Source organism: Rhodococcus sp. 14-2470-1b (assembly GCF_002259415.1).
Taxonomy (GTDB): Bacteria; Actinomycetota; Actinomycetes; order Mycobacteriales; family Mycobacteriaceae; genus Rhodococcoides.
Genome location: NZ_NPFY01000011.1, coordinates 1 through 57,671, shown reverse-complemented (window position 1 = coordinate 57,671; position 57,671 = coordinate 1). Strand labels below are relative to the sequence as shown.

Genomic DNA, 57,671 nt, shown 5'->3' with positions numbered 1-57,671 from the left:
GCAGGTAGTCGCCGGAGAAGGCAAGTGCCAGGCCGGCTGCGCTGGTCACGCCGGCTGCCAGCATGCAGAAGCCGACCATGAACGACACGATCGGGAGTTTGTAGGCACGCTGAGCAAATACGGCGGCGCCGCCGGCGCGGGGGTACTTGGTGACCAGTTCTGCATAGGACGCGGCGGTGAGCATCGCCATCACCAGGGCGACGACGAGGGGGACCCAGACGGCGCCGCCGACTTCTCCCGCGATTTCGCCGACGAGGGCGTAGATGCCGGCTCCCAGCACATCGCCGAGGATGAAGACGAACAGCATCTTGCCGCTGATCGCGCGAGCGAGAGGTGTGGTGTCCTGCCGATCCTGCGTCGCGTCGATCGCCTCGTCGTGGGTCCGTCTCGGTCGCATGCGAACCTCCGTGATGTGGTGGGGAAACACGTGGAGGGCGACGCGGTGTCACCGCGTCGCCTCCACCTGTCTTGATTCAGTTGTGTTACTTGACCTTCGGGTCGTTCGCTGCAGCGATCTCCACCTCGGCGGTGGCCTGGATCAGCGCCAGCAGGTCCTTGTCGAGGCCCGGTGAGAACTCCTCGCGCCGCTCGGGCGAGATCTTGATGGGGACGCCTTCCGGCATGATGGCCGTGGACAATTCGGTTCCGTCGTTCGACGGTGAAGCGCCACGGTAGAGCTTGGCCGCCTGGCTCTTGTCGTCGGCGCTGAAGGTGTACTGGATGCTCTGCAAGCCCTTGTCCAGCAGTTTCTTGACCTCAGGGAACCGTTCCGCGTTGGTCTTGGGGATCGGCAGCACCGAGCCCCAGTTCACGCCCAGGCTTTCCAGTGCTTTGGCGAACGCGTTCTCGTGCGCCTGGTCGCGGACGATCAGGTAGGAGATCGTCGAGCGGGCAGTCTTGTTGTCGGTCATCTCGTAGATGCGGCACTTCTGAAGGCGGCCGGTCGATTCCAGCATCAGGTTGTACAGCAGGTCCAGCACGAGGTTGCCGCTGTTGTAGACGTAGGAGCCCGACCATGGGTTTCCTGCGGCATCGACGGGCAGGGCGCCCTGTGCGCCGACGAGGTAGTGGTGAATGTTGCTGGTGTCCAGAGCGATCTTCAGCGGGGTCGCGCCCTTGGCTCCGGGCTTGTCGACGGGGTCCGTCTTCTTGCCGTTGTATTCGGGGGATCCGTCGAGCAAACGGGAAATGGTGGTGCCGATGAGTTCGACGTGGCTGATCTCTTCCGTACCGACGCCCTGCAACAGGTCCTTGTACGGCTTCGATGCCGGATCTCCACGAAAGTTCATGGACTGGAAAAGGTATTGCATCATGGTGCGCATTTCGCCGAACTGTCCGCCCAGGCCCTCCTGAAGGGCGTTGGCAGCGGCCGGATCCGGCTCGTCGACGGCGATGTCGTTGATCAATTGTTCGGTGTGTAGATACACGATTCTCCCTAGGACAGCAGTGCATCGAGCGTGAACGATCGGGTTGTCTGCGACGCCGAGACTTGACTGTCGCTTCTCCGCCTTCGAAGGCGTGCTGGGAATGCATCAGCACTCCGGCTATACCCCTGGATGGCAGGGAGAAACATCACATCCGACCGGAGGTCCGGTTTGGTACCGCAGTCTTCGGGGCACTCCTGCACTTGCGCGACACGGCTACCGAAGACGGCGGAGGGCAAGTAAACGTATGCATGACGAGCACGACGTAGTGGTATGGAAAGAAAACGTTCAGCGGCAGGCGTGGTGGGAATCGATTCTCGGGCTGGCTCCCGAAGCTCGGTCCCTCACAGTTTTTCCGCCTCTCGACGCGGATGACGTCGCAGCTGCGTAGTTGTGACCACCTGAATCGACTTGTGTATCCCGGCCGCCGGTTTTCCGGCGGCCGTTTCTGTTGCGTCCGGCCGGTCCCGAGCTGCCCGTCTGTCGAGCGTGCGTAGGCAAAGTTCGGGGTGTGCCGGATTTGCCCAGGCTGTAATGTCCGCCTTCATGATCAGAACAGCTGTGGCGAGGGCGGTGGCGATTGTCGGCGCAGTCGTGGTGTCGGCTGTCGGTGTACCGGCCGTGGCGCACGCGCATCACCAGGAGTTCACGCCACTACCGGTGGCGTACTCGCTGGGCGAGAATTTCTCGGTCCCGTGCAGCGGGCAGCTGACCGGTTTTGTGCACACCCCGCACGACAGGCCTGGCCAAGTCACCGTAAGCGTCACGTGCTTCCGTTCTTCTCCGGTCCGTGCCACAACGCAATCTCAGTGAACTACTTGTCCGCTGCTGGTTCGGATGGTCCCGGAAGTGGAAATCCGTCGATCCTGCTTCCCTTCGATTCCCGGGCGTTCGTTCCATTGACCGGTGAAGTCACTTTTCCGATGCCATCCGGTGGAGGCTCGGTCGTCGTCACGCCCAACGCGGTGAGCACGACATACCTGAACCCCTTGGCGAATACTGTCAGATTCACGGTCGCCTGAGATCTCTGGAATGGCAGCCCGCGTACTCGCTCACCTGACCGTTTTCGTCGGCGCGTTCACGGCAGTGTGGGCGGTGGTAGTCACGCCGGCGCGTAACTTCGCGTACGTCGCGGGAGGGGACCGCCTCGACGTCTTCGTCGGAAGTGCGGCTGCGGCGGCCACAGTGGCAGCCGTCGTGGCCGTCGTGGTGGCTGTGTTCGTGACCGGCCGTCGAACTCTTTACGCGACAACGGGTATCGGCGTCGTGCTGCTCGCGGCTGTATCTTTCGGTTCGTTCGACGTGCAGATGCATCTGCGTGCGCTCGCGGGTGGGTTGATTCTCGGTGGTTGTGCGGTGCTCGCCGGTTGTGGCAATCGTCGAACCATGCAGTGCGCGTTGGTAGTCGGTGTGCTCGCCGGCATGGTGCTGGTGCCGCACATCGAATCGAGCCCGGTCCGCTATGCCGAGTACCTCTCCAACGATTCATCCGGGCACTACATTCTCGTAGCTCTTGCGGTGTTGGCTGTTCTGTTGGCTTTTTCGAATGTCGAGGGGGTTGTCGAGCGGGTGCAGCACCGCACACGAGTGTTGACCGTGGGAGTGCTCGTCCCCGTCGGCGGTCTGGTTCTGTACTGGCTGTTCGTACGCTCGGTGGACCGGCTCGGTGCGGACGGGGCGATGCAGGATCGCTGGCTTCTGGGCATCGCCGTGGTGCCGTTGCTCGTCGGCGCGGCGTTCGCTCTGCCCCGGACGACCGGCACTGTTGTACTCGCCGCATTGGCGTTTGTGGCGGCTCCGACGACGGGTTCGATGGGATTCGCTTCTGCCGTCGTGTTCGTTGCGTTGTTGGTCGTGGGCGTCGTGGTGGGGTGGCGGCGTCCGCTTCCCCTAGTGGGTTTCCTACTGATCGCGCTGGTTGCAGCGATGGGACTGTTCGCCGATTCTCAGCTGGACGCCATCGAATCGGCAGTCACCGTAGTGATCCTGCCCGTCGCCCTTGGACTCCTTTTCTCGTCACTGCTTCCGACGAGCCCGCCGGCCTCGGTGATCGCCGTGACCACCCCGATCGCAGTGACGGTCCCGATCGTCGCCGAGTTCGGGTGGACGGCCTACACGCCGCTGACACGCGTGCCGCCTGTCTTTTCTCCGAGCGGGTGGGAGTGGACGTCGACGGCAATCAGCGTCGGTTCCGTCCTGGCCGCGGCGGGGGCGTACCTGCTTCTTCAAGCGCGCCGAGGGCGGCCGAACGGCACCACTGAGGATGTAGGTGAGGTTCCCGGAGGCTCGTAACACGGATTCGGACTGGGCGATACGTGAGTATGAATACGGTGCGCGCCACGTTCGTTGCATGTGTAATCGGAGTGATCCTGGTCGTCACGTCCGGACCCGCCAATGCGAGTCCCGGCAGTCCGTCGGCTCCGCAGTACGAGTGGCTCCCCGACTTCCTCTATCCCGTGTGGTCGTGGCTGTGGTGGTTCGGATATCTCGCCGACAAGGGTGTCAACCCGTTCCCGATCATGTTCGGATCGAGCTGAAGTCGTGTCGTTCTCGTCATCGGGAGGTCGTATGAGGATCAAGGTTGTACTCGGCGCAGGTGCACTCACTGTCGGTCTGGGTGTGTTCTTTGCGCCGACGGCGTCGGCGCAGGACGCGGGTTTCAGTGACTACCCATGCAGCGACCAATTCGCGGTCCCCTGGTCGCTGGATGCGTGGACTGGAGAGCGCAGTGCGGTGATCAGTCCGTACGGAACCGCTGACATCCGCTGCTCGTCGTTCCACGGGCAGACGTCGGCGTATCAGCTGGATCCGCAGGGGCGTAAGCATCTGTTGAATCCCTTCGGCATCCTCGGACCCACGCTGTACATCTGGGACGTCAACGGTCGTTGAGCACCCGTATTCGTCCTGCCTTTCCCTTCGGTTGTGCTCCTGTAGCGCCCTCATACGACTGGCAAGACGAAAGTCTGCGACTACCCTTCGATCATGAGCAGCGTGAGGTCTCTCCTGTGCCTTGCAGCTGTTCTGGCGGTGGTGTCTTCATCGTGCTCATCTGGTCTGAATCCGTTCGTCGACAGCGTCTCGTACCGACCACCGACCGCAACGGTGGACTCGTCCCCGGACTGTCTGGCGGAGAACATCTACACAGACCTGACCGGCCTGGGACCGTGGGATCCGGCGTTGACGTCCGATGCGTCGCCTCCGGGATACCCGCCGGCTGCGTTTGTGCCTGTTGCGGTGGTTCGCTGCGAGCGTGGCACCGACGACGCTGGGTTCATGACGGTGGATTCGGTGCGGCTCGAAGGTGACATCGACGCCGTGGATGCTGCGTTCTCTGCGAAATCGGAGCGCTTTCCCGACGGCGTGATGGCGTCGTGTGCGTATGCAATGAGTCCTCCGGTTGGTCTGTGGTTCGTCGACGACGTCGGCAAGGCGTTTCGACCGGCATGGCCGGCGAGCCCGTGCGGACTTCAGAACGCACCGATCGAGGCCCTCGCCGACCTCACCGAAGTCTCTCGCGTCTCTCACCCGACCGGTTACACCGACCGATACGACACCACGTGCGCTGCCGGTGCTTATGGATGGGAATTCGAGAACACAACACCTGAGGACGTAGCTGCCGCCGAGGAACGCGAACAGTCCCCCGACAGCACTGTGGTGCCGTCCCTGGTGATGCCGATGGACGATGTGGACAAACTCCAGTTGTGCACCGTCCCCACATCGACCGAACAGCCCCTCGACCCCTCTATCTCGGTGGTCGGACAGGCGATGACGCTCAGCCGAGAGGACAGTGCGTCGACTGTGAGATCCGTGGCGAACGCGCCCTTGGCGCCGGCCTGCGACAGACGAAGTAGCCGCATTGCGTCGACCGAATTGCGCCGTCCAGACGGCTCTGGCAGCTCGTTCGTGTCGTTCGAGCTCGATGGTTGTCAACGTGCAACCGGGTTCGGGTATTACCGCGCAATCCCCGCCGATGTGTTGTCGATCCTGACGCGAACCGAATGAAGTTACTCCAAAACTGTTGATGCGCCGTCATGCCCATGGCAAGCGTCGGTCCCACCATTGCAACCCGGCAGGTGCGTCGACTTCTATCGTTGCCTCGCGGTACCTCTCGTCGAGATGAGTGACTGCTGCCCTGAGGCGGTGGGCTTTGCGGCTGTTGCCCCGCATTATCCGTTCGAGGCGGTCTCGGGTTCCGTTGCCCGTGAACGGGCTGTCACATGCGGGACAGCCGGTCGGTCCCGCGACGATGGCCGGGTAGGTATCGAAGTTCGATGTGGGACGGCACTCGAAAGCTACGCGCCGCTCGACGCGTTCCACGCGTCGGCGCCACTGCTCGAGCAGGTCGAGGGTCCCGTTGTTCGTGCGTGGTCGCCTGCTTCTGTGCTGTACGCGGGTCATAGTCGATGCGTCATGACGGAGACGCATGCCCGGTGAGTGGATCGAGTCGTACTGTGGTGTGCGCGCTACACCGTGATGCGTCGAATATGCTGAGCCAGTGTCTATTCGGGCGCTTCTCGCCACGCAAGAGGTCGGTCCGATGTCCGCCGACCGCGGAACGTGCTCGCTTCTGCGAGTTTCATGATCTACACCCCGGTTCGCTGGGACCGAAGGTGGTGAACGTGAAGGCGCTCATGCGCCTTTCGACGTGTCGAATGAAGTCATGGGAAATTGGTACCACAGATGAGGATTGTCGGTCTACCCCACGAACGGCCCGGGACTGCCGTAACAGTTGCGTACCCGTCAGGCGGGATCCCGGCTCACGCGTGCGCAACTGTTACACCAGGACCGGTGTGCGCTTATCTCCTCGCGCTCTCGACGTCGAAGTCGTCGAGATCTGCGTGTCGTGTCATGTTCCAGTAGTCGACGATGCGCCAGGGGAGTGTGGAGACGACTCGGCCGGCGTCGTTGCGGTACCAGTTGTCCATGCCCTGGTGGGTCCAGATCATGCGGGCATGGGCGTCGTCGTGGCGTCGGACGTAGTCCTGTTCCACTTCTGGTTTGCATTCGACGGCACCGATGTTGTTGTCCGCCATGGTGCGTAGCAGGTCGACGATGTAACGCACTTGGCATTCGGCGATGGTGATGTAGCTTCCGCCGTGACCGAGCACGGTTCCCGGTCCGCAGGTGAGGAACAGGTTGGGGAAGTCGGGGACGGTGATGCCGAGGTGCGCGTGGGCGTCTTCGGGTCCCCAGAAGTCCTTGATCGATACGCCGGATCGTCCTCGAATGTCGATGGGGCTCAACAGCTTGTGAGTTTCGAATCCGGTCGCGAGGATCACGACGTCGACCTCGGCGACGTGTCCGCCCGATCCGACGACGGAGTCCGGTCCGATGGATGCGACTCCTTCGGTCACCAACGTGACGTTGTCGCGTTTGAGCGCGGCGTACCACCCGTTGTCGAGCAGCATCCTCTTGCCGAAGGGCGGGTAGTCGGGCAGAGACTTCTCGATGAGGTCCGGCCTACCGTCGAGTTCCTTCTCGACGTACCTCGTGAAGACGCGGCGGTGCGCGTCGTTGATGGCGTTGATGGAGCGGCTCGGGTTCTCCCACTCGGGATCGACCTGCAGCGACGGGTGAACGCGGTCGTTGAAGTTCCAGGCAAGCCGCACTCGGTACCACAATCGGTACAGCGGAACGGCTTCCATGAGGTAGCTGACGTCGTCGTCGATGGGTTCGAAGTAGACGTCGCTCGACGCCACCCATTGCGGTGATCGCTGGAACACCGTCGCGTGCCCCACGGTCTCGGCGATTGCGGGTAGTACCTGCATCGCACTGGCGCCGGTGCCGACGATGGCCACCCGCTCGCCTTGCAGGTCGAGGCCCTCGGGCCACTCGGCGGTGTGGAAGATGGGTCCGTCGAACGTGTCCAGTCCCGGAATGTTCGGCACCTTGGGACGATTGAGCTGGCCGGTGGCGGTGATGACGATGTCGGCCGTCAGGGTGTCGCCGTCCATCGTGGTGACGGTCCACGATTGTGTGTCCGGCTGATACACGGCGGAGTCGACCTCGGTGTCGAACCTGATCCGCTCCCGCAGATCATTTTCGGCCGCAACATCACTGAGGTACTGCCACACTTCGTCGCGCTTGCCGAAGTGTGTGGTCCAGGACCGCGGTGCGAACGAGTACGAGTAGAGGTGGCTCGGTGTGTCCACGCCCGCGCCGGGGTAGGTGTTCTCGAGCCATCCACCGCCGACGTCGGAGTTCTTCTCGAGGACGATGTGCTCGATACCGGCTTCCTGCAGCTTGATGGCGGCGAGCATGCCGGACACGCCGGCTCCGATGACGATGACCGAGAAGTCGCACTGCGTCGCAGGCGCAGAAGAATCCTGGGGCGAGGGTTCGGAGGTGAACCCCATGTCCTCGGCGACCATCTCCGCGAACTCGGGAGGGATGGATTCGCCGACGGCGGCGGAGATCATCTCGACCAACTCGTCTCCCGTCGGCGTCGGCAGTGCTGGGGGTCGTCCGTCGGTGATCGCGTCCAGTGCGGCAGCCCGGATGAGGTCGGCTACATGGGGCGCGAACCCACCGCTGTCGTTGTCGTCCATGCCGCGGCTGCGCGTCGGGCGGTACGGGTCTTCGAGCCACGTGCGGTCGCCGGTGAGTTGGTAGAGCACGGCGACGAGACTGGGCATGTTGGCCGCGTCGAGTGCTCGGACCAGCCGATCTCTTCTCAGTGCAGTCGGGGCTGTGACGGTCACCGGAACCTCCTTCGTGGCACGAGTCGCACGGGCCTCTCGCAAACTAACCACAGTTAGGCAAATTCACGCAATAGGTGAACAATGTGGGATTTTGACCCTTGACAATGTGGCTTGCGCCACACAATGCTGTCACCACTACCTAACAGTGGACAGGCGAAGGGAACTCCCCATGGAACTCACCGAGGCAATGCGCACCACCGGAACGTGTCGGCGCTACTCGACCGAGCCGGTACCCGACGAGGTGTTCAAGAGCGCGTTCGACGTCGCCCGCTTCGGTCCGCAGGGCGGCAATCGTCAGCCGGTCCGGTGGATCGTCGTCCGTGACGCTGCGCGCAAGCAAGCACTCGCGGATCTGTATCTCCCCATGTGGGACGCCTACTTCGCCGGCATCACCGGTGGCACCGTCGCGGTGGGGGCCTTGCCGAAGACTGTGCAGGATGCGGACTATTTCGCCCGTCACCTTGCGGAGGTTCCCGCGATCGTGGTTGTCTGCGCCGCGATGGACGGGCTTCATCCCACCGATCACGAGCTCGGCCGACTCTCCGTCGTCGGCGGTGCGTCGATCTACCCCACTGTGCAGAACCTGTGCCTGGCGCTTCGCGATCAAGGCGTCGCGACGGCCGTCACCACCCTGCTGTGTCACGAAGAGCCGGCTGTCCGCGCAATGCTGGAGATCCCCGACGAGTACATCACCGCCGCGCACATCACCGTCGGCTACCCGGAGAAGAACTTCCCGAAGAAGCTGACGCGCAGCCCGGTCGAGGAAATCGTTGCGCTGGAGACCTTCTCGCAGCCGATGTTCGATCTGTCCCCCGCACTGTAGAGATTCCCCGCACTTAAAGATCTCAGGAGCCCACCGTGCCCGGACCCGCCCCCCAGCACAGAGCCGCTATCGGCCGCGCGACCATCGGCGATCAACTTCGTCGCCACGCGCGAACCCAACCCGACAAGACGGCGTTCATCAGTTACGACGCAGCAGGTGCCCGTGTGGTCACCACCTACGCGGACCTCGACACACGCGCCAATCGATTCGCCAACCTGCTTCTCGATCTGGGCGTCGGGCACGGTGACCGCGTCGCGTCGATGGCGCGCAACAGCGTCGACGTCGTCGTCGCGTACTACGGCACGCTCAAGGTCGGTGCCGCGTTCACGGGCATCAACGTGCTCTACCGGGGGCCGGAGGTGAAGCACCAACTCGAGCACGCGGAGCCGACGGTGATCGTCGCCGATCCCGAGTTCCTCGACGTCATCGAGTCGGTGAAGCCGGATTCCGCGACGCTCGTCGGGTTCGGGGCCCACTACGACGAGCTCACCGCGAACACGGCCACCACGGAACCCGACGTCGACATGGACGAGAACGACGTCGCGATGGTCATCTACACCTCGGGTACCGAGGCAGCGCCCAAGGGCGTGATGATTCCGCACCGGAACTTCCTGATCTCGACGGCTCCGGCATGGAGTTGGGGACTGCGGACGGGGCCGGAGGACACGTGGCTGTTCGTCATGCCGTTCCACACCATCGCCGGCTTGGGTTCGATGACGACGTTGACGTTGATGGGGGCGACGCTGGTCCTGCCTGCGACGGCCGATCCGACGAGGTCGCTGCAGATCATCGCCGACGAGAACATCTCCGTCATCGCGCAGACTCCGACGTTCTATCTGGCGCTGGCGCGGGAGGCGAGCTTCGGGCCTGCCGCCGTCGGGCAGGTACGACGCTGTCTCACCTACGGTGGTCAGGTCTCTCCGCACACCATCACCGCGTGGGCTCAGGCTGCGCCGGAGGCGATCTGGGGAACGTATTGGGGTCAGTCGGAGCTGTCTCAGCTGGGTTCGGTCGGCTGGTTCACCACTCTCGACGACATTCCGGGCGGTGATGCTTCGTGGATCGGCAAGCCGGTCACGCACCTCGAGATCAAAGTGGTCGACGCGGAGGGCAACGAGGCGGAGATCGGTGAACTGCTGTGCCGGACACCGTCGGTGATGCTCGGGTACTTCAAGGACGAGGCCAAGACGGCTGATGTCTTCGCAGACGGCTGGGTGCACACCGGTGACATGGTGCGCATCGACGCCGACGGAAATCTGTTCTTCTACGATCGTATGAAGGACATGATCAAATCCGGAGGTATGAACGTGTCGTCCCAGGAAGTCGAGCGCGCCCTGCACGCGCACCCGGACGTGCTGCGCGCTGCCGTCGTCGGGATGCCGGATCCGTACTGGTCCGAGGCCGTCACGGCGTTCGTCATCGCGGCGGAGGGGTCGACGCCGGATCCGGTTGCGCTGATCGAGCACTGCCGGACGTCGCTGGCTTCGTACAAGGCGCCGAAGGCCGTGCACGTCATCGAGGAGCTCCCGGTGGATGCGCAGGGCAAGATCCTCAAGCGTGAACTGCGGAAGATGAGTGTCGCGACGGAGGTCGGGTGACCGCGCCCGACGAATCGGAGGTGGCGGTCCCTCGCCAGATCCGCACCAGGCGCCGCAAGGAAGACATCGCGGCGAAAGCCGCCGAGATCTTCGCGCGCGACGGGTACGCGAACGTCGGGATGCGCGATATCGCCGACGCCGTGGGCATCAAGGGCGCCAGCCTGTATCACCACTTCCCGTCCAAGGAAGACATCCTGTTCGCTGTTTGCCTGACGGTCACGCAGGTCCCGGTGGAAGAGACTCTTCCGCTGCTCGACGCGCCGGGCACACCGACCGAGCGAATGTCCTCACTGGTGCGCGCACATCTGGTGCATCTCAATTCTCGACGCGTCGAGTACATCGTCGGTTTGCACGAATTAGCGTCGTTGACAACGGAACACCGAGCCATCGTCGAGGACTATCGCCGTCAGTATCAGCGTCGCGTGCGCGACGTGGTGGCAGCGGGGATGCGCACAGGTGAGTTCACGGTGCCCGATGCGCGGCTCGCCTCGTTCGCGTTGACGGACATGCTGAACGGAATCAGCAACTGGTTCCACGACGACGGTGAACTGAGCATCGAGGACGTCGCGGACAACTACGTCGAACTCGCTGTTCGCCGCCTTCTGGGTGCCCGCGCATGACGGTTCACGGGCAGTGCCTTGCAGAGTTCAGCGGTGTGCGAGATGCTCTGGCCGCCAACATCGATTCGGGTGACGAGCTCGGTGCGTCGGTCGTCGTCGACATCGACGGCAGGCGCGTCGTCGATATCTGGGGCGGGTACCGCGACGTGGACCGAACGACGGAGTGGACCGAGGACACGATCACCAACGTCTGGTCGACGACGAAGACCGTCACCAGTCTGGCGGCGCTGATGCTGATCCATCGTGGATTGCTGGACCCGTATTCGCCTGTTGCGCAGTACTGGCCGGAGTTCGCCGCCGCGGGGAAGGACCAGATCGAGGTACGGCACCTGATGTCGCATACCTCCGGCGTCTCCGGGTGGGATAGGCCGTTCTCCACCGAGGACATGTACGACTGGGACTTGGCGACGTCGAAGCTCGCGGCTCAGGAGCCGTGGTGGGATTCCAGGACTACATCCGGCTATCACGCCGCCGATCAGGGACATCTGATCGGGGAGCTGATACGACGCGTCACCGGAAAGTCGTTGCGCTCGTTCGTCGCCGACGAGATTGCAGGGCCACTGGGCGCGGACTTCCAGATCGGGGCGGACGAGAAGGACTGGCACCGCATCGCCGACGTCGTACCGCCGCCGCCACCGGCCGCGGACACGTACTCCGATCCGCTGAGGATCAGGCGTCGAACATTCCTCGGCCCACTCGTTCAGGCTGCGTCCGCGAACACGCCCGACTGGAGACGCGCGGACATGGGTGCGGTCAACGGCCATGGCAATGCTCGATCGGTCGCCCGGATCCTGTCGGTGATCTCGCGGGGCGGTGAAGTGGACGGCGTGCGCCTGCTGGGGCCGGACGTGATCGATTTGATCTTCCAGGAGCAGAGCAACGGAATCGACCTCGCTCTCGGCGTGCCCCTGAGATTCGGTATCGGCTTCGGACTCCCGCAACTGGACACAGTGCCCTACATCCCGGACGGGCGCATCTGTTTCTGGGGAGGATGGGGCGGATCGCTCATCGTCATGCACCCGGATACCCGAATGACGTTCTCGTACATGATGAACAAAATGGGCCCGGGTATCATCGGCTCGGATCGTGCCGAGCAGTACCTCCGGGCGACGTATGCTGCAGGCGGTCGAGAGGTCATATAAAGATAGTTGGCACACTAGGGTGTGTTCGTGACGATCGGTGAACGGCCCTGGGCAGTCCCTCCAGCGTGGTGGCGTCGCGGCGAGGCCGTGCATGGCCGGACTCCGGTGGCGAGAAGCAAGGTGCGGGTGCGGGAGTCATCGGTCGTGCAGGGGCTGGTCGGAGATGCGACGCGTATCGGCGACGCCATCCGCCACCCCGATACCGACGCAGTCTCGGCTGCAGCGGGTCTGGAGTTTCTCGACGCGCATTCGCATGGCACGGCGCCAACAGCGCGCGCCATTGCTTTTGCGTTCAGGGCCACGATCGATCACACCAACTACAAGCAGAGTGTTCCTTTCGTCGACGAGGTCATCGTCACCAGGGGAGCAGCGTTCGCTGCCGAAGTGATCGTCGCCGCGGCCGGTATGCGGGTCGACATGAGGTCGGAGCGGAGTTCTCGCGGTAACGTCCTGACGATCTGGGTAACCGGACGCCGCGATATGGACATGCTGAACTTCGGCATAGGAGACACGCACTCTCGTGTGCGGACCGCGGTCGCCGCACTGCCGGACGAGGAGTACCGGCGCGTCGTCGATGTCCTGGCAACGCTGAGAGGCGCCAGCTATGCACGTGACCTGTCGATCTCGTTCCTCCTGCCGACCGAGTCCAGCTGGGTCGAGGAGGACTTGGCTGCTGCTTCGGGTCTCCCTCGGTATCACGAGCAAGACCACATGCCGCTGCTGGCGTGTGTCACTTCCGCCCGTGATGTCGAACGAATACTCGACGCGCACAGGACACGCGACGACGCGATGTGGAGTCTCGGGATGCGGATGAATCTCGTGCACGCGATCTGCGCGAACCTTGGCCCTGGCGTCGAACCACTTGTCGGAGAGCTTTTCGACGGAAACTTGTCCTCGCAGAACAAGAAGCGATGTGCTGCGATTCTCGCCGAGTTCGACACCGATGACGGGTTCCTCGAACTGGTCGAACGTCTCGGTCGCAAGTACGTCGAGCCCGCTGTCCTGGCAGCGATGGAAGCCGCGCCGTTCCGCGCTCACCGTTTGCTCGGTGCCACAGCGGGCCCGAAGGCGGCACGACTGAAATTGGATCTCGAACGGCTCCACCCCGACCTTTCCGGGGACCGCGATGAGAACGAGCCGTCGGTACCGCAGGCGGGCCCCGTGCCGACCCTGCTTACCGAACCGCCGTGGACGGGTGATCGTAGACAAGCCCGCATGCCCGTCCTCGACCTGGAGGCTCCGCGCGATGCGTTGACCGTCACGTGGCTTCAGGACGAACGAGACCACTTCGCAGAACCTGAGCCGGACTACCCGATGTATCTCGGTCGTCGTACCTGGTCGGACATTCTCCGTCCCGTCGCGGAAGGTTCCGACGCCTACCAGTTGTACGAGATCTCGCGCGGTCCAGAAGAACTACTACGACCGCTGCTTGCCGACGCCGCGATCCCGCGCTGGATCTTTCGCCCCGAGGCCGATCTCCGGCGGCTGTTGGTCCGATTCGGCGACGACGCAGTGGATTACGTCTTCCGGGTGGTGGTAACCAGGCCGACGTTCAGCGCATCGGTGCTGCTGCCGGTGACGGGGTCTTCGGTGGCTTCGACTATGGCGACCTGGCTCGGCTCGAAAGCCATGCGGCCGGTCGCCTTGCAGTGGTTCGATCGGCATATCGACAGTGCAGCGCCAGTCGTAGTCGTGGCCGCATCGGGGAGATCGAGTGATGCGAGGAAAGCTGCCCTCGCAGCACTTCGCACGCTCGCGAAGCGTGGGCACCGCGACGCACTGGTTGCGGCAGCGACCGAGTTCGGATCCTCGGCTGCCGCTGCCGTCACCGCGTTCGTGGACTCGGACCCGCTGTTCGATCTACCGACGCGAACACCTACCTTGCCCGCATGGCTGGATCCCGCTTTGCTGCCCACTGTCACTTTGGTCGACAGTAAAGAGCCGTTGCCTCCGGAGGCGGTCGGGAACATCTGCACGATGTTCGCGTTGTCGAAGTTGGACGAGGTATATGCCGGCGTTGCGGTGGTTCGCACGCTCGTCGCTCCCGGCAGTCTCGAGTCACTTGCATGGGATCTGTTCGAACGTTGGTCCAGCGCTGGATGTCCCGATGCGCAACGGTGGTGCTTGGACGCGCTCGGAATAGTCGGAGACGACGAAACTGCACGGCGTCTGGCGCCGTTCGTGCGGAAATGGCCGCTGCAGTCCGCACACCGGCGAGCAGCGGCGGGGTTGGACGTGCTCGCCGCAATCGGAACCGATGCGGCGCTCGGACACATCTGGGCGATATCGCAGGGGTTGCGGTTCCCGGCTCTACGCGCGAAAGCCGACGCTCGGATTCGGCAGATCGCAGACGAACTGGCCCTCACCCCGGCCGATCTCGCGGACCGACTCATTCCCGATCTGGGCCTCGACGCCGACGGCACAACGATGTTCGACTATGGGTCGAGGTCGTTCACGTTGTCGCTGGACCATGCGTTGAAGATCGCCATCACCGACAGCAACGGGAAAACGCGCGCTCGAATGCCGCGGCCAGGTCCCGACGATGCGGATGAAGCGGCTGAGGAGTTCAAGCGGTACACCACGTTGCGACGGGACCTCGACGCAGCGCGCGGCGAGCTGATCCAGCGCTTCGAACGCGCCATGGTCACCGGCCGCAGGTGGACATACGGGCAGGTTCGACGGCATCTCGTCGGACACCCGGTGGCATGGCAGATCGTGGGTCGGCTCGTGTGGTCCACCGACAGCGGCGACCAGTTCGCTTTCTCGGCCTCACGGAACGCAGTGCGTCGGGATGGGTCCGACCTGAGCATCGACGACGCCGACGACGTATTCGTCATCCACCCCGTCACAATGGGTGTCGAGATCGAGTTGTGGCGACTTGCCTTCGCTGATGCTCACCTGGTGCAGCCTTTCGAGCAGGTGGACAGGGACGTCTTCCGCGACGATGTGTCCTCGGGATTGGCGGTGTTGGACAACACCAAGGTTGCAACTTCTCAATTGCTCGCGTTGGAGCGGCTCGGGTGGGAACGCGAAGAACCGCAGGACAAGGGCGCGCAGATCTCTATCAGCAAGCGAGTCGACGAGGACACGGTCGCTGTCATCCTGGCTTTCCCTGGATTCAACGTGGCGAGCCCGGCTATGTGGGCCGAGCAGAAGATAGTCCAGGCATTCGTCACCAACCCGAACATCGGGATGGTCGATGCGTCCGAGTTGCTCCGCGATGTGTCGACTCTCGCGTACGAGCCGATCACCGGCGATGAACCGGACTTGCAGGGTCCGTGACGGAAACGCGTGGACACACTGTGCTGCGAAGGTCTCCGGCGCCGTGCGTCGGGGCAACGCTCGAGGCCATCGTGGGGGAGCGATGTGGTGGGACCACGCTCGGTGTCGCGGTAGCACTGGTCGGTACTGTCATACGGTGACCGACAGCGGGCTGCTCGATCGAATCAGGACCATTTCGGTGGTCGTCACCATCGTTGCGGTGGGAGTCGTGGTCGCAAGCTTCATCCCGTCGGGGGAGACCGGTCCGTCCACCACCGGGAATTTCGTCAGCGCGCCGGTCGACGTGTCCGCGGACATCCCGGGGTGCGACACCGTCGAACCTCCGGTGGAGGACGAGGGCGAGTTGTTCGCCACGTCTTCCTTCGGAGGGGACAGCACCTACGACAATCCTGATTTCCCGTGGTTCACCACTGCCAAGGCCGCGGCGATGTCCGAGGCCGTGCGGGCAGCATTGCCGGCCGACGTCGAGATCGATGTGGCTGCACCCTCCAATTCGCTGAACTTCGCTCCTGTCACCGATTTCGGCGACAGTGAGTTCGATCCGATGACCACCGCGCACGCGGAGTTGACGCGTGACGGTGTCACGGCGTTCGTGTCGGTCAACGTCGGGCCGTCGAGTGATGGTGTGCCCCCATGTGTCGCGGGCGCTCTCGAACGGCGCGATATCGACGCCGACGGAACCGTCGTCGACAGTGGTGACTCATGGTACGAAATCGACGGCGTGCGGACCTACTCACGCTCGGCCACCGCCTATCGCGAGGACGGCACGCGCGTCAGCGTGTATCAGAGTGCCGGTTCGTCGCCGGCGATGCCGCTGGAGCAACAAGAAGCTGCGGCCATTGCTTCGATACCGGAGCTGGCGATGTCGGCTCCATCTCCGGCGGAAAGCCCGGTGCTCCAGGTCGATTGCTCGGTGTATCCGCCGGGCGACGGAACGGTGAAAGATCTGAGCCGCGAGGCCGTGGATGCAGCGAACGCAGCATTCACTGCGAGTTGGGCGGCAATTCGGGACGCACCGGCGTTGGACCGCCCCATCGGATCATTGGTCCCGGACGGTTTCGGGTCGGGAATCTGCACCGACGTGGGCGTCGGGGACGGCACCATTCGATTGGCGGTGTCGGTTGCCGGCGGACAACCCCTCCCGACTGCCCCGGACCCTTACGATCCATCCTTTTACGGCCAACTACCGGTTCTCCGAACGCTGCCCGACGGATCGGTCGTCGAGTTTCTGGACACGGACATCACTCAGATGATGACGTCCGAGGACGGTACCGGGCTGTTGTCGCGATCGGTGACGGTCACTCGCCCGTCCGGTGTGCAGGTGTCGGCGCGGTCGACGGTCGAGATCGCCGCAGGGGGACGAGCGCCCCTGACGCTTCCCGAGCCTCTGTCGGCGGAAGTGCTCGACGCCGTCGCCAACACCCCGATCGGACAGTGGCCGTGAGCAGAGCACGCAAGGACACGCTGCGGACCGCAGTAGCAGTGGTGGTCGCCGTGGCTGCCGTCGCGGCAGCGGGCGTCGCCCTCACTCGGACCACCCCCGATGCGCCCACCGACGATGCGTCGGTGGGCGACTGGGCCGAGTACAGCGAAGTGGAGTCCGCGACCACCACCGAGGCCTCGCCCGGTCCCGCGCACACACCGGAATGGTCGACCGACGCGTCGGCCGCGTACGGGCGTGACTTCGCAGCCTTGCGTGCGCCTTCGGCGGGGCTGTTGTTCGATTCCAGCCTCTACGGCGTCGTCGACGGTGGCGACGTGCTGATCACCGCCGTCGGCTTGCCCAACCCACGAACGTACTCGTTCGATTCGCCGAAGTTGCTGGGAATCGACGCCGGTGACGGCACCGTGCGCTGGTCGGCGTCGCCCGGAGGTGTCGACACCTGCGCAAGTCGACTCACTCGCGGAGAACTGGTGTGCCTGGATTCGTACGCGGACGTGCCGGCCATCGTCGCCATCGATGCGCAGGATGGGGCCCTGCGCCGAGTTCCCCTGCCGCAGGGTTGGTTCACCTACGGGATCGAGTCCGACGGCGAATCGGTGTTCATCCTGGAGGGCAACCCGGAGGACGGTGAATCGGTCCTGCACGGTGGCAGCGTCGACGCGTTGGCCGGCGCCTGGTCTCTACCCGTCACCGGGTTCGCCACCTGGGACGGTATCGAGTCGACATTGATACACGTGCACGACGATCGGGGCGTCATCACTCTCGGTAGCGACGCCGAGTTCTTCGATACGGTGACGGGATCGGCCGTCGACAGCCTCGAATTACGTTCGCAAACAACAGTCTTCGACACGGACTCCGACACCGAGGTATGGAAGCTGGAGGATCCGTACGCGGTCGAGAAGACGATCGGACAGACTGTCTACTCCCAGGACGGCAGTTCGATCATCGCTGCTGACCGTGAAACCGGGGATGTGTTCTGGGCGTGGTCACTGCCAGTGGATGTCGACGGGTTCACTGCGTCGGGAACGGTTGTGGAGGCGGAATCCGGGGTGTACTTCGTGAGCTCCAGCTCGATCGTCAAGCTCGTCGAATGAGACGGTGATCGTTTTTGGACCATGCTGTCCCGGCATGCCGATCGGGAGCTTTCTACAGATCCAGTCCCGGTGACGACGCGAGAGCAACGAGCGTGTCGACATCGATTCCTTCGCCGAAGCCGAACTGCACGCGCGTGTTCGACGGCCGGAGCACGCTCACGTACTCGGACGGTCGTGCACCGGCGGCGAACTCGTCGGACCAGCGGGTGACGACACCCCCGTCGGGCAAAGTTGTTCCGTTCACCCTGGGGCTGCTCGACTCCCCAGCGTCACGCCATGCGCTACCCTCTTGGACCGAGATGTCCACGGTCAACTCGGACGGTCCCGACGGCGTCACGACAGTGACACTGGTGCAGGCACTTCCACTGCCGGATCTGCCGGGGAGGAGGTCGTTCAGCGGACGGTCTGTGCGGGCGTCGGGGAAAAATCTTGCCCATCGGTCGGCAAGGGCGCTGCCGATGCGTTCTATCTGTTCCCTCGGCAGAGGCGGAACAGGGTTCTCACGTGACGAGCCGCAGTCACGACGCGGCAGCGGAGTTCCATCGGGCACCGTCGCGCTGACACGTAATTCCGGATTCGAGACGATGTCTCGGAGCTCGCCGACCTCGAGTGGGAGCGCCGCATTCTCGCCGTCGTTCGACATCGTTGCACCGACGATGGTGTCCGCGAAATACGCAGTTGCATACCGGCGATGCGTCGGCTCGCCGTCAAGCACAGAGACTGCGTCTGACGTGTCGACGACGGTACCGCCGGGGAGTGTAGTTCGTTCGTCGAGCTGCTCCGCGACACACGCGGGTACCCCGCGGTCCCACTCCTGGACCGACACCCTCAGGCGCGCGGAGACACCGGATTTTTCGACGATGCCCGAGGCCGTGCTGTCGCCGCTGATGTCCTCGACGGTGATTCCGTCCGGTAGCGATGCGTCGGACGGATAAACATCGATCGGCTGGAACACCAACGAGGTCGACGGAGCCGCGAACTGCAGTTCGACTCCAGTGGGCAGTGATTCGATCAACGCATCCGACATCGCCGTCGCCTTGGATGCCGTCAGCCACGGATAGTCAGGATTGTCGTATTTACCGCCATACGTGCCGATGGCGAAGGAGACACCGTCTTGGGCGGGCTGGACCACATCGCAGCCAGGTATCGCCATGGCGTCGGGCTGTGGGTTGTTGGTCGCACCGGCAATCGCCGTCCCGCCGGTCACTATAGCCGCCACGACCAGGACGTCGATCCACACGCCACCGCGTCGCCGGGTATCTCGCACCAGCAAAGCTTAGCCCGTAGAACAGCGCGTATCGGTCATCGTGCGAGGGAGGGACCGTCGGGTACATCGGGAAATGGGCAGCGTCGGGGCTTCTGCTCGGCGCGCTAGGGTCACTGCATGAAACCTGCTCTCGCGGTTCTGGCGTCGGTGAGTGGTGTGTTCGTCGTCGCGCTGCGAATGACGATGGAGGGCAGTGTCGGGTCGGGTGTGGTGTGTGCGGTTGTGGCTTTCGCGGCGGCTATGGTCCTCGGTGGCAGAACTGCTTGTGCAGCTGCGGTGTTGGGTGTTCTGATTCTGGCTGTTCCGTTCTCGGAACCGGTGACGGGCGTTGCTGCGGGTTTGGTGGTCGGTGGTCTTGCCTCCGGACTTGCCGGGACCCGAGCAGCGCTGGGCGCGTTGGTGGTCGGCACCGTCGCGGGCTTCGCGTTGTCACCGATGTTCGAGTCGATCCCGCGGCGGTATGCCGATTACCTCCCGGAGCCGGTCGTACCGACGACCCACTACGTCGCGATGGGCGTTTTCGCGGTGCTGTTGCTTGCGGCGTTCTGGGCTGGCCTCTTCCAGTCGGCGGAAACAGGTGACCCGATCACGGCTGCGGATCGACGACGGTTCATCGTCGCCGGACTCGGGCTGCCGGCGTGCATTGTGGCTGCTTCGTCGTTCGATTTCTTCGAGCGGTGGCCACTTGCCCTGCTGATGATCGTCGTGTTCGTCGGTGCGGCGTTCGTGTTGCCCGGGTCGACGGGCATGGTGGTGCTCGCGGCGCTGGTGACTCTGGCGTCGGTGGTGTCTCCGGTGTACGGGTCCGAGTCCGGCGTCATCTTGCTGGCCGCTCTGCTCGCAGGTCTTGGGGTGGGGTGGAGGTGGTCGCGACCTGTGGTTGCGTTGGCGCTGTTGGCTGTCGGGGTCGTCGCCGAGGCGTTGGGCGTATTCCTCATGGGGATGGTGTTCGTGCCGTTGGCGTTGGGGATGTTGTATGCGTCGGTGCGTCCGTCGAATGCTCCGGCGACGGTAATTGCCGTCACCGCGCTCCCGCTTGCAGCGGCAGTACCGATCACCGTCCAGTACGGGTGGACCGCGTACACCCCCCTGACCAGTGCATTGACTTCCCCCTATTCATGGCTGTGGGCGACGTCGTTGGTCGCTGTCGCCGCATCGGCCGTCGGCGTGATGGTGCTGCAGCGGAGACGGAACGGCAGCGTGTAGTTCAGCTCCGTCGTTCCCGGGGAAGAACGGCGGCGAATCGGAGAAGAAAGTCACGGATGACGACGAGTGTGGTGTCGTCGTAGTCGGTGAGCGCGGTTTCGAGCTCGGTGGATGCCCGGCGTATGAACGGGTCGATTCGTTCGCGCGCGAGCGGCGTGGAGCGCAATGCCACGCTTCGCCTGTCGGTGCTTTCCCGGCTGCGGCGCACGAGCTCCTGCCTTTCGAGGCGATCGATCAGTGCGGTCGTCGCCCCGGAGGTCAACCCGATCCGGGCTGACAGCACAGCGGGAGACAGTGGTGTGCCTTCGTTTTCGGCCCAGATGATCTCGCCGAGCGCGTTGCCGTCGCTGGTCGGCAGGTTCATCCAGCGAGCCAGCTGATACGCGGACTCCTGGTAGCTCACCGCATAGTGACGAAGCGCTTCGAGCGTTTCGGTTCTCACTGTCGACATCGGTCGATCCTTTCGGCCAGGCGGTGATCAGGCGCGCAGAAGCGGATAGTCCGCAAGCGTCGGAACCTGCTTCTCGTGCGTCAGCAGGTTGGCTTGAAAGAACCGGCGTACCGGTGCCGAAGCCGCGACCTTGTATGCCGAATGCAAGGCTTTCACACCCATTTTCGACGACGGGTGGAGTAGCCGAGCGCTCCCTCGTCGCATTCCTTGCGCGCTGTCTGCGTACGCGCGCATCTGCTTCTCGTAGCGGCTGAACGCTTCTCGATGGTTGTCGGGGTTGGCTGTGAGTTCGCCGGTAAGGATATGTGCCCCGACGAGGGACAGTGTGGTGCCCATGCCGGTCGGGCCGGATCCCCATGCAGCGTCGCCGATGAGCGCGACGCGGCCCTTGCTCCACGTGGAAACGAGTACCTGTTCCATACGCTGGGTGTAAAAATCTTGCGGCCGCTCGTGAAAGCCGTCGAGGATGCGTCCGGTTTGCCAGCCCGCTCCGCGGAATCGCTCCGTCAGGATGTGCAATTGGGCATCCACCGGTAAGGATTCGAATCCGAAGGGCTCGGATTCGAAGGACAGAGTCGCTCGTATCGTGCCCTCGTTGTCGGGCCGCAGCGTCGCGACGCGACCTCCGCCGGCAGTGCACCAATCCCAGGTATCGACATCGGTGGGTAGTCGATCGATGGTGCCGTACGTGATGCTGACCCCGAAATCCCGCAGCGTGGTCTCGTCGTCGAACACGATGCGTCGGGTCCGAGAGCTACGGCCCTCGGCGACGAGTACAAGATCGAAGCGTTCGGCGCCGCCACCGTCGAAGGTGACGTCGACACCGGACGAGTCTTGCTCCACACCGACGACATAGTCGCCGAACCGCTGATCCACCTCGCGGGGAACGATGTCGACGAGAATCTGTGCGAGCCGTCCGCGGAGGATCTCGATCTCTGCGGTCGGTCCGTCCTGGCCCTCCTCGCGAGGAAACACCGCGTGGGGCGTACCGTGCCGGTCGACGAACCGCGTGCCCTGCTCGCCGGTCAAATTTTCCAGAATGGTGTTCTCGACGCCCATCCGACGTATCACCTCGCGCCCGAGTCCGCGTATGTCGATGTTCTGCCCGGTCTCGCGCGGAGCTGGAGATCGCTCGAGAAGGGTGACGTCGAATCCGGCTCTGGCCAGACCCCATGCCAAGGTGGGTCCGGCGATGCTCGCGCCGGTGACGAGGACCCGCGTGGGCCGTTGATCCGATCTCGACATGGTGTTCCTCCCGCGAACCGCCTAGGTATCGCTGTGACGAAGTTACTTCACTGTGGAGGTACTTGCCCGGTTGCAGGTCTCCGCAAACCCGCCGACGTGAACGTGCTTGAGAAGTATCGCGACGAGCTCAGTCATCGCACGCGATTACCCTCCCCGCACCGCCTCGTCGATCATTGCGCCTACGGCGGCGGCGCCGACCGAGGTCATGATCGTTCCGGCGTGATCGAGTCCGGCCAACGGGCGGACGGAGGTCATGTCGACGGCCTCGATGTTCTGCGGTGAGTACATCGGCGGAGAATCGGCTCCGACGCTCCACTGCGCGTGCAGGAATCGAATGGGCACCGTCAGTTCCTCGAACCTCGAGTGGCCGAAGAACACGTCCGTGGCGTCTGCGACGACTGCATCCGCCGACAGCCGGACGGCGCCGTCGACCAGGTCGTGTTCGGCGTACCGACGTAACAGCGGGTCGGCTGGGTCGAGTAGGGGCAACGACGTCGAGACCAAGAATTGGATGTAGTCGTCGACGCTGTTCCACTGCTGCTGTGTTCGAGCGATCCTGTCCCCGAACACTGCTGCAACGTTCTCTCGTGTCAGACCCTCGGGCGGTCCTACCGGCACGCCGCCGTCGACGAGGACGAGGCTCTTCACTCTGGACGGGTAGCGGGCTGCGAACTCGACCGCCACGAACGCACCCATCGACATTCCGCACACGTGCACGGCATCCTGGCCCAGTGCATCGACAACCGCGTCCAGGTCTTCGGCGTGCTGAGCCAGTGATGACGGGCCTGTGACGTCCGCACTGTCACCCCTCCCGCGCAGATCCGGTGCGACGAGTGTCAGGTGCGGAGCCTCCGCGTGCAGCCAACCCCACAGTGTGCGCTGGCTGGAGACCCCGTGCACCACGAGAATGGGTTCGGTGGTGCCGGAGAGAGTCTCGACGGCGATGTTCCCGCCCGCTACAGGTACCTGATCGATGGACATGTCCGACACGTTATCGGCTGGAAACGAAGGAGAGCGGTGAACCGGTCAGCTAGGCGGTGGGGGCTGAGCGCCCAGTGAGCGGCACGTTCTCGGCGAGGAAGGCGAGCTGGTCGCGAATCACTGCCGAAAAGAGTAAATCGACATAGGGATCGAAGTGACCGCCGGTATAGGTGCGGACCGTGGCTGTGCGGATCTTCTGCGCAGCACGGAGGGCGACCGAGGCGGGAGTCACCGTGTCCTCGGACATGATCTGCACCAACGTGGGGCAGCCGATCGCCGACGCCGTTCGGCCGGGCGAGTACAAACCGATTTTCAGCAGAATCCGAGCTGCCACGGTCTGGGGATAGTCACCGTGGGTGAGGCCGGATTCCTGCATCATCCGATCGCGCCCGGCGTTCGCATCCGGCGAGACCATCACAGCGCGCGTTCCAGGCAGGCCGACACTGTCGATGTAATGCGGTGACTTCTTGCGAAGTGCTCGAACGACGTCCTTGACGGCCGAGGGCAGGACACGCAGCGTGTGCCGGAATCCGACTGCACGGACGGCGGCGATCCCGTCGATGTGGGGTACCTGCGCGATGACAGCGGCAAATTCGACGCCGGTGCCCGCGAGGGTGAGTACGTGGCCTCCGGCGAAGGACGTTCCCCATCCGACGATCCTGCTCGAATCGACTCCGTCGAGCGTCCGCGTGAAGGCGACGGCTGCACGCCAGTCGTCGAGTTGTTTCGGTACATCGAGCAGTTGTCGTGGTTCGCCGTCGCTGTCACCGAAGTGCCGGTAGTCGAATACACACACGACGTAGCCTGCGGCGACGAAACGTTCCGCGTACGCGTAGAGGCGCATTGCCCGGGGTGTGCCGAATCCGTGTGCCATGACGATCGCCGGAAGCGGTGTTGCGCTCGCTTCCTGGGGGCGAAATACGGTAGCTGCGCAGCGAATACCGGCGGAGGTGAACGAAGCTTCGGTGCGGGTGAATTTGGAACGTTCGTGGGTGGTCATCGAGTATCTCCTTGCGATTCGCGATGAGCGATTCAGTGTTTGAACGGGTTCAAGGTCTTGCCCAGGAAGTACCCGAGCCGGGTGGGAATCGGCTTCGCGGCGGCTGCGGTCACCTTGTTCACGACGCCCGGTATGCACACCGGTTTGCCCGCCTCGACTGCCCGCCAGCCTTCCCGCACAACGGCTTCGGGGTCTTGCCACAGAATCGACGGTAGTTTCGAGGTGGCTGCATCGCGTGTCCCCATGACATCGTGGAACTCGCTGTGGGTGAAGCCCGGGCAGAGAGCGGTGACGTGGACGCCGTACGGACGAAGCTCCATGTCGAGAGCTTGCGAGACATCGAGGACGTAGGACTTGATGCCGGTGTAGAGCAGGCTGGCTGCCGGCGGCATGAAGGCAGCCAACGACGACAGATTCACGATCCGTCCGTATCCGCGTTCCTTCATGCCGGGGACGGTCAGGTGTGCGAGTTCGGTGACAGCGGTGATCATCACCTGGATCTCGGCGGCGAGCGCGTCGAACGGGGCGTCCGCGAACGACGAGTTGCCCGACATGCCTGCGTTGTTGATCAAGATGTCGACGTCGATGCCGAGGGAGTTCGTGCGTTCGATGATCGTGCGCGGGGCGCTGCTGTCGGTCAGGTCGGCGACGACGACGTCGCAGCGTACGTCGTGCCGCTTCGCCAGTTCGTCCGCAAGTGCGACGAGCCGTTCCTCGCGACGTGCAACGAGAACGAGGTTGTGTCCTTCCGCGGCCAAGTGGCGCGCGAATTGCGCGCCGATGCCAGCCGATGCTCCTGTGATCAGCGCTGTTCGTCCGGTCGTGCTCATTGCAGGCCCCCGTCTCTTGAATGGTCTTCAAGAACGGTAGCAGTGTCTTGATGGGCGTTCAAGATAGAATGTCGGGCATGCCCAAGAACCGCGGACTGCACGACAGGGAGGCGAAGCGGGCCGAGATCATCGGCGTCGCTCGCGAGCTGTTCGTGACCGACGGTTTCGAGCGCACATCCGTCAGTCGATTGGCCAAAGCCGTCGGCATCACGCCTAACACCTTGTATTGGTATTTCGAGGACAAGGACGACATCCTGGTCGCCGTTCTGACGGCGATCGTGGCCGAGGATGCAGCGGACTACGCCGACATCGCCGATCGCCCTCTCGCCGAACGTCTCGAATGGCTTGTCGAGCGATTACAACGGGTGGGTCCGTTGGTGTCCACCGTGCACGAACGCGCGACCAAGTCCGATGTCATCAACATATGGCACAACGGCTTTCACGCGTATGCCGAATCGATCTTCGCTGTCGACGTAGCCGCCTCGGGCTTCGCCGGGCGGGAGGCAGATGCAATGATCCGCATCGGGACATTTGTCGTCGAAGGTCTTCTGACGCACGCGCCGTCGCCCGCCGCGACGCGGGCTGTGATCGACCAGCTCGTCACTGCGATGTCTCATGGCCGTGTTCCAGGCGGCTGACCGCGGGTCGACTCGATTACCGACGGAGTTCGGGTGGGGAACCAGCGTGTGTGGACCGACGCGAGTCCATCGTGCAGACAGCGGGGTCGGTGTTCGCATGAGTACACGCACAGCAATTCTCGCGACGGTCGTTGCCGTGGTGACATTCTCGGCAGCGGCATACACGGTGGTCACAACCGGGCCCGACGACGATTTCGGATACGAAGGAGCCACGCTCGGTATTGCGTATTTCGGCGGAGGAGGGGACTTCGAGGGTGACGCCGGCGTGACTGCGCTGCTCGTCTAGACCTGGATGAGGGCGACTGCTGGGGTGAGGATGCCGAAGTATTCGGGCGCCAAGGGGATCAATCCGGACCATCCTGGTATGCGGCCGTAGACCATGACGACGACCGGGCCGCTGCCGGTTGGCAATACGGCGGTCCTGTCGATGGTCGGGTAGAGGCCGTCGATCGTTCCTGGTGCGGTGCCGAGGAATTCGGTGATTCCCGACTGGCCGGTCCTGAGGTTGACCCATCCTGCGTGGAGTTCCGACGGCTCGTACTCCAGCCAGCGCTGCACGACGGTGATGGAGCGGGCCGAGTGATCGATGACGGCGTCGACCCGCGATCCGGGAAATCCGCCCGTCGGGTGGGCGAGGTTGACGGTGTCGACGGTGCCTGCGACAGGTGTGGGCGCGGTGGCCAGCGCAGCGATCTCGGCCGGTACGCCGGCCGAGCGCAGGGCCGAAACCGGATCGACGGCCGGGTTTGCGTGCGCAACGGCGCCGGCGCCGAACCCGACGAAGATGGCCATGACTGCGGCCGCGACCATTGCCGCGACCTTGCCGAGTCGAATCATCAGTCTCCGATCCTCGCTGCACTCGCACCCGAACCCGAACCCGGGTGAGCACTTCTCAGTGTGACGTGTGGGCTCGGCCTGGTGGTTCATTGTGACGGGATCGTTGTGCAGAATCGGCCCAACTCAGGGAGCGACCAGACATATGGGACCCACCGGAACTGCAGGGTTGACGTCGATGGTCGCGATCGGTCCGCCCGCCGAGGTCTGGTAGGCCATCAGTGAGTGTTCACCGGGTGCGGTGGGTGTCACCAGAGTGAACTTGTGCCCGAGAATCGTTGGTGAGTACCAGTATCCGTCGAACTGCCACATGAATTCCTCGATGGGCATCACCATGCTGTAATCCATCGGCCCGATGTCCGTTCGAGGCTCCGAGAAGCTCTCGGTTCGAGCGACCGCGACATAGGTGCATCCGACGCCGTACTGGGTTGTCGGTCCGAAGCTCAGCCCGGGGAGGATGTCGAGTGAGACGACCTCTGCGGACGCGTTCGGGGCAGCGAACACCGCCGCGCCTGCGCAGGCAGCGAGGACGGTGGCATAGCGGGCAAGCCGGATCATTTTCATTCCACTTGGTCGGTTCGAGGCCGGCGCGTGTTACACAGATCATTGCGGAACGTCTTCGTCGGTGGGCTCACGCCCGCCCGAACGCCAGCGCGACGTTGTGCCCGCCGAAACCGATGGACGTGCTGAGGGCGTAGTCGATGTTCTGCTGACGACGATGAGTCACCACATCCAGGTCGATTGCTGGATCTAGGTTTTCGAGGTTCAGTGTGGGCGGCACTTCGGCGTGCTCGATGGTCAGCATGGTCAGGATTGCTTCGAGCGCACCGACTGCGCCGATCGAGTGTCCTAGAGCAGATTTCGGCGCATAGACCGATGCATGCCTCGCTACGGCTGCAATGGCGGTGGCCTCGGATGCATCGCCGATCGGTGTCGCGGTGGCATGGGCGTTCACGTGCGTGATGTCCGTGTTCTCCAGACCTGCGACGTGTAAGGCCTTGGTCATGGCCTTGCGAATTCCGTTGCCCTCCGGGTCCGGGGCCACGATGTGGTAGCCGTCGGAGGTGATGCCCGCACCGAGCAGTCGACCATGAATGCGAGCGCCGCGTGCGCGTGCATGCTCTTCCGATTCCACGATCATCAGCGCCCCTGCTTCGCCGAACACGAATCCGTCGCGGTCTCGGTCGAACGGTCGTGACGCCCGCGTCGGTTCGTCATTGCGCGTGCTCATCGCTCGCATCATCGAAAAGCTTGCGATGGGAACCGCGTCGATGTTCCCTTCGACGCCACCCGCGACGACGACGTCGGCTTCCCCGGTCGAAACGAGTCGCCATGCATGAGCCAATGCCTCGGATCCCGACGAGCACGCAGACACGGGTGTGAATACTCCGGCCTTGGCGCCGATCTCGAGGCCGATGTGTGCGGCAGGCCCGTTGGGCATCACCATCGGAACCGACATGGGCGAGACCTTCCGGTGTCCGCCGGCGCGCATGGCGTCGACCGCGCCGATCAGCGCGTCGCCGCCGCCCAGCCCTGTTCCGACGGCGACTGCCAGTCGGTCTCTGTCCATGTCTTCGAGTCCCGCGTCTACCCACAGCCGCCGGCCGAGGATGACGGCCAATTGTTCGACGAACGACAGCCGTCGACGCTCGACACGCGTCAACTGGTCGGCCGGATCGAACTGTAGAACGCCGCCGATTCGGACTGGCAGGTCGTACTCGGAGACGAAGTCGCGTTCCAGCTTTCCGATTCCGCTGTGGCCGTCGAGCAACAGCTTCCAGGTCTCGTCGGCGTCGTCCGCCAGCGCTGTCGTGGCGGTGTATCCGGTGATGACGGCGTTGCGGGCCAGAGTTTGTGTAGCGATCGGTTCACTCATGCGTTCCATGAGTACATGTAGCGACCGGTACAGTCAACCTGTGGCGCGGCCAATGGATCAGCAGAAGCGAGCGGTACTCCTCGCCGAGGTAGTGGACTACATCGGGACGCATGGGCTCGATAATCTGACCCTTCGGCCTCTCGCTGCAGCGCTCGGAACGAGCTCGCGCATGCTGATCTATTACTTCGAGTCGCGCGAGAATCTGATCGTGCAAGCGCTCGCGAGTCAGCGACCCGCATTCTCGGAAATGTTCGGCGACGTCCACGACGCCAGCGGCCTGCGAACCCGACTGAGTGAGCTGTGGACATCGATGACGGTAGGCGACGACGTCGTCAGTTCACGAATCCTGATGCAGGTCATCGGAATCGGATCGATCAACAGTGGTGTGCTCGGTGATTTCGCGGCAGCCACAGTGCATTCGCTCACCGATGCACTCGCTGAGTCTCTCCGAAGGTGTGGATTCGACGATGCCTTGGAGCGTGCGACGGTGTTGGGCGCGGCATTCCGTGGTCTTCTTGTCGACCGGTTCGCCACTGGCGATGTAAACCGAACCGACGCCGCAGCTGCAGCGCTCTTCGAGAGCGTTGCCGCTCGGTAGCGGGCTGCTGCGTATGCCTGTCCAGGCAACCCGGGCGGTTCTCGCGTTCTGCGCGGCATTGCTGTTGGTGTGGTCGATTCTTCGTGTCACCGGCGACGATCTCGGGCCTCGCACGACGAAGCGTGTGGCCGTGCTGTTGCCGGTCGGTGGCATCGTGGCGACGGCCTGTGGTGTGGGACCGGCATGGTTGTCCGACTTCACCACCCGGCCGTACGTAGCAGTGGCGTCAACTCTCGTTGTGGTGCTTGTTCTTTCGGCCACCTTCATGGCAGCGAGGGTGTGGGCGCTCGGAGGGATTACTTCGTCGGCATCTTTTGGGCGATCGCCCACCGGTTCCGCGTGAACGGCCCGTTCACGGAGGTGTAGGTAGTGACGGTGGTAGCGGTACGGAACTTCTGTTGTCGCCGAACGAGTGTCGAAGGACATCGACGGCGCCGTGGAGTGCGGGTGAGGGATTGGCAGGGTCCCAGGCCATCCCGATTCGGAGGGTGCGCGCAGGCCCGGCCAGCGGGAGGTAGTGGACGCCGTCCATCGTGAGCAGTCGGGTGGACGCGACGACGACGGCAACGCCGACGCCCGCGCCCACCATCGCGAGCAGGCTGTAGGGGTCGGGTGCCTCGTGCGCGATCGTGGGGAGAAAGTCGGCGTCGGCGCACATGGCCAGTGTCGCGGCGCGCACTATCGACCCGTGCTCTGCCGGATAGAACACGAACCGATCGTCCACCAGTTCGCCCGGGTCGACCTCACGCGCCCCGGCCAGTCGATGCCCCGCCGGGACGGCCAAGATGAGCGTCTCGTCGCTCACGGTCACGGAGGCCAGGTGAGGCGGTGCAGGCAGGCCCACGATTCCCATGTCCAGTGTGCCGTCGGCTAAGCCGTCGATGACTTCCCCCGAGTACATCTGAGGCCGAAGGAGCAGGTCGATACCCGGGTGAGTGTCCGCGATGGATCGGGCGAGACGCGAGAGGGCCTGATAGCCGCTCGCTCCACCGAAGCCGATTCGGACCGAACCCAGTTCGCCGGTCCGCGCAGACCGGGCCACACTGCGAATGACATCCAGTTGAGCATTGACCATTCGCACGGGTTCCAGCAGTGCTGTGCCGGCGTCGGTGAGCTGCACCGAGCGGGTGGTTCGGGTGAACAACTCGGTGCCGAGTTCGCGTTCGAGTGCGCGAACCGTCTGGCTCAGGGGTGACTGTGCGACGTGGAGCCTGTCTGCTGCGCGGCCGAAGTGCAGTTCTTCAGCAACGGCGAGAAACGCCTCGAGGTGCCGCAGCTCCATGTTTTCCCCCCGCGAATGGCACAAATTCAGCATCAAGACTGTGTGCTACTCAATTGCGTTCAATTACGTCTTGGACTCTACAAGATCGGTCGTGAATAGTGATCTGTATCGCATTCGGCAGACAAGTAGGACACCCATCACAACGTCAGGACACTCGAGTGACTCTCCCAGAACACGGTGACGGCGCCGCGGCGCCGATTCACGATGTGAAGAAGGCGCGCAAGGCCGGCATCACGGCATTCGCGGGCACGACGATCGAATGGTTCGACTTCTACATCTATGGGACCGCTTCGGCGCTTGTGCTGGGCAAGTTGTTCTTCCCTGATGCCTCGCCTGCGGTCGGCACTCTCGCTGCCTTCGCCACGTTTGCTGTCGGGTTCCTCGCGCGTCCGCTCGGCGGCATAATCTTCGGCCACTTCGGCGACAAGTTCGGCCGTAAGAACGCCGTTGTCATCACGCTGGCGATGATGGGCGTAGGCACGGTCGGAGTAGGGCTGCTACCCACTTACGAGACCATCGGCATCTGGGCGCCGATCGCGCTGGTCACGCTTCGTGTGGTGCAAGGAATCGCTATGGGTGGTGAGTGGGGTGGTGCCGTCCTCATCGCCACCGAGTTCGCTCCACCCAAGAAGAAGGTCCTCTACGGCGCGTTCGCGCAGCAGGGTTCGCCCGTCGGCAACCTGATGGCGACCGTCGCCTTCCTCGCCTTGACCGCGATGTCGGACAGCGTCTTCGAATCATGGGGTTGGCGTATACCTTTCGTCGCGTCGGCGCTGCTGGTCGTCATCGCCCTCTACATCCGTCTGCACATCTCCGAGACTCCTGAGATGCAGAAGGCGGTCGCGAAGCAGGAGCGAACACGTTTGCCGCTGGTCCAGGTGCTACGTTCGCACCCGATCGAGTTGGTCCTGGGCGTCGGGGCCGTGGTCGCCGGCGTTGCTATCACGTACGTCAAAACCACGTTCGCGTTGTCGTGGGCGACGACGGATCTCGGTTTCGACCGCGGAGATTTTCTCCTGGTTATCACCTTTGCTTTGGTCGCGCAGGTCATCATCCAACCTTTCGGCGCCATCCTTGCGACCAAGATCGACCCGTCGAGGGCGATCAAATGGATGCTGTTGCCCGAGTTGGTGCTACTGCCGCTGATGTTCTTCCTCATCCAGACCGGGTCGGTGGCGTGGGCCATGGTCGGCATGATCCTGGCCACCGCACCGCACGCCATGTACTACGCGGCTCTCGCGGGCATCTTGGCGCAAGTGTTCCCGACCAACGTCCGGTACACCGGGATCTCCCTGTCCTACCAGTTCTCGACGGCGATCTTCGCCGGTACCGCCCCGTTGCTCTCGCAATTCCTTCTCACTGCCACCGGCTCGATCTGGGTGGTCGTCGGTCTCGGGCTGTTCTACGTCCTGTTGTCGGTTGTCTGCATGACGGCGCTGCTGCGCCGGGGCAAGCGGCTCGCACTGATCGCGGCAGACGACCCGTCGACACCACCGGCACTCAGCACCACCGGAAAGGCCTGAGCAATGAACTACGCACGCCGTGACCCTGCGCTCCACGCCGTTGTCCGTCGCTGGACCGACGGGGACGATCGAGTGAAGCTCGACGCCCTGCTCGACACCCTGGGAGAGGACGCGGCGGGGAGACTCGATGCTCTCGCCGCCGTCGCGGACAAGAACCCGCCGGTGCTCCGCCAGTTCGACCGCGACGGCATCCGTGTCGACGACATCGACTATCACCCTGCGTATCTCGAACTGTGCGACGCTGCCTACAGTCGATACGGCCTCTCGGCTCTCTCGCACCGAGGATTGCACGGCTGGGATGCGGCCCCTCCGCACTTGGTTAAGTATTTGGCGTCCTACGTGTTCGTTCAAGCAGAGTTCGGCCTTGCCTGCCCCGTGTCGATGACCGACGCAGCAGCGCGTGTTCTGAAGTTGTTCGGAGATCCTGATGTCTTCGATCGGTGGATCGACGGTCTCACTTCCACCGATCCGGCCACCTCGATGACCGGCGCGATGTTCATGACCGAACCGCAAGCGGGAACCGACATTGCGATGACCGAGACCGTGGCCGAGTCGCGCAACGGTGAATGGCGCCTCACGGGCAAGAAGTGGTTCGCGTCCAACCCCGACGCCGACGTGATCGTGACGCTCGCCAGGTTCCCCGGCGGCGAGGACGGTTCCACCAGGGGGGTGGGCATGTTCATGGTGCCGAAGACACTCGCCGACGGCACACGCAACAGCTATACGATCGACCGCCTCAAGGACAAGATGGGCACCAGGTCGATGCCGAGTGGCGAGGTCACTCTTGCCGGAGCGTTCGCGCTCCAGGTGGGGCAGCTGGACCGGGGGTTTCTGCAGATGGCAGAGATGGTCAACACGTCGAGACTGTCGAATGCGATGCGCGCCAGTGCTCTGATGCGCAGGTCGGTTCGTGACGCCGTCGACCACACACGTCAACGAATCGTGTTCGGTAAACCCCTGTTCGAGCATTCGCTGATGCGTGCCACCCTGCTCGAGCTCTGCCTGGAATCGGAGGCATCCCTGGCGATGGTCGGCTACAGCGCGCAGTGCTTGCAGTCAGCTGACGGCGGCGATCCCGCTGCGAAGCAGCTGATTCGCGTACTGACGCCGCTGGCAAAGCATTTCATCTGCAAGAAGGCGCGCGTGGTCACCGGGGAGGCGATGGAGGTGCGGGGCGGAAACGGATACATCGAGGAGTGGGCGCATGCGCGTTTGGTGCGCGATTCGCACCTCGGTTCCATCTGGGAGGGTTCGAGCAACGTCATCGCACTGGATGTGTTGCGGTGCTTGCGAAAGTTCGACGCGCACCGGCACATTGCCGCCGCCATGACGTCGATGCTGACCGACCTCGGATCCGAGTGCGCAGACGGCCGGGCGGTTCTGGTCGACGCGTGGGAACAACTTGTCGAGAGAGGCGACCGTCTGTTGGCTGGTTCGAACGACGCAGCCGAGGCCGGGTGTGCGCGGTACGCGAACGCGCTCGCGCAGACGATCATGCAGACCTTGTTGTTCGACCTGGCAGACCATTCCATCACCACCACGGGTGACTACCGCGGACTGTTGGTGGCCAACGCATACCTCGACCGTTCGGACGACGTCTCGGCCGAAGCGCTGCGCCATCTCGAGGCTGTCGCGGACGGAACCTCCGTCGATCGTGAATCCGCACTGCACGTCAGCTCTTTGGCGGCTTCGACGGTGGGTGCGCTGCGATGAACAACGCCACCCGTCAGGGGCCGGCACCGCTGGCCGGTATCAAGGTGCTCGATCTGTCGAAGATCCTCGCCGGACCGTACGCCACCATGTCCCTGGGTGATCTGGGTGCAGAGGTGACCAAGATCGAGCATCCCGACGGCGGCGACCCGACTCGCGCGTGGGGACCACCGTTCGTCGGCGATGACGCCGCCTATTACCTCGCGATCAACCGTGGGAAGAAGTCGGTTACGGTCGACCTGAAGTCGGACGAGGGGCAGGCGGTGATTCACCGCATGCTTGCTGAATCCGACATCGTGGTCGAGAACTTCAAGCCCGGCAGTGGTTTACAGAAGATCTTCGATTACCGAGCACTGTCCGAGCGGCACCCCCACCTCATCGTGTTGCACATCTCGGCCTTCGGCGACGAAGGACCACTGCGTGACGAACCGGGCTACGACATTCTCGCCCAGGCAGCAGGTGGGCTGATGTCTCTCACCGGCGAGCCGGGCGGCGCGCCGGTCAAAGCCGGCTTTGCGATGGGTGATCTGGGCGCCGGCCTGTTCGGCACGATCGGTATTCTCGCTGCTCTGCACGAACGTTCGCGGACGGGTAGAGGGCAGTACGTCACGACCTCGCTCTACGAGTGCCAATTGGCGCTGCACGTGAACTGGGCGACGAGCTACTTCGCCACCCGGGAGCGGCCGGTCGCCATGGGGTCGGCACATCTCAACCTTGTTCCCTATCAGGCATTTCCTGCGTCGGACGGGCATTTCGTCGTCGCAGTCGGCAACGACACTCAATGGGGACAGTTGTGCCGTGCCATCGGACGCGACGATCTGGGGGCGGATCCGCGGTTTCTGCACAACCGCGACCGTGTCGACAATCGCGACGCTCTCGAGAAAGAGTTGTCGTCGGTGTTCGTCACGGCGTCGGTCGAGTACTGGTGTTCGCAGCTCAACGCTCATGCGGTTCCCGTGTCGCCGATCCTGCATCTCGACGAGATCTACGAACACCCGCATACCGCAGCATTGGGGATGGTGGAGACCGTGCAGCACCCGTCGATCGGCCCGCTCGAGCAGGTAGCGTCGCCGATCAGTTTCGGGGGAGTTCGGCCCACGATGGCAAGCGCCCCTCCCGAACTCGGCGCCGACACCGACGAGGTCATGGCCAAATTCTCGGAGGACCGTCACCTCTGACGACTGTCACCTATTACGGACGTCGCCGACGCGAAGACTCGCGAACTCTCTTGCCGAACGAAACGCACAACATACGGAGGAATCTTGTCCGCTCTTGTCTCGATGGAAAAATTGTTCGGTCTCGATTCGCTTCTCGAACCCGAAGAGATCGAAATTCGTTCTGCGGTGCGGAAGTTCGCGTCGGATCGAATCCGGCCACACGTCGCCCAGTGGTTCGAGGAGGGCACCCTGCCTGCGCGGGACCTTGCCAAGGAGCTGGGGTCCCTGGGCGTTCTGGGAATGCACCTCGAGGGATACGACTGTGCCGGGATGAGTGCTACGGCTTACGGTCTGGCATGCCTGGAGTTGGAAGCCGTCGACTCCGGTATCCGTAGCCTGGTGTCGGTGCAGGGTTCACTGGCGATGTTCGCACTTCACCGGTGGGGCAGCGAGGAGCAGAAGCAGACGTGGCTGCCGCCCATGGCGCGCGGGGAGGCCATCGGCTGTTTCGGGCTCACCGAGCCGGACTTCGGATCCAACCCCGCCGGTATGAGAACCAATGCGAAGAGAGACGGCGACGACTGGATTCTCAACGGTACGAAGATGTGGATCACCAACGGCTCGATCGCTGACGTCGCCGTGGTCTGGGCCCAAACAGACGAAGGTATTCGGGGATTCGTCGTTCCGACCGACACCCCGGGCTTCTCCGCGCCGGAGATCAAGAAGAAGGTCTCGCTCCGTGCGTCGAATACCTCCGAACTCGTTCTGGACGGTGTGCGATTGCCGGCGTCGGCGATGCTCCCGACCGCTCAGGGCTTGCGCGGCCCGCTGAGTTGTCTCAACGAAGCCCGCTTCGGGATCGTGTTCGGCTCGATCGGCGCAGCGCGTGACTGCCTGGAAACGGCCGTCGAATACTCGATGTCCCGTGAAGTGTTCGACAAGCCCCTCGCCGGTTATCAGCTGACGCAGGCCAAGATCGCAGATATGACGCTTGAGGTCGGCAAAGGTCATCTCTTGGCGTACCAGTTGGGTCGGCTCAAGGACAGTGGCGGTCTCACTCCGGAGCAGGTCAGTACGGGCAAGCTCAACAACGTCCGCGAAGCGATCGACGTGGCACGGACGTGTCGGACCATCCTCGGAGCGAACGGCATAACACTGGAATATCCAGTGATGAGGCACGCCAACAACCTCGAATCCGTGCTGACCTATGAGGGCACTACGGAGATGCACCAACTCACCATCGGCAGGGCAATGACGGGAGAAGCGGCGTTCCGATAACCGCGACAGCGCACGAGGGCGCGACGACGATCAGAGCCTGTACACCGATTCGTACTCGTACCACGGGCCGTCGAGGTGAGTGAAGGAGCTGTCCTCGCTGGAGGATCCGGTCGGTGGATGGTCCGGTGAGTACACCCAGCCGCTCGTGAAGCTGAAGAAGACGGTCGAGTTGTCGACGAAGTAGACCTCGCCTGGCGTGTAGCTGGTCGCGTCTGATGTCGAAGGGCCCGATCTCGAACTCGTCGCGGGACGTGCCGGGGTTCTCCCGAAGGTCGACGGCGATGGCTTCGAACTCGGCGCGCTTGTCGAGGAATGTGGTGGAAGGTCCCCACACCACGAACGCGAAAGCGCTGAGGACGACAATGGGCGCAGGCACTACCCACCAGGACCACCGGCGGTCGCGGCCCAGCACGTACAGGGTTCGGATGGCCCAGATCAGTCCGGTGACGGCCAGGACTGCGAGGACGACCAGGTGGGCGAGTAGCGGGTCGAGCCAGGTGTGCGCGCCGAACGGCGACGGCCAGAAGTTTCGCTTGACGCAGATCCACACCGCGGCGGCAACCGTCACGAAGGTCAGGAGTATCGGGCCAGGCGGCTTGGCTAGGGTCGGCTCGGCCGTCAGCCGCCGATAGACCCAACTGTCGAGCGATGTCCTTCGCGCCATCGAGTCAGCGTATCGGGGTGCAGTCCGCGCGCGTACCGGTTGGAGGATGGATAGGGCCCTGGCGCCCGCGGCAGCTCAAGCCGAAAACTCCCATTGCAAATGGCCGTCGCTCATGTCGTGACGCCATCCTCCGTCGAACGGAGCACCTGTCTCGAGACTCGTTGCAAGGTCGTCGAGCAACGCGCTAACGGAAAGCCATTGCGGCCCGGACTCATCGGAGTTCACCTTGTCGAACACAGTGATGCAGCCGTTCATCTCACCCGGTCTGGTGTCCACGAACAGGAAGTAGCCGTCCAATCCCGCAATCGGAATGAACTCGTCGAGGAAGGTCCACGCGTATTCGCCTGCGATCTTGGAGATCACACGGTCGGGATCGTTCTCGGCATCACCGGTCTGCCAAATATCAGTCATCATTTCGCGCTGGTCGAGCATCGCATCGAGACCGAACAACTCGTAGTTGGGCAACAACGCCATCCACGGCTCGCGTGGGAGGCCGTCGACGCAGCGGAACAGTTCGACGAGCTCGCTCGGCCATTCCACTCCGGTTCGCTTCTGGGCATCGGCAATGCGAGACTCACCGGCTCCTTCGATGATGTAACTCGGCACATTCTTTTCGAACCAAGCAGTGATCCGTTTCCACTGCCGTACGACGCTCGACGGCTCGGTCGCATTCCGGACCGCAGGTCGTGATGCACTGATGGCAGCGGCAGCCACACGTTCGACTGCTCGGTTCCGTTCACCCTGTATTCCGTCGAGCACCACCTGTGCAAGATCCGCGTCCGACAAAGCGCGATCACCAAAACCTTTGACCCAGGCGAACTCTGCACCCAAGGACACGAAGATCGGCGCCGACGGACCGGCGTCGGGCGTCTCGCGTTGCAACAAGGTAAGGCCGGCGTCGACCAGGGCGTGCAACGCGTCGGCCCGGTTGGTCTCGCACCCGCTGGTCAGCACAGACGCGCCCGGTGTCGACGTCGGGCACGCGACCTGCCATCGGGTCTCGGCGTCGGGATTCGGCGACGCGTGTGCGGATACGTCGATGCGCGCTGGTCGGCCCTGATCGAGCATCATCGCTGGGGTGAGCTCGAAGAGATGCTGCTCCAGACCAGTGTCTTCACGGAACCGTCGAAACATTCGATAGGTGATCTCGGAGGGCAGGATGATCTGCGCAAGGTCTGCGAACTCGTCGTGCACGACGCCGTCCGGCGTCTCGACGCGCAGCAACGCCGCCGCGATGAATGTTCCGGACGACTCGAGGGTCCACCCGTTCGGAACGTGATCAGTCGGGGGACGGTACGCGAGGTCGATGCTCACCGCGACCTGACCGGGCCGGGCAGCACTGACGTTGACACCTGTATCCGACGCCGCAACGACCGATGCTGGGTCGGGAACCGCGTCCACCCGGTGCCCGGTCGATACCAGTGAGTACCAACCATCGGGTACGTCAACAGTCACCGTCTTCACAGTGCGTCTCCCCGGAGCAAACTGTGTACGTGCATGTCATGCCACCCATCTACGTGACGTGCGGACCTGCGCCGGACGCCTTCGGTCTGAAATCGAGCCGTATGCGCAACGCGACACGATGCGACCCCGGACAATGCCCCATCCGGGAGCGAAGGTTCTACAAGGATGGGCACGGGAGCAATCTTGGTACAGCGTCGTCGATCGAGCAACGCCGACCGGCCGGCCCTTCGGGGGACGATGTCCGACGTTCTCGATTCGGAATCGGGATGGAACGCATCCGAGTTCGGCTGGCTGTGTTCGGCAGCGGTTGCGAACACCTGCGCCGATCGGCAAGATCATCGCCAGCGTCGCGTGTCGATGACGGACAGCGTCAGGCATGGAGGCGTGGAACTGCCGGGAGGCAGACTCTTATGTGCGTTGCGTTCGATCACACCATTGTCGTATCGAAGGACCGAGCGGCATCTGCTTCGTTCTTCCGTTCGTTGTTCGACTTACCAGAGGCACCGTCGTGGGGGCCGTTCACGAACGTGCAGCTCAGCGACGGGTCACTGATCCAGTTCGCGGAACCTCCGGTCGAGGAAATCCAGCCGCAGCATTACGCATTCCGCGTCAGTGACGACCTTTTCGATGTCGTCGTCGCACGGCTTACAGATCGACGAGTCAGGTTCTGGGCCGACCCCCACCACACCGAGGAGGGCCGAGTCAATCACCATCATGGCGGTATAGGCGTGTACTTCGAAGACCCGTCCGGGCATCTCATCGAAGTACTGACCCACCCCTATCTCCCGTGAGCGGAGCTCGATGAACTGCGTAGCAGCGGTGAACATCGGCCGCAGTACGTAGACGGCTCGGGACCTCGGTTGCCGCTTCCTGTCGAACTTGTTCGAGATAAACCTAATCGAGACGAGCGGATCCGATCTCCTGCGTGCCGATTGCCCCGAGCAGTTCGAGCTTTTCGTGGGTATCGGTGCCGGGCGCTCCGCGGAAGAGGACGAGCCGTTGCCCAGAGGGCGGGCTGATGACGACGTCGCATTCGCAGTCGAGTAAACCGACGCGTGGGTGCTGCAACCGCTTTCGGGTTTTCGCTGCTGTTTCGACGTCGCCGAGTTCCCAGATCCGCGTGAATTCGTCGCTCTCGCGGTGTAACTCGTCGATCAGGCTGGTTGCACGGGTGTCGTCGGGCCGCCGTGTCACTGCGACGCGGAGGTCGGCGACGTAGTTGCGGCTCAGGTGGTCTCGGTCGTTGGGCGCATACAGCGCGCGGTAGTCCGGGTCAAGGAACCAGTGCCAGATGAAGTTGGCGTGAAATCCGCTTTCGCCGACGAGTTTGCCGAGCAGCGCGATATTGAGTGAGTTCTGTCCGACGATGTTGTGCATGTCGTCGGCGATCAACGCCGGCACGCGGGGAGCGAGGGCGTCGAGGACGGTCATCAGCCCGGGGTCGGCGAACCCCAGGGCGACGGCAGGTTCGGGTGCGTGGTGTCCGGCGAGGACGTAGAGGTGGTCGCGTTCGGCGAGGGTCAGGCGTAGTGCGCGTGCGATGGCGCCGAGCATGGCCGGGGATGGCTGTGGTCCCCGGCCTTGCTCGATGCGTTCGTAGTAGTCGGTCGACATGGTCGCCAGCATCGCCACCTCGTCGCGGCGCAATCCCGGTGTTCGACGACGCGGACCGGCGGTCAGTCCCACTTCGGCGGGCCGCAGGCGGTCACGCCGGTTGCGGAGGAACGCTCCCAGTTGCTGCTGCTGGAATTGGGGCATGGCCTGGCAATCTGTGTCAGTGGCTGCGGCCGCTGAGGGCCTGGAGGACCTCGTCGTAACGGCCTTCGGCAGTGGCGTTGCGTAGCCACTTTACGCGCTCGACGAGTATTTCCTTGGCCTCGGGCTGCGCGGCGAGCAGGGACATGACCTCGTCGAGGTACTCGTCGAACGGCATGGCCGACGGGCTGTCTTCCTGGCCCATGAGCGTTGTCTGGACGGCCGGAGGTGCCAACTCGACCACACGGACAGCGGTCTCGGTGAGTTGCACGCGCAGCGATTCGGTGAACGAGTGAACGGCTGCTTTGGTCGCGCTGTAGGTGGGCGTCACGGGGAGGGGAACGAATGCAAGCCCGGAACTGACCGTCATGATCGTGGCACTCGGCTGGGCCTGCAGGTGCGGCAGGAACGCGTGGACGAGACGGATGGTGCCGAGGAGGTTGACGGTGACCGTACGTTCGGCGACGTCGATCGACGCAGGGTCGAGGAGGTTCTCGGGCTCCATGATTCCTGCCATCGTGACCAGGGTGTTCAGTGCCGGGTGCCGCTCGGTGAGGGTGGCTGCAGTGGCGGAGATGGACTCCGTGCTCGACGTGTCGATTTCGATGGTGTCGATTCCCGGATGGGCGGCTGCGATCTCGCGCAACAGCGCTGTTCGACGTCCACCGACGATGACGGTGTTGCCCTCGGCTTGGAGTCGAAGGGCCAGACCCAGGCCGATGCCCGAGGTAGCGCCGGGGATGAAGATCGTGTTGTTTCCGTCTAAGTTCATGCTTCGACTGTGCGCCCGTTCGGGCTACCGAACCACACCCTGCTTATCCCCGGACCGGCGATCCGGGTCTCGAGGCGTTCGGTGGCTCGGGAGAAACGAGAACACCGGCGGTCACCGTTGCCGATGACCGCCGGTGCCAGGTGTTCGGTCGCTCAGATTTCGCCGGTAGGCGCGGTGTCGGAGCTTCCCGAGAACAGCTGAGCGAGCAGAAGCAGAAGGGAAGGGGTGATTTCACTGGACGAAAACACTGTTGAGCTCCTCGAGAGTTGGGGTCGGTGTAGGTAGCGAGATCGGTGATCTGCCGGTACCGGCTCCATTGGTATCAGAGCCAGCACGCACCCGCGACCGGTGCGAGCATAAAAGTCTGAAAGCTTTTGTTTCGCACATGAACCGGCGGATTGTTACCGGCTGCGTATCGGGCTCCAGCGCGGTCTCCGAGCGAGTAAACGAGCGCCAGTCTGCTCATAGCCAGAGGGCGCAGTCACCTGACGTCTTTCGGCTGAGGAACGTTGCACAACCAGGTGTGGCTCAGTTCGACGGGCGGCGGGTCATCGCCGACGAGCCGGGAATCATGTCGTCGGTGACGCGGGCTTCGAACCCGAAGCGTTCGTACAGTCTCCGGCTCGCGGGAGTCGTGGATTCGAGGAAGGCCGGCGCGGAGCCGACGTGGTCCAATCGGTGCTGAATCAACGTGGTGCCGACTCCGGTGCCTCGGGCTCGTGCCGGGGGCAGCGATGTCGTGGATGTACCAGTGTGGTTCGTCAGGCCGCTGATCGTCGATCGCTCGATCATGTGCCTGTCCGGCTTCGGTGGGACTGAAGCTGTCGGATTCTTCGCGGGAGCCGGGAGGTTCCCAGATCAGTGCGCCGAGCAGCTGTCCGTCCTCGTCGACTGCGACATCGACGTGCTCGGGTTCGCTCTCGACCTCGCTTGCGTAGAACTCGGCGAGTGCGCGACGACGGGACGATGAATCGGGGAGATGCGCCGCCCACACCGGATCGTCCTCGAATGCTTCGCTGAAGATCTCACCGATTTCGCCTGCGTCAGCTGCGGTTCCGGGCCTGATCGTCGCCACGGGTGGATCCTCTCGTCTTGTGTGTGAGTCGGTACTAGTGGTCCTTCTTCAACTCGTCGGCGAGCGCGAACAGCCGACCGAAGTACTCGTCGTTCAGCACTGAGGTTGCGGCGATCTTCGCTTCGGCGTCGAGCCCGAACTGCAGGTCCACCAACTCGGCACCGATCGTGATACGCCGCTCGTCCAACTGCCGTAGCTCAGCGGACAGGGCCTCGACTTTGGTGGCGGCGTCACTGTGATCGGACATGTCTCGCATCGTAGTGGACTCGTAACCGGCAGAAGCCGAGCGCAAGTTCCGTGAGGCGGCCGCGCGCATTCACCAGGTGGTAGAGCGAATCAATGGAAGGCCCGGTCAGCGTGAGGCGACGCAACTGCACGTCGAGCCCGGCCGGGTTATGACATGCAAAGATTTGGCCGAAATTTTTACATGCACCCGAGATGTGGCAAGTTTCTTGCTACGTCCTCTCGACCTGGGCTTCTTCGGACCGCACCAGTAGTTCGAGGAAATCCCGGTTGATGGACAACCGCTTCCTCCCGATCTTCTGCTGCAGTCCTGCTTCGACGAGTGCAGCCAGCTTGCTGCGCGTCCCAGCTCGCCAGGATCTCCTGTGAGTTCATCCGGCCAGCCCGAACCGGCGGAGCCCGTCCGCAAGTTGCTCGGTGCCGCCGACGTTGCGGATGGACGGATCCATGGTCGTGCCGTCGAGAATGATGTAGCGCTTGTTCTTCACGGCGGTGAGCTGGCTTGCCACGGGGTCGGATTCGAGGAACGCGATTTTGGCGGCCGCGCTGTCTCCGTCGCCACCGCGGTCGAGGTCGGCAAGGACGAGGGCGTCGGGGTCGCGGTCGTAGACGGCCTCCCAGTTGATCTCGGGCCAGTACTGGTTGCTGTCGGCGAAGGCGTTGATGGCGCCGACCGCCGATGTCATGAGTCCGGGCGCGCCGCAGCAGCCCGCGAGGTATGGAGTGCGGGTGGCGGCGTACCACCAGGCGAGGCTGACGTCTTCGGCACCGAGATCCGTCGTCGCCTCGGCAGCCCGATCGCGCAAACTCGTGACCAGTTCTTCGCCGCGTTCCTCGACCCCGAACAGAGCGGAGACCTCACCGATCTCCGCGTAGAGGTCGTCGAGCGTCAGTGGTCGCGTCTGTTCTGCTTCCTGCCCGCTGCACTCGCTGGGAGATTGGTAGGTTGCGACACCCATCTCGTCGAACCGGTCGCGGCTGGCGATGCCTTCGGAGGTGAAGGTGTAGTCGAAGGTGGCGTAGACGAAGTCCGGGTCTCGATCGAGGACGGTTTCGAACGACGGGAACTCGGCATCGAGGGGTTCGACTTGTGAAAGCGCGTCTTCGAGCTCGGGAAGCACACCGTCGTCGCTGATTGCGTAGCCGACCATCCGGTCCTGGAGGCCGAGAGCGAGCAGTAGCTCGGCAGCGGGCTGGTTGACGGCAACCGCTCGCTCGATGGGTTCGTCGATGGTGACCGTTCGATCGCAGTTGCTCACAGACGCGGCGGCGTCGTTCTCCGTGGGTGCGTCGCCGCTGTCAGAGGAACAGGCAACTGCCGATCCGGCGATCAGGACGGCGAGAACGGTGGTGGTGAATCTGGGTGTGGCCATGCGCATGCAGGAACGCTCGCTTCGTCGGGGACTCGGGTCGCGGAGTCCGTCTCGGTATGAACACTCCGCCTTCGGCGAAGCGTTGCCGGCCGGTCTTCGGACTCGAATTCATCCCGACGAGGCGCCTTCCCGAGCGTTCGTGCTCAGTGGCGTGTCGCCCCGCCGGTCCATCTCACCGCTGCGCGTCAGTTCCGGATTCCCACCGGATTCCCTGACCACCTGTTCCCAGGCAGTCTGCTGGCGGAGGAAATTTACCATTGCGCCCCAGGCCTGAGCCGATCCGGCGACGGTCTACCGCTGGAACTATCACGGCTGGGCGACGCCGGTAGCGAGCCTCGTCACGCTGCCAGTTCGCCTGCGGCGGCCGAGCCCCGGAGGGCATCCCGCCAACGCCGACGATTACCGACGGCGTTGCCTTCGTCCGGTGTACGGGCGAGAGTCGCGAGCGCATCCCCGACAGGGATCAACCCGGCTCGCTCGCGGTAGGAGAAGGCAGTCAGTTCCGCGCGGGCATGGTCGGGGGAGTAGCCACACAGCCGAACGAGGATCTGGACGTCGTCTTCGATGTGCGTGTGCGGGGCATCGGACATGGTGTCACCTCTTTTCGGCTGGGGAGTGCTCATACTCCGGCAACCTGCACAGTAGGGCCACCGTTGCAATCGTGATGATTCATAACCGCCCAATTCGTTGAGTCGACCACCCGAGTTGGTCGCGCGTCCACGTTGCCTTCACCGTCCGTGTCGACCGCTGTAGTCGTATTGCGACGTGCGCCTCCGCGCCTTGTTCCAGACCGGATGTGTTGACGGGGGCCGTAGCGGATATCAGGCAGTCCTGTGCAGTGCGTCGACAAGTGGGGAATGCAATGGCGAAAGTGACAGTCTTCGGGATCGGGTATCTGGGCGCGACCCATGCGGCGTGCATGGCCGAGCTCGGGCACGACGTGCTGGGTGTCGACACCGATCAGTCGAAGCTCGCCAAGCTCGTAGCCGGCCAGGTCCCCTTCTACGAGCCTGGCCTAGAGGAAGTCCTTCAGCGCAATATCGCCGCGGGTCGACTGCGCTTCACCTCGTCATACAGCGAAGCCGCGGAATTCGCTGACATCCACTTTCTGGGTGTCGGGACTCCACAGAAGCGTGGTGAGTATGCCGCGGACATGAAGTTCGTCGACTCCGTGATCGAGACTCTTGCGCCTTTGCTTACCAGAGCGGCAGTCATCTTCGGAAAATCGACGGTTCCCGTCGGAACAGCGTCTAGGCTCGGCGCCCGTGCTCGCGAACTTGCACCGGCTGGTGATGATGTCGAGGTCGCGTGGAATCCGGAGTTCCTCCGCGAGGGATTTGCCGTGCAGGACACGTTGCACCCCGATCGGATGGTCCTCGGTGTGGACCGGGACCGTCCGGGACGGGCAGAGGGACTGGCTCGTGAGGTCTACGCCCAGCTTCTCGACGAGCAGATCCCGTTCTTGGTCACCGACCTGGCCACGGCGGAGTTGGTCAAAGCGTCGGCCAACGCCTTCCTGGCCACCAAGATCTCGTTCATCAACGCAATCGCAGAGGTGTGCGAGGCCTCGGGCGCCGACGTGAAGGTTTTGGCGGATGCGATCGGCCACGACGACCGGATTGGCCGCAAGTTTCTGAATGCGGGCATCGGCTTCGGCGGTGGTTGCCTTCCCAAGGACATCAGAGCTTTCATGGCTCGCGCTGGCGAGCTCGGTGCTGATCAGGCCCTGACGTTCCTACGCGAGGTGGACAACATCAACATGCGTCGACGGACGCGCATGGTGGAGCTTGCTCGGGAGGCCTGCGGGTCATTGCTTGGTGCTCGTGTCGCTGTCCTGGGAGCAGCCTTCAAGCCCGACTCCGACGACGTAAGGGACTCTCCCGCCCTGAACGTGGCTGGTCAGATCCAGCTTCAGGGCGCATCCGTGAATGTCTTCGACCCACGGGCAATGGAGAACTCACGTGCACTGTTCCCGACCTTGTCGTACAGCACGACGGCGCTCGAGGCGTGTGAGGGTGCTGACGTTGTGCTTGTCCTGACCGAGTGGAAAGAGTTCAAGGCACTGAAGCCGGCTGACCTCGATGGAGTGGTTCGGTCGAAAACCTTGATCGACGGACGGAACTGCCTCGACCCGGACGAGTGGCGAGCCGCGGGATGGACTTACCGCGGGCTAGGGCGTCCGTAACCGTTCTTCGTGCTTGTTTCAGCCCGTTCGAGACGCTGAACTCGGGTTTTGAAGATTGCCTGAAACCAGCGTCATTCATGTGAATTAAAAATTTCCATTCGACGTTTGTGCGGGACATGCAAAACCGGCACAATGACCGCTTGTGCGCAACCGCGCGCCGCAAGGAAGGTTTGTCAAAGCATTTGAGTGGCCTGTGTAAAAATCAGGCGCACTTGCATGTTTCGGCGATGTAAATCAGCTGGCTCACCAAGTCGAAGTTGTGAAATTTACGCAGACTTCTGTTGTGTCACAGTGAGACTCACAAAACGTGGTCTATGGCCGAGCTTGGTGTAACGAAAGTTGAATTCTTGTCGATGCACTTCGCGTCGGGAAATCTCACAAACTTGCCCACGGGCGGGATTGCGGGTGTGGTAAACCAGTTGGGTCGGCGTAATCATTCTGTGATGTGACCCACTTGGAGAGTCGCTTTTCCGATTGCGTGCGAAAATTTGAATGCTCGAGCAGCGGGCAGGTAGCGATCGGTTCCCTCACGTCAGTGCAGATGTGTCGAACCACGGTTCATTGACGACAGTCCGCCGGCCTTCGAGCTGCGGGAGCAGAGTGAGGAGGGGGAGTCGGTGGCAACTATCGGATCAGTGCAGCGGACTCCGGGCGGGGGCACGCTACAGAAGGCACCGAAGCGTGAGAGACGACTTACCTCGCGCCGTGTCTGGGAGCATCAGTACGTCGACAGGCTTCGTGTTACGGACGTCGTTGTTGTCGTCGCTGCAGTCGCGGCAGCTCAATTGATCAGGTTCGGCGAGCTGCAGTCCGAGGGAGCACGCGCCTTCGCTAGCTACACCGGAGTGTCGGTCTTGCTGGCAGCAATCTGGATCTCGTTTCTCGCGATCTTCCGTACCCGCTCGCCCAGGGTCATCGGCAACGGCGCGGAAGAATACCGCCGTATCGTGTCCGCGACGTTCCGACTGTTCGGCGTCATCGCGATTCTCTCGCTTCTGTTCAAGATCGACATCGCGCGGCTGTATCTGGCGATCGCGCTGCCGGTTGGACTCCTCGGTCTCCTGCTCAGCAGATGGGCGTGGCGGAAGACTGTCGCCGCGAAGCGAAGTAAAGGTCAATATCAGACGGCCGTGCTGATTGTCGGAAGCCGCAAGGCGGCAGTGTCGATGGCAAAACAGTTCGAGCGGAACCCCGCCGCCGGCTACAGCGTGGTGGGAATGTGCCTGCCCGGTTACGAGCCCGAGCGCGATGCCATCACGGTCGACGGCTTCGAGATCCCGATCCTCGGTGACGAGTACAGCGTGGTCGACGCAATCGAAAAGTCCGGCGCCGACACCGTCGCCGTGACCGCCACTGAGCACCTTGGTACCAAAGGCATCCGCAAGATGGTCTGGGACCTCGAAAAGAAGAACGTGGACCTCGTGGTCGCGCCTGGCGTGGTTGACGTGGCCGGCCCGCGATTGGTGATGCGCCCCGTTGCAGGCTTCCCGCTCATCCACGTCGAAAAGCCTCAGTACAACGGTGCGACGCGTTTCAGCAAGACTGCCTTCGACTTGGTTTTCGCCACTGCTGTACTGATCGTGATCGCACCGATCTTACTGATAGCAGCGCTGGCGGTGAAGCTGACGAGTCGCGGACCTGTGTTCTACAAATCGGAACGAATGGGTATCGACGGCAAGCCCTTCGCCATGATCAAGTTCCGCAGCATGGTGCAGTATGCCGACAAGCAGGTGGACGCGCTCCTCGCGCAGAATGAGAGCGAGGGTGGCGTGCTCTTCAAGATGCGCGACGACCCGCGTGTCACAACGGTCGGTAAGTTCATGCGCCGCTTCAGCATCGATGAGCTACCCCAGTTCCTGAATGTGTTGAAGCGTGAGATGAGCGTGGTTGGACCGCGACCGCCGCTGCGTCGTGAGGTCGAGACTTACGACGGCGAGGTTCGTCGCAGATTGTTGGTGAAGCCTGGCATCACAGGACTTTGGCAGGTCAGCGGACGGAGCGATCTCTCCTGGGAAGAGACCGTGAGGCTTGATCTCTCTTATGTGGAGAACTGGTCGATGGTCGGTGACCTTCTGATTATCGCGAAAACTGTAAAAGCAGTTGTCAGCAGCGACGGCGCGTATTGAAGTATTTCGATACGCCACGAACCGCTAGACCGGAAAATTAGACCTGTCAACGTACGAAAGTCGGAAATGACCGCAAAAGAAGTGGCAATTATCGGTACTCGGGGATATCCAAGCTACTACGGCGGCTTCGAGACGCTTGTCAGACGTTTAGCGCCATATTTGGCAGACGAGGGCTGGGCAGTATCGGTTTACGGCCGAAAAGGCGCAATTCGGGCAGATGATCCAAACCGGGATGAACGTGTAAGGTCAATCGTCATCCCAGGGGTTGAGACCAAGTCTCTTTCAACTCTAACGAGCGGCCTGACCAACTGTGCGCACACCGCGTACGAAAAGCCGGACGTGGCGTTGGTGATGAACGTAGCAAACGGGTTCTTCTTACCTGCTCTCCGGTTTCGCGGTGTGCGGACGATCGTAAATGTTGATGGAATGGAATGGGAACGCGAAAAGTGGGGTAAGACGGCCAAGAAAGTTTTCCATTCAGGAGCCAAGTTAACAGCGCGATTCGCTGACGAAATCATCTGCGACTCCGTCGAGATCAAACGTCGATGGTCGGTCGAATTTGGCAGGGACGGACACTTCATACCGTACGGAGGCGACGAAGCGCCATTTTCAGATGATGACCCGGAATTCCGCGCGGGCACCTATGTTCTGTTGGTCGCACGGTTCGTGCCAGAAAACACAGTGGCAGAATTTGTAAAGGCCGCAGAAGATTTAAGTCAAAGACACGACGTCGTAATAGTGGGCAGTTCGGGCTACGGCGGCCAGTTAGAACAAACTGTGCAGAGTCTCGCGGACAGGTCTCCTCGTGTGCATTGGCTTGGTCATGTGAGCGACGACCGAAGATTGTTCTCTTTGTGGAAACACGCCGGCGCCTACTTTCATGGCCACAGTGTGGGAGGTACTAATCCGGCATTAGTGCAGGCAATGGCATGCGGCGCGCCCATAGTTGCCCGTGACACGGTCTACAACCGTGAAGTGATTGGAGACGCCGGGCTATTCGTTTCACCCGACGCGACTGCCATCGCATCCATGATTCAGCTACTGATGGTAGATCGCCAACAACAGCTGACTTTGAGCGCTGCAGCTGTCGAACGTGCTCAAAAGTTTTACGGGTGGGACGAGGTGTGCAGAAAGTACGTTGACGCACTAACATCTTTGAATAGCCACGGCAAGGGACGCTACGCATGAGCCTCACTGAGCGATGGTTCAACAAACTTGTTACCGCCGTAAAGGGCCACGAATATACTGTAGACCCAAAGATCCACACTGACTATTTGATAAGCGAACTTGTCCGACGGCTTGCAATGCGTGTCAGGGGGGTCGTTAGTTTCAAGAAAATAAATGGCTCACCCTTTGTCGGTCGGAACGTCCGATTTCGAGGGAAACGTAGACTTACCGTGTCTCCGGGCGTCTCTCTGGACGACGGTTCGTTCATTGACGCGATGTCGTCACAAGGTGTATCGCTCGGAAGGAACACAACTGTTGGAAAGAACACCCGCATCGAATGCGTCGGAAGCCTGAAGCACCTGGGTATGGGTCTTACAGCGGGCGACAATGTCGGGCTCGGGACAGATTCGTTCTACGGATGCGCCGGCGGCATAGAAATAGGTGACAACACAATCGTAGGGAACTTCTGCTCGTTTCATTCAGAAAATCACAACTCTAGCTCGCTAGAAATACCCATTCGTGAACAGGGTGTAAGCCATTCTGGTATCACGATCGGCAACGACTGCTGGATTGGAGCGCGCGTCACAGTACTGGACGGTGCGCGCATCGGGGACGGCTGCATAATAGCCGCAGGCGCCGTTGTGATCGCGGGGGATTATGAGAAGAATTGCATCTATGGAGGAGTCCCAGCAAAGTTCCTGAGAGCGCGCTGATGGCAGCAGCACGCAAAATACTCGTATCTCATCCCTCGCCAGACCTTTATGGATCAGACTTGCAGCTTCTGGAGACCATAGATGCCTTGGTCGAACTCAACTGCGAGGTCATTGTTGTGCTGCCATCAGTTGGTCCACTCCAGAGATTAATCCGCCAACGAGGGGCAACCACGAAAGTCATGGACTTCCCCGTTAGTCGGAAGTCTCACCTGACAGTGAAAGGGCTCCCCAAGTACGCTGTCCAGAGCGTGATTGCAGTCATCACGCTTACGGCAGTTTTAAAGCAAGTCAAACCTGACGTCATATACGCCAACACAATCACGGCCCCCGTATGGTTTCTGGTTGGACGTATCTGCCGAGTGCCCGTCATCTGTCACGTTCATGAAGCGGAAGAGCTAACCAACAAGACCCTGACCCGAGCGCTGCTTCTGCCATTGGTACTTTGTCGGGCTTTAATCATAAATAGCAAGGCGTCGTACCGTGTGATCGTCCGCACTTTCCCAGCGCTAAAAAACCGTGCAGTCGTCATTTACAACGGGATATCGCACGACGACGTCAAGCCAGCCCCGGCTGCGCCGAGCAAGGGCGTGTACCGATTAGCGCTGGTTGGGCGGTTATCACCCCGTAAAGGTACCGACATCGCCCTTGACGCATTAGGCCTCTTGGTGGCCGAAGGTTACAACGTCGAAATTACTCTCTATGGTGACAGTTTTCCTGGCTATGAATGGTTCGAATCACAACTAAAGCGACGGGCGCTCAAGCCAGACCTATCAGGCAGGGTAGTGTTCGCGGGATACGTGGAGGACGCCAAAACAAAGCTAAGAGATGCCGACATCATCTTGGTGCCTTCTCTCGCGGAGCCGTTCGGAAACGTCGCGGTTGAGGCTCAACTCGCTAACCGGCCGTTGATTGCCACCAATGTCCAGGGCTTGTCGGAGATCGTCGAAGACGGCCATACCGGAAGCCTGACCGTTGCGGGCGACCCATACGCGCTTGCGGCGTCGGTATCGCATGTGATTAACAACTGGGCTGATGCATTAAGAATTGCCGATTACGCTTACGAAAGCGCCGTCGACCGCTTCGGAGTTCAGCGGTACCGGAAGGAGATAGCTGGACATGTCGCTCAGCTACTGAAATCTCGTAAGAGCGGCATTGACAAAGGTCGAAGGTGAGTGTAATTGATCGATCAGCCTGGATCCTCGAAACCACTTCTTGAATCTACGAGAAGCGAACTAGTGTCGGTCGTGATGGTGACCTACAACAGTCGTGAGTTGCTCCAACATAGCCTTTCACCGTTGACTTCCGTTTCTGCCATAGAAATAATTGTTGTCGACAACGCCTCGCAAGACGGTACGGCGCAACACGTTGCAGAGGCATACCCATCGGTAAATCTGATCAGAAGCGATGTTAACAACGGGTTTGCGAAAGCCGTCAACGCGGGCGCTCGTATCGCAAACGGTGAGGTAATTCTTCTTCTCAATCCCGACGCGATAGTTGATGTCAAAAACATACTAATTCTCCGCGACACATTGTTGAGGCGACCCGACATCGGCGTGATCGCACCATTGCTCGAACATCCTGGCTTGAACCTTGCAGTCCGTGAGGCGGGAATGAAACCATCGCTGTGGCGTGTTTTCTGTCACTACTTTGGTTTATCAAGGATTTCACCAGACAACCACGGGTTGCGCGGATTGTACATCTTAAGACGAGAGAACTTCCAAACGACTCCCGTCGAGTGGGTCTCGGGTGCGTGCATGGCGGTTCCACGGTCGGTTTGGACCGCGCAGGGCGGCCTTACTGAGCGGTGGTTCATGTACGCGGAGGATGTCGAATTCTGCTTGCGAGTTCATAGGTCTGGCCTAGCTGTAGTGCTGAGTGCCGACGCGGTGGGCGTGCATGGTCTTGGAAAAAGCAGCGGATCCGTACAGAAATTGCCGAGTACAGACTGGATGACAAATTTATACGAGCTCTACAAGTCCGATATCTCGCATTCTGCAGTTCAGAACTTTGTTTGGAAGTATGTTTTCTTTGCAGGGATGCTTACGAGGGCATATTCTTTCGGAGCGAAAGCTGTGTTCAGACGAAAACGACCCACCGCCGATCCGGGTTACATTAAGTTCTTATTCTTTGCGCGTGAAATTCTTAAGGAGGATTGGAGGTGAAAACCGTACACTGGGCACCAAACTGGACACCTAAATCCTCTTCGCCAAGTGGTAAACGATGGGCTGCGGTCTGGGTGATTGCGCTTGTGTTCTTCTCGTTTCTGCTACCAGCCCTAATGGGCTGGCTCGCTGCACTTGCGATTATCTCGGCTATTGCCATATTCTCGTTATCAGTAACACATCCTAAGTTTGCGCTGACATTTTGGCTCGTAGTGTGCTGCTTCGTTCCATTCTGGATTGGAGTTGACAACCCATTCTATTTGCCCGCTAGCTCGCTCGCTGGACTTGTCGTGCTGGGCGGGGCATTCGCTCGCAACCCGTGGAGACTGTCAAGAATAGACACTGCAGTGCTTTTGGTATGCGGATTGTGTTTAATTTGCGGATTGCTCGGACTATCGCGCCCCGGTGATGTAACAAACGTAATAACGCAATGGCTCCTTTCCTTCGTTCTGGGCAGATTGCTAGTCCAGCGTGCGGGTCTTGAGTTCGCATATCGCACGATTGCAATTGTCTTCTCTGCAGCTGCGGCCTGTGCGGTCATTGAATTCATATTTGACTGGAACCCCTATTACAGCTGGGCTGTGAATAATACTCAATATCTTGCGTGGGGACACGAGCAGGAGCGCGGTGGAATCGTTCGCGCCGAATGGGCCTTTGGTCACTCGATAGCCTTGGGGTGCTCGCTTGCGATGGCAATACCGATGGTGTTCGCGTGCAGCCTCAGACCGCTGTATCGAGTCACGATGGCAGCGTTGTTGGTTGCGGGCACGGTGGCTTCGTTTAGCCGATCGGGGATGCTCACCGCGGTCATCGCAGTTGTTCTATCGCTCGTATTTTACTCGGAGACTAATCGCACGCGGGGTAAATTAGCGGTAATTCTTGTTCTCGGGGTTGTGGCGTGGTTCGCAGTCCCGCAGGTCATGTCGGTTTTCGCTGAAGAAGGAAGACGTGCCACGATATCCTCGGACTACCGGGTTACGCTGATCGACTTGATACCGTCGATGAACCCTATTGGTCTCGCGTCGGGGTACGCAGAGCCGTCGCCAGGTGTCTTCTATTTTCAAGGCTTCAAATCAATCGATAGTACTTTTGTGCTGCTCGGTGTGAGCTTTGGTTACGCTATTGCGGCGTTTGCATTGGCAGGGTGCGTCTGGCTGGCTCTAAAAGTCGCTCGTCGTACATCTTCTGCCGCCGCGGTTGGCCTGTTGGCTGTTGTCCCAGCCCTGTTTACCGTCGCGCTGATCACTCAATTTGGATCAATTGTTTGGTTCTATCTTGGAATCGTATCGCTTTACGACTGGAAGTCGAGGAACGCTTTGCGCGAAATAGTTTCCCCGAGTGCATGTTCGGAAATTATCGGTGAGAAGCGCGTCGACCATAAATCAATTATCGATGATACGTCAGGAGTTTCTAATGAAAGAACGTAAGGATATTCGAGTCTTAGTTTTATGGGCGGATCCTCGGGCTGAGAACTTGGGCTTGCAAGCACTCGCCAGTGGCGCAAGATCTGCAGTCCAACAAATCTGGGGTGGGTGCGATGTCGTCTTCCATACCCATAACACGCGGGACACCCCACTCACTCGCGCCGCCATGATACGAGATCTGTGCGGACGGCCTGGTGGAATGACCGCGTTCTTTAGGGACTTTGACTTGATACTGGACACAGGTGGCGGTGACAGCTTTACCGATATCTACGGGTTGCGTAGGTTGCTGCTAATGAAATATGTAAGAATTGCTGCAGGGAAAGCGTGCCGTCCCGTAGTGATGACCCCGCAAACGATCGGCCCATTCAGGACATGGGTCGGTAAGCGAGTGGCAACGTCGATGTTGCGTAAAAGTGCGCTAGTCTGCACCCGCGACCCAGAAAGCAGTCGTAACTCTCGGATTCTTGGACGTAATACCGATATCGAGTCAACTGATATGGCATTTGCGCTAAGTAAGCACGACCGGGGCGACCGTTACGACGTAGTGCTTAACGTTTCTGGTCTGCTTTGGAACGAAAACCCGCACGTGGACTTTCGATCGTACAGAACAAATGTGCTGAATCTCATAAATGAATTGACACTGGCAGGTCGCCGCGTCAGCCTGTTGGCTCATGTGCTGGATTCACCTTTGGCGGATAATGATGTTCCTGCCGTAAAATCAGCCGCCGCGGCATCGAAGTCCGACGTTGAAGTCCTGATCCCTGCTGACCTGGCGGACGTGCGAAGTATTCTGGCCAATAGCGCAGTCCTGGTTGGCTCACGAATGCATTCGGCTATTAACGCGCTTGCCGTTGGTACTGTGGCGATTCCTTGGTCATACTCACGAAAGTTTGCGCCGCTAATGGAATCGATTGGCTGGCAGACAACAATTGATCTGAGTACTTCTGACGATCCGGTGGGCGAAACGTTGAGAATGCTTGAGGAAACGGTGTTCCTTGAACTACAAAGGACTGTCGCTTCAGCCGCTTCGGAGGCAGAGAACAAAATCAGGGCTTTCATTGAGGCACCTCAATGGACGTCCATCACTGACGCGGTATACGGTGCATCGGTGTGTTAGAACGATGGGGAGTTAAACAGGTTCAGCCTGGCGGTATGCGGTCGTCTGTCTTTGGGCGGTTTGTTGTATCGAACTATTTGCGGCTTCCTGTCAGGTCGAAGGTTTTGGCGATAGCTGTCAAACTCGAAGGCGGACCTATGCTATCTACGAGCTTGCGAGAAGTTCTTCGCGACTACTTCAAGGTTACAGTCGGCGACTTCAGTTATGGTTCTCTCTTGCATCCGGGTTTCGCAGATGCTTACACAATAATTGGTCGATATGTATCAGTCGGTCCAGGCGTACGGAGGATTGGCGCGGCACACCCTTTAGATAGTGTGAGCATGCATCCCTTCTGGTACAACCCGGCACTCGGGTTTGTAGATAGATCGCGGGATGTGGACAGGACTGCTTGTGTAATTGGACATGACTGTTGGATTGGCGCGAATTCGATAATTTTGCCAGGTTGTAGGTCTATCGGCATAGGTGCGGTTATCGGTGCAGGTTCGATTGTGACCAAAGATGTACCTCCATTTGCAGTCGTGGCGGGTAATCCGGCTCGAGTTATCAGATATCGGTTTAGTCATACACGTATCGAAGAGATTATTCGTAGCGAATACTGGATGCGTGGCCCAGGCGACGTCAAGATGTATCTCGATGGTGAAAATGTGGACGAGAAAACCCAGTAGAGATTGCGATCAAACTGTGTCATTAGGAAAAACTCGAATCACTAATTCACCGCTACTTATTTCTGTAAGCCGTATTGCCATTATGCTGATATCTTTAGGCACTGCGCCAATTATATCTCGGGAATTGGGTGTCGATGGTCGTGGTGTCTATGCGACGTGTCTTGCGGCGATTAGCCTCGCGCCGGTCGTGATGGGTCTGGGAATCCCTATGGCAATTCGGCGTATGGCATCCGTTGGTGCGTTGGAGCCCGTCATCAGAGTATCTTATCTAATTGCTATGTTGCTAGTAGGTCCTGCGTTCGCGTTTGGGGTGCTGGTCTCTGTTCTGCTTCTGCCAGGGCTCACGCAAGGAGACCGCTCAGTTTTTTGTATCGCTATGGGTACGTCTGCGCTTTTTATCATCGTGTTGAGTGTCCAAAGCGGGATGATTAGTCGAGGGGAGTTCACCAAGATTGCGATTTTGCAGTTCATTCAGCCTGGTGTTACAGCCGCATTGGTTATCGGATGCTGGATCTTCTCAGATGTAACTGTAACGTTTCTGCTCATCTCGTACATCATTGGAACGGCCGCCGCATCTATAATTGCTGTAACTCAGATTTGCGTCCCGGTTTTCGGTCCCCGTGCATCGATGCTCTTCGTCGGACGTCGGGGTCTGCGATATGCGGGGAGTCAGATTGCCGAAACAGCGAGTAATACTGTTGTGCTCCTGTTTGCAGCAGTTGTGATCGGTACAACCGAGACGGGTTTTTTGTCGGTGGCGATGACGCTCGCTGCGATACCACTTGCGGGTGGATATGCAATTGGTTCCGCGGTATTTAAGAGTGTGGCTTCATCGCCACCAGATCGACTCATCCATGTGCGAAGACTTGCCATAAGGACGGCTATCTATCTTGGTGTGCTTGTTGGCATGGTACTTGCTTTTTTCGCTCCGTCCGGTATTCCGCTGCTATTTGGCGCGGAGTTCGATGGTTCAGTTCACCCGGCTCTAATTCTCATTGCTGGTTCTCCCGTTCTGGTTGGAAACTATGTGTCAACACAGGTGTTAGGCGCGGAAGGTCGTGGAGTGACAATGAGTATTTGTCAGATCGGTGGTGTTTTGGTATCGCTTGTGGGGCTTTTTGCTGTGTCGACTCATTTAGGTGCAGTTGGTGCTGCTATCGGAATCTTATTGGGGTGGGTAGTCACGTTTTTCTCAAGTCTCGCGGCTTTAAGGATCGGTCCTTCAGTGTTGCGAATCAATTCTGCGGACGTGAAGGCCTCGATCAACCTGTGTTTAAGAGGTGGGGTGTAGCGGTCGCTTAACAGTTAGTCAGCGATCTTGCCGTGTGCGGACAAATGTGCCGGCAAACGCACGAATATTGCGCTTGCCGGTGGTTTTAGCAATCCGAATTAGGCCGTATCCACGATAGCGTGGTATTTGCTTCCCTGCGATTCGTCGTCCTGCGAGCCTTGCTGCCAGTGTCTGCTTGCGGTCAGTCTGTAATGGCTGTACTGCCGCAACGTGGCTTAAATTAAGTGGTTGTGTGACAATTACTCCGGTATTGGCGGCAAGTTGTAGCAATTCGTCTCCTCTTGCTGTGCGAGCGATTACAACCGATCTGCCGTCAGCATTTTCGAAGGTTGGATATCCTTTTTGGTCTACTTCCCAATAGTCCCCGACTGCGATGTCGGAGTGGCCACCTGTACCGTCTACGCAGATCTTGCAACGCCATTGGACGGTTCGGCCGAGATGCTTTCCCCATGACTTGTCGTATGACATTGTCTTCTTATCGCCGCTCGTGAGCGTTATCGTGAATTCTCCTGGCCATCCGTTACCGCGGTAACGTAGGGATTCAATCTCGTCGACGGGAGCTTCGAGCAGTTCCGCCAGCGCGTTGGTTGCATGTTGGCTCGGAGTGCCCGCGCAGAAGAACGACATCACGATCGGACGGTCTTCCTTCGGGATTTGTAGGGCATCCGCGTACTGTCTAATTGCAGATGCTTCGCACGGTTTCCCAACTATGGCAGAATCTCTAAAGTCTTCGCGAGTTAGATTAGATAAGTTTGCGACAGGGGCGTATCGAGATCCTGCTGCAATTAGTGCTTCTTCCCTGGACGTGATCGTTAGAGGGACGGTCCTTCGGGGGTCACTCTGTCCTTCGGCACTGGCTTTGACGGAATTTACCCTGCCGGTGGAGATCAGCCAATTACTTAACGCGGTTAACACGCCCGCACTACTGCCGGCATTGCGGATCTGTGGATCGACTGCCCACGCGACCCAGCTAGATACGTAAGCGCCAAATATATCGTCCTTTTGTAGCTGCTCGTCGTTGGGTGCAGTCATCGTTGATCCTGGGCAAGTCTTCTTGAATTGTAGAATCTCCTGTGGATTGGATTGCTGCTGGGGGTTCAGTCGCTCAACTATCGGGCGCATGAAGCCATCGGTGCTCAGGTCCATAGTGATTCTATTGGAAATCATTGCGCAGCCTCCGCAACCTGTGCAGTTGCCGTTCTCTACGACGCGGGATACAGCCGATAGAAGCGAGTCCTTGGGCAAGAGTAGGTTCCTAACATTGGCTACTGTGCGTTGGTACCGCTTAGTCTACGGGCTTGAGTATCGGTGGGTGGATCAGCGTCCTTGATGTTCGGAGCACGGGGAAGTAAATGAGCAAATCTTCGTCTTTTCTGGGAGACTTCCCGGTATGCGGGGAATCATTCTGGCGGGCGGCACGGGCTCGCGTCTACATCCGATCACGGTCGGCATCAGCAAGCAGCTTGTCCCG

At 61.4% G+C, this 57,671-nt stretch carries 54 protein-coding genes and 1 riboswitch (1 of these 55 running past the window's edge); of the genes, 32 read left to right on the top strand and 22 right to left on the bottom strand.

What is annotated here, in order from left to right; all coding sequences use genetic code 11:
* Together CH293_RS07315 and CH293_RS07310 are read right to left on the bottom strand one after the other, a co-directional pair.
* Positions 1-397: the 5' end (the start) of an APC family permease gene (locus CH293_RS07315; RefSeq protein WP_255122750.1), read on the bottom strand. 974 nt of this gene lie to the left of the window's left edge; the window shows 397 of its 1,371 coding nt (coding positions 1-397); its start codon is at positions 395-397; the stop codon falls past the left edge of the window.
* An 85-nt stretch (positions 398-482) separates the two neighbouring features.
* Positions 483-1,427, bottom strand: coding sequence for a manganese catalase family protein (locus CH293_RS07310; RefSeq protein ID WP_037111795.1), 945 nt, complete (start codon positions 1,425-1,427; stop codon positions 483-485).
* A gap of 543 nt (positions 1,428-1,970) precedes the next feature.
* On the opposite strand from CH293_RS07310, the gene CH293_RS28500 reads away from it, so the two are divergent.
* The 5 genes from CH293_RS28500 to CH293_RS07285 all read left to right on the top strand — a co-directional run bounded on the left by CH293_RS28500 (position 1,971) and on the right by CH293_RS07285 (position 5,426).
* Positions 1,971-2,237 carry a hypothetical protein gene (locus CH293_RS28500; protein WP_255122749.1) on the top strand — a complete coding sequence of 89 codons (267 nt, stop codon included), beginning with the start codon at positions 1,971-1,973 and terminating at the stop codon, positions 2,235-2,237.
* Between the two features lie 219 nt (positions 2,238-2,456).
* Positions 2,457-3,716, top strand: a complete 1,260-nt coding sequence (locus tag CH293_RS07300; RefSeq protein WP_094719820.1) for a hypothetical protein — start codon at positions 2,457-2,459, stop codon at positions 3,714-3,716.
* A gap of 29 nt (positions 3,717-3,745) precedes the next feature.
* On the top strand, positions 3,746-3,961 hold the full coding sequence (locus CH293_RS07295) for a hypothetical protein (RefSeq protein WP_037111791.1): 216 nt from the start codon (positions 3,746-3,748) through the stop codon (positions 3,959-3,961).
* A gap of 31 nt (positions 3,962-3,992) precedes the next feature.
* Positions 3,993-4,313 carry a hypothetical protein gene (locus tag CH293_RS07290; RefSeq protein WP_037112196.1) on the top strand — a complete coding sequence of 107 codons (321 nt, stop codon included), beginning with the start codon at positions 3,993-3,995 and terminating at the stop codon, positions 4,311-4,313.
* Between the two features lie 93 nt (positions 4,314-4,406).
* Complete coding sequence (locus tag CH293_RS07285) at positions 4,407-5,426, top strand: hypothetical protein (RefSeq protein ID WP_094719819.1); 1,020 nt, start codon at positions 4,407-4,409, stop codon at positions 5,424-5,426.
* 794 nt (positions 5,427-6,220) lie between these two features.
* Here the strand turns inward: CH293_RS07285 and CH293_RS07275 are convergent.
* A complete protein-coding gene (locus CH293_RS07275; protein WP_094719817.1) occupies positions 6,221-8,125 on the bottom strand; it encodes an NAD(P)/FAD-dependent oxidoreductase in 1,905 nt (634 codons plus the stop codon).
* Positions 8,126-8,294: 169 nt separating this feature from the next.
* Between CH293_RS07275 and CH293_RS07270 the strand changes: the two genes are divergently transcribed.
* From CH293_RS07270 to CH293_RS07240, 7 genes are all read left to right on the top strand, one after another.
* Positions 8,295-8,948, top strand: coding sequence for a nitroreductase family protein (locus CH293_RS07270; RefSeq protein WP_020110594.1), 654 nt, complete (start codon positions 8,295-8,297; stop codon positions 8,946-8,948).
* Positions 8,949-8,983: 35 nt separating this feature from the next.
* The gene (locus tag CH293_RS07265; protein ID WP_094719816.1) at positions 8,984-10,546 is read left to right on the top strand and encodes a class I adenylate-forming enzyme family protein; all 1,563 of its coding nucleotides are present in this window, start codon (positions 8,984-8,986) and stop codon (positions 10,544-10,546) included.
* Positions 10,543-11,166: a TetR/AcrR family transcriptional regulator gene (locus CH293_RS07260; RefSeq protein ID WP_094719815.1), complete on the top strand. Its 624-nt coding sequence runs from the start codon at positions 10,543-10,545 to the stop codon at positions 11,164-11,166. Before CH293_RS07265 ends, CH293_RS07260 begins: the two co-directional genes overlap by 4 nt.
* On the top strand, positions 11,163-12,308 hold the full coding sequence (locus CH293_RS07255) for a serine hydrolase (RefSeq protein WP_094719814.1): 1,146 nt from the start codon (positions 11,163-11,165) through the stop codon (positions 12,306-12,308). Before CH293_RS07260 ends, CH293_RS07255 begins: the two co-directional genes overlap by 4 nt.
* Before the next feature lie 27 nt (positions 12,309-12,335).
* Complete coding sequence (locus CH293_RS07250) at positions 12,336-15,590, top strand: DUF4132 domain-containing protein (protein ID WP_141217153.1); 3,255 nt, start codon at positions 12,336-12,338, stop codon at positions 15,588-15,590.
* A gap of 136 nt (positions 15,591-15,726) precedes the next feature.
* Complete coding sequence (locus CH293_RS07245) at positions 15,727-17,034, top strand: hypothetical protein (RefSeq protein ID WP_255122748.1); 1,308 nt, start codon at positions 15,727-15,729, stop codon at positions 17,032-17,034.
* Positions 17,031-18,128, top strand: coding sequence for a hypothetical protein (locus CH293_RS07240; protein ID WP_255122747.1), 1,098 nt, complete (start codon positions 17,031-17,033; stop codon positions 18,126-18,128). The genes CH293_RS07245 and CH293_RS07240 overlap by 4 nt, the downstream gene beginning before the upstream one ends.
* Positions 18,129-18,180: 52 nt before the next feature.
* On the opposite strand, the gene CH293_RS07235 is transcribed toward CH293_RS07240, so the two are convergent.
* The gene (locus tag CH293_RS07235; protein WP_141217152.1) at positions 18,181-19,395 is read right to left on the bottom strand and encodes a hypothetical protein; all 1,215 of its coding nucleotides are present in this window, start codon (positions 19,393-19,395) and stop codon (positions 18,181-18,183) included.
* 117 nt (positions 19,396-19,512) lie between these two features.
* On the opposite strand from CH293_RS07235, the gene CH293_RS07230 reads away from it, so the two are divergent.
* Positions 19,513-20,601 carry a hypothetical protein gene (locus CH293_RS07230; protein ID WP_094719810.1) on the top strand — a complete coding sequence of 363 codons (1,089 nt, stop codon included), beginning with the start codon at positions 19,513-19,515 and terminating at the stop codon, positions 20,599-20,601.
* Between the two features lies 1 nt (position 20,602).
* On the opposite strand, the gene CH293_RS07225 is transcribed toward CH293_RS07230, so the two are convergent.
* The 5 genes from CH293_RS07225 to CH293_RS07205 form a co-directional block, all read right to left on the bottom strand.
* The gene (locus CH293_RS07225; protein WP_241483853.1) at positions 20,603-21,052 is read right to left on the bottom strand and encodes a MarR family winged helix-turn-helix transcriptional regulator; all 450 of its coding nucleotides are present in this window, start codon (positions 21,050-21,052) and stop codon (positions 20,603-20,605) included.
* A gap of 27 nt (positions 21,053-21,079) precedes the next feature.
* Positions 21,080-22,297 (bottom strand): FAD-dependent monooxygenase, encoded by a 1,218-nt coding sequence (locus CH293_RS07220; protein ID WP_094719809.1) that lies wholly within the window; start codon positions 22,295-22,297, stop codon positions 21,080-21,082.
* A gap of 144 nt (positions 22,298-22,441) precedes the next feature.
* On the bottom strand, positions 22,442-23,278 hold the full coding sequence (locus CH293_RS07215) for an alpha/beta fold hydrolase (RefSeq protein WP_255122745.1): 837 nt from the start codon (positions 23,276-23,278) through the stop codon (positions 22,442-22,444).
* 49 nt (positions 23,279-23,327) lie between these two features.
* Entirely contained in the window at positions 23,328-24,278 is a 951-nt protein-coding gene (locus CH293_RS07210; protein WP_094719807.1) for an alpha/beta hydrolase, read from the bottom strand.
* Positions 24,279-24,310: 32 nt separating this feature from the next.
* Entirely contained in the window at positions 24,311-25,108 is a 798-nt protein-coding gene (locus CH293_RS07205; RefSeq protein WP_094719806.1) for an SDR family oxidoreductase, read from the bottom strand.
* Between the two features lie 77 nt (positions 25,109-25,185).
* On the opposite strand from CH293_RS07205, the gene CH293_RS07200 reads away from it, so the two are divergent.
* Both CH293_RS07200 and CH293_RS27845 read left to right on the top strand, forming a co-directional pair.
* On the top strand, positions 25,186-25,746 hold the full coding sequence (locus tag CH293_RS07200; protein ID WP_255122744.1) for a TetR/AcrR family transcriptional regulator: 561 nt from the start codon (positions 25,186-25,188) through the stop codon (positions 25,744-25,746).
* A gap of 97 nt (positions 25,747-25,843) precedes the next feature.
* A complete protein-coding gene (locus CH293_RS27845) occupies positions 25,844-26,032 on the top strand; it encodes a hypothetical protein (RefSeq protein ID WP_141217151.1) in 189 nt (62 codons plus the stop codon).
* Here the strand turns inward: CH293_RS27845 and CH293_RS07190 are convergent.
* The 3 genes from CH293_RS07190 to CH293_RS07180 form a co-directional block, all read right to left on the bottom strand.
* Entirely contained in the window at positions 26,029-26,583 is a 555-nt protein-coding gene (locus tag CH293_RS07190) for a hypothetical protein (RefSeq protein ID WP_094654959.1), read from the bottom strand. The two genes, CH293_RS27845 and CH293_RS07190, sit on opposite strands and share 4 nt — an antisense overlap.
* Before the next feature lie 123 nt (positions 26,584-26,706).
* Positions 26,707-27,138, bottom strand: coding sequence for a hypothetical protein (locus CH293_RS07185; RefSeq protein WP_080733056.1), 432 nt, complete (start codon positions 27,136-27,138; stop codon positions 26,707-26,709).
* Positions 27,139-27,211: 73 nt separating this feature from the next.
* Positions 27,212-28,456, bottom strand: coding sequence for a KasA/KasB family beta-ketoacyl-ACP synthase (locus CH293_RS07180; RefSeq protein ID WP_052059466.1), 1,245 nt, complete (start codon positions 28,454-28,456; stop codon positions 27,212-27,214).
* 40 nt (positions 28,457-28,496) lie between these two features.
* Between CH293_RS07180 and CH293_RS07175 the strand changes: the two genes are divergently transcribed.
* Together CH293_RS07175 and CH293_RS07170 are read left to right on the top strand one after the other, a co-directional pair.
* A complete protein-coding gene (locus CH293_RS07175; protein WP_037111771.1) occupies positions 28,497-29,054 on the top strand; it encodes a TetR/AcrR family transcriptional regulator in 558 nt (185 codons plus the stop codon).
* Positions 29,055-29,067: 13 nt separating this feature from the next.
* Positions 29,068-29,397 carry a hypothetical protein gene (locus tag CH293_RS07170; RefSeq protein WP_255122743.1) on the top strand — a complete coding sequence of 110 codons (330 nt, stop codon included), beginning with the start codon at positions 29,068-29,070 and terminating at the stop codon, positions 29,395-29,397.
* Positions 29,398-29,406: 9 nt separating this feature from the next.
* Here the strand turns inward: CH293_RS07170 and CH293_RS07165 are convergent, their stop codons facing one another.
* A complete protein-coding gene (locus CH293_RS07165) occupies positions 29,407-30,336 on the bottom strand; it encodes a LysR family transcriptional regulator (protein WP_094719803.1) in 930 nt (309 codons plus the stop codon).
* 158 nt (positions 30,337-30,494) lie between these two features.
* Between CH293_RS07165 and CH293_RS07160 the strand changes: the two genes are divergently transcribed.
* The 4 genes from CH293_RS07160 (at position 30,495) to CH293_RS07145 (ending at position 36,004) form a co-directional block, all read left to right on the top strand.
* Complete coding sequence (locus tag CH293_RS07160) at positions 30,495-31,859, top strand: MFS transporter (protein WP_255122742.1); 1,365 nt, start codon at positions 30,495-30,497, stop codon at positions 31,857-31,859.
* A gap of 3 nt (positions 31,860-31,862) precedes the next feature.
* Entirely contained in the window at positions 31,863-33,572 is a 1,710-nt protein-coding gene (locus CH293_RS07155; RefSeq protein ID WP_094719802.1) for an acyl-CoA dehydrogenase family protein, read from the top strand.
* Positions 33,569-34,747 carry a CaiB/BaiF CoA-transferase family protein gene (locus CH293_RS07150; protein WP_094719801.1) on the top strand — a complete coding sequence of 393 codons (1,179 nt, stop codon included), beginning with the start codon at positions 33,569-33,571 and terminating at the stop codon, positions 34,745-34,747. The genes CH293_RS07155 and CH293_RS07150 overlap by 4 nt, the downstream gene beginning before the upstream one ends.
* 84 nt (positions 34,748-34,831) lie before the next feature.
* Entirely contained in the window at positions 34,832-36,004 is a 1,173-nt protein-coding gene (locus CH293_RS07145; RefSeq protein ID WP_094719800.1) for an acyl-CoA dehydrogenase family protein, read from the top strand.
* Here the strand turns inward: CH293_RS07145 and CH293_RS07140 are convergent.
* Both CH293_RS07140 and CH293_RS07135 read right to left on the bottom strand, forming a co-directional pair.
* On the bottom strand, positions 35,961-36,668 hold the full coding sequence (locus CH293_RS07140) for a hypothetical protein (RefSeq protein ID WP_255122741.1): 708 nt from the start codon (positions 36,666-36,668) through the stop codon (positions 35,961-35,963). The genes CH293_RS07145 and CH293_RS07140 overlap by 44 nt on opposite strands.
* Before the next feature lie 75 nt (positions 36,669-36,743).
* Positions 36,744-38,123: an SMI1/KNR4 family protein gene (locus CH293_RS07135; protein WP_141217150.1), complete on the bottom strand. Its 1,380-nt coding sequence runs from the start codon at positions 38,121-38,123 to the stop codon at positions 36,744-36,746.
* Positions 38,124-38,542: 419 nt separating this feature from the next.
* Between CH293_RS07135 and CH293_RS07125 the strand changes: the two genes are divergently transcribed.
* A complete protein-coding gene (locus tag CH293_RS07125) occupies positions 38,543-38,923 on the top strand; it encodes a VOC family protein (protein WP_094719798.1) in 381 nt (126 codons plus the stop codon).
* A 103-nt stretch (positions 38,924-39,026) separates the two neighbouring features.
* On the opposite strand, the gene CH293_RS07120 is transcribed toward CH293_RS07125, so the two are convergent.
* From CH293_RS07120 to CH293_RS07095, 6 genes are all read right to left on the bottom strand, one after another.
* Entirely contained in the window at positions 39,027-39,890 is an 864-nt protein-coding gene (locus CH293_RS07120; RefSeq protein ID WP_094719797.1) for a helix-turn-helix transcriptional regulator, read from the bottom strand.
* A 16-nt stretch (positions 39,891-39,906) separates the two neighbouring features.
* On the bottom strand, positions 39,907-40,659 hold the full coding sequence (locus CH293_RS07115; protein ID WP_094719796.1) for an SDR family oxidoreductase: 753 nt from the start codon (positions 40,657-40,659) through the stop codon (positions 39,907-39,909).
* A 481-nt stretch (positions 40,660-41,140) separates the two neighbouring features.
* Positions 41,141-41,734: a GNAT family N-acetyltransferase gene (locus CH293_RS07110; protein ID WP_255122740.1), complete on the bottom strand. Its 594-nt coding sequence runs from the start codon at positions 41,732-41,734 to the stop codon at positions 41,141-41,143.
* 34 nt (positions 41,735-41,768) lie between these two features.
* Positions 41,769-41,981, bottom strand: coding sequence for a hypothetical protein (locus tag CH293_RS07105; protein ID WP_020110622.1), 213 nt, complete (start codon positions 41,979-41,981; stop codon positions 41,769-41,771).
* A gap of 367 nt (positions 41,982-42,348) precedes the next feature.
* The gene (locus CH293_RS07100) at positions 42,349-43,356 is read right to left on the bottom strand and encodes an ABC transporter substrate-binding protein (RefSeq protein ID WP_094719795.1); all 1,008 of its coding nucleotides are present in this window, start codon (positions 43,354-43,356) and stop codon (positions 42,349-42,351) included.
* 63 nt (positions 43,357-43,419) lie between these two features.
* Positions 43,420-43,607: riboswitch (cobalamin riboswitch) on the bottom strand.
* Positions 43,608-43,688: 81 nt separating this feature from the next.
* On the bottom strand, positions 43,689-43,940 hold the full coding sequence (locus CH293_RS07095; protein ID WP_094719794.1) for a hypothetical protein: 252 nt from the start codon (positions 43,938-43,940) through the stop codon (positions 43,689-43,691).
* Positions 43,941-44,212: 272 nt separating this feature from the next.
* Here CH293_RS07095 and CH293_RS07090 point away from each other — a divergent pair, with 272 nt between their 5' ends.
* The 9 genes from CH293_RS07090 (at position 44,213) to CH293_RS07055 (ending at position 56,200) form a co-directional block, all read left to right on the top strand.
* Positions 44,213-45,535, top strand: a complete 1,323-nt coding sequence (locus CH293_RS07090; protein ID WP_094719793.1) for a UDP-glucose/GDP-mannose dehydrogenase family protein — start codon at positions 44,213-44,215, stop codon at positions 45,533-45,535.
* Between the two features lie 635 nt (positions 45,536-46,170).
* The gene (locus CH293_RS07085; RefSeq protein ID WP_094719792.1) at positions 46,171-47,661 is read left to right on the top strand and encodes a sugar transferase; all 1,491 of its coding nucleotides are present in this window, start codon (positions 46,171-46,173) and stop codon (positions 47,659-47,661) included.
* A gap of 66 nt (positions 47,662-47,727) precedes the next feature.
* Positions 47,728-48,849, top strand: coding sequence for a DUF1972 domain-containing protein (locus CH293_RS07080; RefSeq protein WP_094719791.1), 1,122 nt, complete (start codon positions 47,728-47,730; stop codon positions 48,847-48,849).
* Positions 48,846-49,541, top strand: a complete 696-nt coding sequence (locus tag CH293_RS07075; RefSeq protein ID WP_094719790.1) for an acyltransferase — start codon at positions 48,846-48,848, stop codon at positions 49,539-49,541. Before CH293_RS07080 ends, CH293_RS07075 begins: the two co-directional genes overlap by 4 nt.
* Positions 49,541-50,713, top strand: coding sequence for a glycosyltransferase family 4 protein (locus CH293_RS07070; protein ID WP_094719789.1), 1,173 nt, complete (start codon positions 49,541-49,543; stop codon positions 50,711-50,713). The genes CH293_RS07075 and CH293_RS07070 overlap by 1 nt, the downstream gene beginning before the upstream one ends.
* Before the next feature lie 75 nt (positions 50,714-50,788).
* On the top strand, positions 50,789-51,703 hold the full coding sequence (locus tag CH293_RS07065; RefSeq protein WP_141217149.1) for a glycosyltransferase family 2 protein: 915 nt from the start codon (positions 50,789-50,791) through the stop codon (positions 51,701-51,703).
* Positions 51,700-53,130, top strand: coding sequence for an O-antigen ligase (locus CH293_RS27840; RefSeq protein WP_141217148.1), 1,431 nt, complete (start codon positions 51,700-51,702; stop codon positions 53,128-53,130). Before CH293_RS07065 ends, CH293_RS27840 begins: the two co-directional genes overlap by 4 nt.
* Positions 53,096-54,244 carry a polysaccharide pyruvyl transferase family protein gene (locus tag CH293_RS07060; protein ID WP_094719787.1) on the top strand — a complete coding sequence of 383 codons (1,149 nt, stop codon included), beginning with the start codon at positions 53,096-53,098 and terminating at the stop codon, positions 54,242-54,244. The genes CH293_RS27840 and CH293_RS07060 overlap by 35 nt, the downstream gene beginning before the upstream one ends.
* Before the next feature lie 603 nt (positions 54,245-54,847).
* On the top strand, positions 54,848-56,200 hold the full coding sequence (locus CH293_RS07055) for a lipopolysaccharide biosynthesis protein (RefSeq protein ID WP_176459935.1): 1,353 nt from the start codon (positions 54,848-54,850) through the stop codon (positions 56,198-56,200).
* A gap of 18 nt (positions 56,201-56,218) precedes the next feature.
* On the opposite strand, the gene CH293_RS07050 is transcribed toward CH293_RS07055, so the two are convergent.
* Entirely contained in the window at positions 56,219-57,232 is a 1,014-nt protein-coding gene (locus tag CH293_RS07050; RefSeq protein ID WP_255122737.1) for a Coenzyme F420 hydrogenase/dehydrogenase, beta subunit C-terminal domain, read from the bottom strand.
* 358 nt (positions 57,233-57,590) lie between these two features.
* Between CH293_RS07050 and CH293_RS07045 the strand changes: the two genes are divergently transcribed.
* Positions 57,591-57,671, top strand: an 81-nt coding sequence (locus CH293_RS07045; RefSeq protein ID WP_141217164.1) for a sugar phosphate nucleotidyltransferase, incomplete at its 3' end; no start/stop codon positions are given.

Excerpts from the sequence above, each read along its gene's own strand:
- CH293_RS28500 (WP_255122749.1), top strand. The coding sequence starts at position 1,971 with ATGATCAGAACAGCTGTGGCGAGGGCGGTGGCGATTGTCGGCGCAGTC.
- CH293_RS07300 (WP_094719820.1), top strand. The coding sequence starts at position 2,457 with ATGGCAGCCCGCGTACTCGCTCACCTGACCGTTTTCGTCGGCGCGTTC.
- CH293_RS07295 (WP_037111791.1), top strand. The coding sequence starts at position 3,746 with ATGAATACGGTGCGCGCCACGTTCGTTGCATGTGTAATCGGAGTGATC.
- CH293_RS07290 (WP_037112196.1), top strand. The coding sequence starts at position 3,993 with ATGAGGATCAAGGTTGTACTCGGCGCAGGTGCACTCACTGTCGGTCTG.
- CH293_RS07285 (WP_094719819.1), top strand. The coding sequence starts at position 4,407 with ATGAGCAGCGTGAGGTCTCTCCTGTGCCTTGCAGCTGTTCTGGCGGTG.
- CH293_RS07270 (WP_020110594.1), top strand. The coding sequence starts at position 8,295 with ATGGAACTCACCGAGGCAATGCGCACCACCGGAACGTGTCGGCGCTAC.
- CH293_RS07255 (WP_094719814.1), top strand. The coding sequence starts at position 11,163 with ATGACGGTTCACGGGCAGTGCCTTGCAGAGTTCAGCGGTGTGCGAGAT.
- CH293_RS07230 (WP_094719810.1), top strand. The coding sequence starts at position 19,513 with ATGAAACCTGCTCTCGCGGTTCTGGCGTCGGTGAGTGGTGTGTTCGTC.
- CH293_RS07225 (WP_241483853.1), bottom strand. The coding sequence starts at position 21,052 with ATGTCGACAGTGAGAACCGAAACGCTCGAAGCGCTTCGTCACTATGCG.
- CH293_RS07220 (WP_094719809.1), bottom strand. The coding sequence starts at position 22,297 with ATGTCGAGATCGGATCAACGGCCCACGCGGGTCCTCGTCACCGGCGCG.
- CH293_RS07215 (WP_255122745.1), bottom strand. The coding sequence starts at position 23,278 with ATGTCCATCGATCAGGTACCTGTAGCGGGCGGGAACATCGCCGTCGAG.
- CH293_RS07210 (WP_094719807.1), bottom strand. The coding sequence starts at position 24,278 with ATGACCACCCACGAACGTTCCAAATTCACCCGCACCGAAGCTTCGTTC.
- CH293_RS07205 (WP_094719806.1), bottom strand. The coding sequence starts at position 25,108 with ATGAGCACGACCGGACGAACAGCGCTGATCACAGGAGCATCGGCTGGC.
- CH293_RS07200 (WP_255122744.1), top strand. The coding sequence starts at position 25,186 with ATGCCCAAGAACCGCGGACTGCACGACAGGGAGGCGAAGCGGGCCGAG.
- CH293_RS27845 (WP_141217151.1), top strand. The coding sequence starts at position 25,844 with ATGAGTACACGCACAGCAATTCTCGCGACGGTCGTTGCCGTGGTGACA.
- CH293_RS07190 (WP_094654959.1), bottom strand. The coding sequence starts at position 26,583 with ATGATTCGACTCGGCAAGGTCGCGGCAATGGTCGCGGCCGCAGTCATG.
- CH293_RS07185 (WP_080733056.1), bottom strand. The coding sequence starts at position 27,138 with ATGATCCGGCTTGCCCGCTATGCCACCGTCCTCGCTGCCTGCGCAGGC.
- CH293_RS07180 (WP_052059466.1), bottom strand. The coding sequence starts at position 28,456 with ATGAGTGAACCGATCGCTACACAAACTCTGGCCCGCAACGCCGTCATC.
- CH293_RS07170 (WP_255122743.1), top strand. The coding sequence starts at position 29,068 with ATGCCTGTCCAGGCAACCCGGGCGGTTCTCGCGTTCTGCGCGGCATTG.
- CH293_RS07165 (WP_094719803.1), bottom strand. The coding sequence starts at position 30,336 with ATGGAGCTGCGGCACCTCGAGGCGTTTCTCGCCGTTGCTGAAGAACTG.
- CH293_RS07155 (WP_094719802.1), top strand. The coding sequence starts at position 31,863 with ATGAACTACGCACGCCGTGACCCTGCGCTCCACGCCGTTGTCCGTCGC.
- CH293_RS07150 (WP_094719801.1), top strand. The coding sequence starts at position 33,569 with ATGAACAACGCCACCCGTCAGGGGCCGGCACCGCTGGCCGGTATCAAG.
- CH293_RS07140 (WP_255122741.1), bottom strand. The coding sequence starts at position 36,668 with ATGGCGCGAAGGACATCGCTCGACAGTTGGGTCTATCGGCGGCTGACG.
- CH293_RS07125 (WP_094719798.1), top strand. The coding sequence starts at position 38,543 with ATGTGCGTTGCGTTCGATCACACCATTGTCGTATCGAAGGACCGAGCG.
- CH293_RS07120 (WP_094719797.1), bottom strand. The coding sequence starts at position 39,890 with ATGCCCCAATTCCAGCAGCAGCAACTGGGAGCGTTCCTCCGCAACCGG.
- CH293_RS07115 (WP_094719796.1), bottom strand. The coding sequence starts at position 40,659 with ATGAACTTAGACGGAAACAACACGATCTTCATCCCCGGCGCTACCTCG.
- CH293_RS07105 (WP_020110622.1), bottom strand. The coding sequence starts at position 41,981 with ATGTCCGATCACAGTGACGCCGCCACCAAAGTCGAGGCCCTGTCCGCT.
- CH293_RS07100 (WP_094719795.1), bottom strand. The coding sequence starts at position 43,356 with ATGCGCATGGCCACACCCAGATTCACCACCACCGTTCTCGCCGTCCTG.
- CH293_RS07095 (WP_094719794.1), bottom strand. The coding sequence starts at position 43,940 with ATGTCCGATGCCCCGCACACGCACATCGAAGACGACGTCCAGATCCTC.
- CH293_RS07090 (WP_094719793.1), top strand. The coding sequence starts at position 44,213 with ATGGCGAAAGTGACAGTCTTCGGGATCGGGTATCTGGGCGCGACCCAT.
- CH293_RS07080 (WP_094719791.1), top strand. The coding sequence starts at position 47,728 with ATGACCGCAAAAGAAGTGGCAATTATCGGTACTCGGGGATATCCAAGC.
- CH293_RS07075 (WP_094719790.1), top strand. The coding sequence starts at position 48,846 with ATGAGCCTCACTGAGCGATGGTTCAACAAACTTGTTACCGCCGTAAAG.
- CH293_RS07070 (WP_094719789.1), top strand. The coding sequence starts at position 49,541 with ATGGCAGCAGCACGCAAAATACTCGTATCTCATCCCTCGCCAGACCTT.
- CH293_RS07065 (WP_141217149.1), top strand. The coding sequence starts at position 50,789 with ATGGTGACCTACAACAGTCGTGAGTTGCTCCAACATAGCCTTTCACCG.
- CH293_RS07060 (WP_094719787.1), top strand. The coding sequence starts at position 53,096 with ATGATACGTCAGGAGTTTCTAATGAAAGAACGTAAGGATATTCGAGTC.
- CH293_RS07050 (WP_255122737.1), bottom strand. The coding sequence starts at position 57,232 with ATGACTGCACCCAACGACGAGCAGCTACAAAAGGACGATATATTTGGC.